General features: G+C 73.6%; 52 protein-coding genes. 24 read left to right on the top strand and 28 right to left on the bottom strand.

What is annotated here, in order from left to right; translation table 11 throughout:
• Positions 1-33: 33 nt before the first annotated feature.
• Positions 34-939, bottom strand: a complete 906-nt coding sequence (locus NUM_RS35055; protein ID WP_207129244.1) for a LysR family transcriptional regulator — start codon at positions 937-939, stop codon at positions 34-36.
• Between the two features lie 75 nt (positions 940-1,014).
• Here NUM_RS35055 and NUM_RS35050 point away from each other — a divergent pair, with 75 nt between their 5' ends.
• Positions 1,015-2,181, top strand: coding sequence for an MFS transporter (locus NUM_RS35050; RefSeq protein WP_207129243.1), 1,167 nt, complete (start codon positions 1,015-1,017; stop codon positions 2,179-2,181).
• Between the two features lie 522 nt (positions 2,182-2,703).
• Here NUM_RS35050 and NUM_RS35045 read toward each other — a convergent pair.
• On the bottom strand, positions 2,704-3,870 hold the full coding sequence (locus NUM_RS35045; RefSeq protein ID WP_207129242.1) for a thiolase family protein: 1,167 nt from the start codon (positions 3,868-3,870) through the stop codon (positions 2,704-2,706).
• A gap of 45 nt (positions 3,871-3,915) precedes the next feature.
• Between NUM_RS35045 and NUM_RS35040 the strand changes: the two genes are divergently transcribed.
• Entirely contained in the window at positions 3,916-4,893 is a 978-nt protein-coding gene (locus NUM_RS35040; protein ID WP_207129241.1) for a Gfo/Idh/MocA family protein, read from the top strand.
• 13 nt (positions 4,894-4,906) lie between these two features.
• On the opposite strand, the gene NUM_RS35035 is transcribed toward NUM_RS35040, so the two are convergent.
• From NUM_RS35035 to NUM_RS35025, 3 genes are all read right to left on the bottom strand, one after another.
• The gene (locus tag NUM_RS35035; protein ID WP_207129240.1) at positions 4,907-5,923 is read right to left on the bottom strand and encodes an inorganic phosphate transporter; all 1,017 of its coding nucleotides are present in this window, start codon (positions 5,921-5,923) and stop codon (positions 4,907-4,909) included.
• 4 nt (positions 5,924-5,927) lie between these two features.
• Positions 5,928-6,560: a DUF47 domain-containing protein gene (locus NUM_RS35030; RefSeq protein ID WP_207129239.1), complete on the bottom strand. Its 633-nt coding sequence runs from the start codon at positions 6,558-6,560 to the stop codon at positions 5,928-5,930.
• 475 nt (positions 6,561-7,035) lie between these two features.
• Positions 7,036-8,763 (bottom strand): MFS transporter, encoded by a 1,728-nt coding sequence (locus tag NUM_RS35025; protein WP_207129238.1) that lies wholly within the window; start codon positions 8,761-8,763, stop codon positions 7,036-7,038.
• Between the two features lie 113 nt (positions 8,764-8,876).
• Between NUM_RS35025 and NUM_RS35020 the strand changes: the two genes are divergently transcribed.
• Positions 8,877-9,839, top strand: a complete 963-nt coding sequence (locus NUM_RS35020) for an Lrp/AsnC family transcriptional regulator (protein WP_207129237.1) — start codon at positions 8,877-8,879, stop codon at positions 9,837-9,839.
• Positions 9,840-9,930: 91 nt separating this feature from the next.
• Here NUM_RS35020 and NUM_RS35015 read toward each other — a convergent pair whose 3' ends face one another.
• Complete coding sequence (locus NUM_RS35015; protein ID WP_207129236.1) at positions 9,931-10,755, bottom strand: PI-PLC domain-containing protein; 825 nt, start codon at positions 10,753-10,755, stop codon at positions 9,931-9,933.
• Positions 10,756-10,832: 77 nt separating this feature from the next.
• Here NUM_RS35015 and sigJ point away from each other — a divergent pair, with 77 nt between their 5' ends.
• A complete protein-coding gene (gene sigJ / locus NUM_RS35010) occupies positions 10,833-11,729 on the top strand; it encodes an RNA polymerase sigma factor SigJ (RefSeq protein WP_207129235.1) in 897 nt (298 codons plus the stop codon).
• Between the two features lie 6 nt (positions 11,730-11,735).
• Here sigJ and NUM_RS35005 read toward each other — a convergent pair whose 3' ends face one another.
• Positions 11,736-12,272, bottom strand: a complete 537-nt coding sequence (locus tag NUM_RS35005) for a DUF402 domain-containing protein (RefSeq protein WP_207129234.1) — start codon at positions 12,270-12,272, stop codon at positions 11,736-11,738.
• A gap of 76 nt (positions 12,273-12,348) precedes the next feature.
• Here NUM_RS35005 and NUM_RS35000 point away from each other — a divergent pair, with 76 nt between their 5' ends.
• A complete protein-coding gene (locus NUM_RS35000; RefSeq protein WP_207129233.1) occupies positions 12,349-14,490 on the top strand; it encodes an ATP-dependent DNA helicase in 2,142 nt (713 codons plus the stop codon).
• 49 nt (positions 14,491-14,539) lie between these two features.
• Here NUM_RS35000 and NUM_RS34995 read toward each other — a convergent pair whose 3' ends face one another.
• Both NUM_RS34995 and NUM_RS34990 read right to left on the bottom strand, forming a co-directional pair.
• Positions 14,540-15,175, bottom strand: coding sequence for an FMN reductase (locus NUM_RS34995; RefSeq protein ID WP_207129232.1), 636 nt, complete (start codon positions 15,173-15,175; stop codon positions 14,540-14,542).
• A 23-nt stretch (positions 15,176-15,198) separates the two neighbouring features.
• Positions 15,199-16,287 (bottom strand): LLM class flavin-dependent oxidoreductase, encoded by a 1,089-nt coding sequence (locus tag NUM_RS34990; RefSeq protein WP_207129231.1) that lies wholly within the window; start codon positions 16,285-16,287, stop codon positions 15,199-15,201.
• 176 nt (positions 16,288-16,463) lie between these two features.
• Here NUM_RS34990 and NUM_RS34985 point away from each other — a divergent pair, with 176 nt between their 5' ends.
• A complete protein-coding gene (locus tag NUM_RS34985; protein ID WP_207129230.1) occupies positions 16,464-17,249 on the top strand; it encodes an SDR family NAD(P)-dependent oxidoreductase in 786 nt (261 codons plus the stop codon).
• A 153-nt stretch (positions 17,250-17,402) separates the two neighbouring features.
• Here NUM_RS34985 and NUM_RS34980 read toward each other — a convergent pair whose 3' ends face one another.
• The 7 genes from NUM_RS34980 to eccCa form a co-directional block, all read right to left on the bottom strand.
• Entirely contained in the window at positions 17,403-18,167 is a 765-nt protein-coding gene (locus tag NUM_RS34980; protein ID WP_207129229.1) for a nucleotidyltransferase domain-containing protein, read from the bottom strand.
• Between the two features lie 119 nt (positions 18,168-18,286).
• The gene (locus NUM_RS34975; RefSeq protein ID WP_207129228.1) at positions 18,287-18,799 is read right to left on the bottom strand and encodes a GNAT family N-acetyltransferase; all 513 of its coding nucleotides are present in this window, start codon (positions 18,797-18,799) and stop codon (positions 18,287-18,289) included.
• A 40-nt stretch (positions 18,800-18,839) separates the two neighbouring features.
• The gene (locus NUM_RS34970; protein ID WP_207129227.1) at positions 18,840-19,235 is read right to left on the bottom strand and encodes a hypothetical protein; all 396 of its coding nucleotides are present in this window, start codon (positions 19,233-19,235) and stop codon (positions 18,840-18,842) included.
• Positions 19,232-19,519 (bottom strand): hypothetical protein, encoded by a 288-nt coding sequence (locus NUM_RS34965; protein WP_207129226.1) that lies wholly within the window; start codon positions 19,517-19,519, stop codon positions 19,232-19,234. Before NUM_RS34965 ends, NUM_RS34970 begins: the two co-directional genes overlap by 4 nt.
• Complete coding sequence (locus tag NUM_RS34960; protein ID WP_207129225.1) at positions 19,516-20,295, bottom strand: hypothetical protein; 780 nt, start codon at positions 20,293-20,295, stop codon at positions 19,516-19,518. Before NUM_RS34960 ends, NUM_RS34965 begins: the two co-directional genes overlap by 4 nt.
• 10 nt (positions 20,296-20,305) lie before the next feature.
• Positions 20,306-20,668, bottom strand: a complete 363-nt coding sequence (locus tag NUM_RS34955) for a type VII secretion target (RefSeq protein ID WP_207129224.1) — start codon at positions 20,666-20,668, stop codon at positions 20,306-20,308.
• Positions 20,669-20,684: 16 nt separating this feature from the next.
• On the bottom strand, positions 20,685-24,674 hold the full coding sequence (gene eccCa, locus NUM_RS34950) for a type VII secretion protein EccCa (protein ID WP_207129223.1): 3,990 nt from the start codon (positions 24,672-24,674) through the stop codon (positions 20,685-20,687).
• Between the two features lie 119 nt (positions 24,675-24,793).
• Here eccCa and eccD point away from each other — a divergent pair, with 119 nt between their 5' ends.
• Positions 24,794-26,200 (top strand): type VII secretion integral membrane protein EccD, encoded by a 1,407-nt coding sequence (gene eccD, locus NUM_RS34945; RefSeq protein WP_207129222.1) that lies wholly within the window; start codon positions 24,794-24,796, stop codon positions 26,198-26,200.
• Positions 26,201-26,284: 84 nt separating this feature from the next.
• Here eccD and NUM_RS34940 read toward each other — a convergent pair whose 3' ends face one another.
• Positions 26,285-28,204 (bottom strand): type VII secretion protein EccE, encoded by a 1,920-nt coding sequence (locus NUM_RS34940; protein ID WP_207129221.1) that lies wholly within the window; start codon positions 28,202-28,204, stop codon positions 26,285-26,287.
• Positions 28,205-28,476: 272 nt separating this feature from the next.
• On the opposite strand from NUM_RS34940, the gene eccB reads away from it, so the two are divergent.
• From eccB to NUM_RS34925, 3 genes are all read left to right on the top strand, one after another.
• A complete protein-coding gene (eccB, locus tag NUM_RS34935) occupies positions 28,477-29,913 on the top strand; it encodes a type VII secretion protein EccB (protein ID WP_207129220.1) in 1,437 nt (478 codons plus the stop codon).
• A 130-nt stretch (positions 29,914-30,043) separates the two neighbouring features.
• Entirely contained in the window at positions 30,044-30,346 is a 303-nt protein-coding gene (locus NUM_RS34930; RefSeq protein ID WP_207129219.1) for a hypothetical protein, read from the top strand.
• Positions 30,347-30,357: 11 nt separating this feature from the next.
• Positions 30,358-31,404 carry a hypothetical protein gene (locus NUM_RS34925; RefSeq protein ID WP_207129218.1) on the top strand — a complete coding sequence of 349 codons (1,047 nt, stop codon included), beginning with the start codon at positions 30,358-30,360 and terminating at the stop codon, positions 31,402-31,404.
• A gap of 91 nt (positions 31,405-31,495) precedes the next feature.
• Here NUM_RS34925 and NUM_RS34920 read toward each other — a convergent pair whose 3' ends face one another.
• Positions 31,496-32,824 carry a GGDEF domain-containing protein gene (locus NUM_RS34920; protein WP_207129217.1) on the bottom strand — a complete coding sequence of 443 codons (1,329 nt, stop codon included), beginning with the start codon at positions 32,822-32,824 and terminating at the stop codon, positions 31,496-31,498.
• Between the two features lie 451 nt (positions 32,825-33,275).
• Here NUM_RS34920 and NUM_RS34915 point away from each other — a divergent pair, with 451 nt between their 5' ends.
• Positions 33,276-33,701: an FHA domain-containing protein gene (locus tag NUM_RS34915; protein ID WP_207129216.1), complete on the top strand. Its 426-nt coding sequence runs from the start codon at positions 33,276-33,278 to the stop codon at positions 33,699-33,701.
• Positions 33,702-33,800: 99 nt separating this feature from the next.
• Here NUM_RS34915 and NUM_RS34910 read toward each other — a convergent pair whose 3' ends face one another.
• Complete coding sequence (locus NUM_RS34910; RefSeq protein ID WP_207129215.1) at positions 33,801-34,328, bottom strand: hypothetical protein; 528 nt, start codon at positions 34,326-34,328, stop codon at positions 33,801-33,803.
• Between the two features lie 240 nt (positions 34,329-34,568).
• Here NUM_RS34910 and NUM_RS34905 point away from each other — a divergent pair, with 240 nt between their 5' ends.
• Together NUM_RS34905 and NUM_RS34900 are read left to right on the top strand one after the other, a co-directional pair.
• On the top strand, positions 34,569-35,273 hold the full coding sequence (locus NUM_RS34905; protein ID WP_225919055.1) for a response regulator transcription factor: 705 nt from the start codon (positions 34,569-34,571) through the stop codon (positions 35,271-35,273).
• Positions 35,274-35,329: 56 nt separating this feature from the next.
• Positions 35,330-36,817 carry a HAMP domain-containing sensor histidine kinase gene (locus NUM_RS34900; protein WP_207129214.1) on the top strand — a complete coding sequence of 496 codons (1,488 nt, stop codon included), beginning with the start codon at positions 35,330-35,332 and terminating at the stop codon, positions 36,815-36,817.
• On the opposite strand, the gene NUM_RS34895 is transcribed toward NUM_RS34900, so the two are convergent.
• Genes NUM_RS34895 through NUM_RS34885 form a run of 3 tightly spaced genes read right to left on the bottom strand, consistent with a single transcriptional unit; the run spans position 36,784 to position 39,698 of the window.
• A complete protein-coding gene (locus NUM_RS34895; RefSeq protein ID WP_207129307.1) occupies positions 36,784-37,440 on the bottom strand; it encodes a response regulator in 657 nt (218 codons plus the stop codon). The genes NUM_RS34900 and NUM_RS34895 overlap by 34 nt on opposite strands.
• 58 nt (positions 37,441-37,498) lie before the next feature.
• A complete protein-coding gene (locus NUM_RS34890) occupies positions 37,499-38,872 on the bottom strand; it encodes a sensor histidine kinase (protein WP_207129213.1) in 1,374 nt (457 codons plus the stop codon).
• On the bottom strand, positions 38,865-39,698 hold the full coding sequence (locus tag NUM_RS34885; RefSeq protein ID WP_207129212.1) for a carbon-nitrogen hydrolase family protein: 834 nt from the start codon (positions 39,696-39,698) through the stop codon (positions 38,865-38,867). Before NUM_RS34885 ends, NUM_RS34890 begins: the two co-directional genes overlap by 8 nt.
• Positions 39,699-39,818: 120 nt before the next feature.
• Between NUM_RS34885 and NUM_RS34880 the strand changes: the two genes are divergently transcribed.
• Positions 39,819-40,781, top strand: a complete 963-nt coding sequence (locus NUM_RS34880; RefSeq protein WP_207129211.1) for an NAD-dependent epimerase/dehydratase family protein — start codon at positions 39,819-39,821, stop codon at positions 40,779-40,781.
• A 27-nt stretch (positions 40,782-40,808) separates the two neighbouring features.
• On the opposite strand, the gene NUM_RS34875 is transcribed toward NUM_RS34880, so the two are convergent.
• The 3 genes from NUM_RS34875 to NUM_RS34865 form a co-directional block, all read right to left on the bottom strand.
• Positions 40,809-41,459, bottom strand: a complete 651-nt coding sequence (locus NUM_RS34875) for an alpha-ketoglutarate-dependent dioxygenase AlkB family protein (protein WP_207129210.1) — start codon at positions 41,457-41,459, stop codon at positions 40,809-40,811.
• Between the two features lie 144 nt (positions 41,460-41,603).
• Complete coding sequence (locus tag NUM_RS34870; RefSeq protein ID WP_207129209.1) at positions 41,604-42,320, bottom strand: 2OG-Fe(II) oxygenase; 717 nt, start codon at positions 42,318-42,320, stop codon at positions 41,604-41,606.
• Positions 42,321-42,587: 267 nt separating this feature from the next.
• Positions 42,588-43,616, bottom strand: coding sequence for a DUF389 domain-containing protein (locus NUM_RS34865; protein ID WP_207129208.1), 1,029 nt, complete (start codon positions 43,614-43,616; stop codon positions 42,588-42,590).
• Between the two features lie 214 nt (positions 43,617-43,830).
• Between NUM_RS34865 and NUM_RS34860 the strand changes: the two genes are divergently transcribed.
• Positions 43,831-44,979 carry an MFS transporter gene (locus tag NUM_RS34860; protein WP_207129306.1) on the top strand — a complete coding sequence of 383 codons (1,149 nt, stop codon included), beginning with the start codon at positions 43,831-43,833 and terminating at the stop codon, positions 44,977-44,979.
• Positions 44,980-45,203: 224 nt separating this feature from the next.
• A complete protein-coding gene (locus tag NUM_RS34855) occupies positions 45,204-46,172 on the top strand; it encodes a nitronate monooxygenase (protein WP_263975161.1) in 969 nt (322 codons plus the stop codon).
• Between the two features lie 117 nt (positions 46,173-46,289).
• Here NUM_RS34855 and NUM_RS34850 read toward each other — a convergent pair whose 3' ends face one another.
• Together NUM_RS34850 and NUM_RS34845 are read right to left on the bottom strand one after the other, a co-directional pair.
• A complete protein-coding gene (locus tag NUM_RS34850) occupies positions 46,290-46,955 on the bottom strand; it encodes an MOSC domain-containing protein (RefSeq protein WP_207129206.1) in 666 nt (221 codons plus the stop codon).
• A 100-nt stretch (positions 46,956-47,055) separates the two neighbouring features.
• Positions 47,056-48,027 carry a helix-turn-helix transcriptional regulator gene (locus NUM_RS34845; protein WP_207129205.1) on the bottom strand — a complete coding sequence of 324 codons (972 nt, stop codon included), beginning with the start codon at positions 48,025-48,027 and terminating at the stop codon, positions 47,056-47,058.
• Between the two features lie 64 nt (positions 48,028-48,091).
• Here NUM_RS34845 and NUM_RS34840 point away from each other — a divergent pair, with 64 nt between their 5' ends.
• The gene (locus NUM_RS34840) at positions 48,092-48,568 is read left to right on the top strand and encodes a hypothetical protein (protein WP_207129204.1); all 477 of its coding nucleotides are present in this window, start codon (positions 48,092-48,094) and stop codon (positions 48,566-48,568) included.
• A 167-nt stretch (positions 48,569-48,735) separates the two neighbouring features.
• On the opposite strand, the gene NUM_RS34835 is transcribed toward NUM_RS34840, so the two are convergent.
• Positions 48,736-49,437: an alpha/beta fold hydrolase gene (locus NUM_RS34835; RefSeq protein ID WP_207129203.1), complete on the bottom strand. Its 702-nt coding sequence runs from the start codon at positions 49,435-49,437 to the stop codon at positions 48,736-48,738.
• Between the two features lie 73 nt (positions 49,438-49,510).
• On the opposite strand from NUM_RS34835, the gene NUM_RS34830 reads away from it, so the two are divergent.
• From NUM_RS34830 to NUM_RS34800, 7 genes are all read left to right on the top strand, one after another.
• The gene (locus NUM_RS34830) at positions 49,511-50,200 is read left to right on the top strand and encodes a helix-turn-helix transcriptional regulator (RefSeq protein WP_207129202.1); all 690 of its coding nucleotides are present in this window, start codon (positions 49,511-49,513) and stop codon (positions 50,198-50,200) included.
• 295 nt (positions 50,201-50,495) lie between these two features.
• Positions 50,496-51,320: an IclR family transcriptional regulator gene (locus NUM_RS34825; RefSeq protein WP_207129201.1), complete on the top strand. Its 825-nt coding sequence runs from the start codon at positions 50,496-50,498 to the stop codon at positions 51,318-51,320.
• Positions 51,317-52,675: an acyclic terpene utilization AtuA family protein gene (locus NUM_RS34820; protein WP_207129200.1), complete on the top strand. Its 1,359-nt coding sequence runs from the start codon at positions 51,317-51,319 to the stop codon at positions 52,673-52,675. Before NUM_RS34825 ends, NUM_RS34820 begins: the two co-directional genes overlap by 4 nt.
• 7 nt (positions 52,676-52,682) lie before the next feature.
• Positions 52,683-52,991 (top strand): DUF4387 domain-containing protein, encoded by a 309-nt coding sequence (locus NUM_RS34815; protein WP_207129199.1) that lies wholly within the window; start codon positions 52,683-52,685, stop codon positions 52,989-52,991.
• A gap of 63 nt (positions 52,992-53,054) precedes the next feature.
• On the top strand, positions 53,055-53,648 hold the full coding sequence (locus tag NUM_RS34810; protein ID WP_207129198.1) for an HD domain-containing protein: 594 nt from the start codon (positions 53,055-53,057) through the stop codon (positions 53,646-53,648).
• Positions 53,645-54,529, top strand: coding sequence for an isocitrate lyase/PEP mutase family protein (locus NUM_RS34805; protein WP_207129197.1), 885 nt, complete (start codon positions 53,645-53,647; stop codon positions 54,527-54,529). Before NUM_RS34810 ends, NUM_RS34805 begins: the two co-directional genes overlap by 4 nt.
• A 114-nt stretch (positions 54,530-54,643) precedes the next feature.
• Positions 54,644-56,029, top strand: coding sequence for an MFS transporter (locus tag NUM_RS34800; protein ID WP_207129196.1), 1,386 nt, complete (start codon positions 54,644-54,646; stop codon positions 56,027-56,029).
• The last annotated feature ends 175 nt before the right edge of the window (positions 56,030-56,204 follow it).

Here is a 56,204-nt window from a genome sequence, read left to right as displayed (position 1 = left end):
GGCGAGGTGCAACGCCGACGTGCCGGCGTTCCGTCATCCGGCCCACTGGGTACGGGCCAGGTCGAGCAGGGCGGTGAGGGCGGAGGTCGGGGAGCGGCGGGCGAGCCGGACCGCCTGGGTGTGCAGCACGGGTGCGCCCGCGCCCGGCTGCCAGGGAAGTACGACGAGATCGCCGCGGCGCAGTTCGCCGGCCACCGCGACGGCGGGCAGCATCGCCACGCCGAGCCCCGCCACCGCGCACTGCTTGACCGCCTCCAGGCTGACGAATTCGGCCAGTACCGGCGGGGCGACACCGCCGGCGCGCAGCTGCCGGTCGAACACCTCCCGGTGCGCGCAGCCCTCCTCGACCTGGATCAGCGGCTGGTCGGCGAGGTCGGCGGGGGCCACCGCCGTCGCCCCGGCCAGCTGGTGGTCCGGCGCGGCGACCAGCAGCAGCGGCTCGACCGCGAGCGACTCGACCGCGAGTCCGGTGCCGGCGATCGGCTCCTCCAGCAGCAGCGCCGCGTCCAACCGGGCCGCGGACAGGTCGGCGAGCAGCTCGGTGCGGGACGCCGGCCGGAACACCACCCGCAGCCGCGGATGCCGGTCGGCGAGGGCCCGCAGCACGTGCGGCAGCCGGTACGCGCAGAGGGTCTCGGCGGCGCCGATCCGCAGGGTGCCGACGAGCTCGCCGTCGCCCGCGGACATCGCGCGCAGTTCGGCGTGCGCGTCGTCGGCGAGCCGGAGGATGCGGTCCGCGTACTCGACGAGGCGTCGGCCGGCGTCGGTGATCACGATGCGCCGGCCGAGCCGCTCGAACAGCGGCGCGCCGACCTCCCGTTCCAGCGCCTTGATCTGCGCGGTGACGTTGGACTGCACGTACCCGAGGTCGGCGGCGGCGCGGGTGAAGCTGCCGGTGGCGGCGACCGCCCGGAAGGTGCGCAGCAGGCGAAGCTCCATGTATCAACAGTAGCGATGGGTCACATCAGCAACATTCGTTTGACGTGATGGGTGGTCCGCCCCTAGACAGGAAGCGTGTCCGTCACCTGCGAGCCCGTCGCCGCCCCGCCCCGGCGCGGCTTCCCGGCCCTGCTCGTCGCCACCGTCGGCGCCTTCGCGAACTACGCGGTACTGCTGCCGGTCGTCACCGCGTGGGCCGCGCACGGCGGCGCCAGCCCGGCCGGCGCCGGCGTCACCACCAGCGTGTTCATGCTCACCACGGTGCTCACCCAGGCACTCGTACCGCTGCTCGGGCGGCGCGTCGGCTTCCACGCCACGTTCGCGCTCGGCGTCGCGATCATGGTGCCGCCCACCATCGGGTACGCGCTGACCGATGCGCTGCCGCCGCTGATCGCGGTGTCCGCGCTGCGCGGCATCGGGTTCGGCCTGCTCAGCGTCTCCGGCAGCGCGCTCGTCGCCGAACTCGCGCCACCGGAGCGGCGCGGCCGGGCCAGCGGCGCGTACGGGCTGGCCGTGGCGCTGCCCAACGTCGCCCTGGTGCCGGTCGCCGTTGCCGGGGTCGACCTGGTCGGCTACCCGTCACTGTTCGTCGCGATCACCGTGGTGCCGCTCGCCGCGGCCGCGGCGATCCTCGCCATCCGCCGCACCCCGGCGACGCACCCGCCGGCCGACACCGGCCGGCCGCCGCTGGCCGCGATCGTCGGGCCGGTCGCGGTGATGCTCCCGATCGCCGTCGCCGCGACCGGCATCATCACCTTCGCGCCGCTGTCGGTACCGGCCGCCTCCGCCGCCGTGCTCGCCGTCTTCGGCGCCGCCGCCCTCGCCGGCCGCTGGGGCGCCGGCCAGCTCGCCGACCGCGCCCCCGGCACCCGCGCGGTCCGGGCGATCCTGCCGGTCGCGGTGCTCGGTGCCGGCGCCGGCCTGGCCCTCGTCGGCCTCGGCGGACACCTCGGTACCGGCCCCGGCGTCGCCGTCGCGCTGCTCGGCGCGCTGCTGCTCGGCGTCGGGTTCGGCGCCGCCCAGAACCAGACCCTGGTGCTGCTCTTCGAACGAGCCGGCGCCGGCCGGCACGGCACCGCCAGCGCCGTCTGGAACATGTCCCTGGACGCGGGTACCGGCGTCGGCGGCATCCTCCTCGGCACCCTCGCCACCCACGCCGGCTTCGCCCTCGCCTTCGCCCTCACCGCCGCCGCCCTCCTCGCCACCTGCCTGCCCCTCGCCCACCACACCTCCCGCCCCTGACCCCCGCCACCCTCCCGAAGCGGCCTGGCCCGTCCCCCCGCCTCCGAAGCGAGCCAGGCGGCGTCGGGCCAGCATCACCAGGCCCCGGAGTTCCGATGCGAGCTAGGCGGCGTCCAAGCCGATCACCGGTCCCCGACCTTCCGAGGCGGCCAGGCGGGGTTAGGATCGCGTCTCCGCGCCCCCGGCTCCCGAAGCGAGCCAGGCGGCGTCGGGCCAGCATCACCGGACCCCGAAGTTCCGATGCGAGCTAGGCGGCGTCCGAGCCGATCACCGGCCCCCGACCTTCCGAGGCGGCCAGGCGGGGTCAGGATCGCGTCTCCGCTTCCCCGGCCGGGGGATGGTCAAGGGGGCGACTGCCCCCTTGACGGGGAGGGGTGTGGGGAGGGGCGAAGCCCCGCCCCACGCTCTCCCCCACGCGGGGTCAAAGCAGCAGACAGAGGTGGCCCTCACCCCACCAGCCCGCGCACCGGAGCTGGCCCCGCACCTGGCACCCCGGCGCACCGAGCCGGACCCGACCCTTATTCACACCTCGAAGACCGCAGCGATGCCCTGCCCGACCCCGATGCAGGCAGCCGCGACGCCGAAGCCCCCGCCCCGCCGCCGAACCTCGCGGCACACGTCGACCATGACCCGGGCCGCCGACGCCCCCAGCGGATGCCCCATCGCGATCGCGCCACCGTTCGGGTTGACCCGGTCGCGCGCAATGCCCGGCAGCTCGTGCAGGCAGCTCAGCACCATCGCGGCGAACGCCTCGTTCAGCTCCCAGGCCACGATGTCCGACGTGGACAGTCCGGTACGGTCCAGCACGCGCTGGATCGCGGCGACCGGCGCGGTGGAGTACCGGTTCGGTTCGACCCCGACGACCGCGGTGGCGACCAGCCGGCCGAGCGGCGTGACGCCGAGCTCCGCGGCCACCTCGGCGGTCCCGACGAACGCGGCGAGCGCGCCGTCGTTGAGCGGCGAGGAGTTGCCGGCGGTGACCGGCCCGTCCGGGGTGAACGCCGGCTTCAGCTTCGCCAGCTTGGCGGCCGAGGTGTCGTCCCGGATCGACTCGTCGCGGCGGACCCGATCGACCGTCAGCACGTAGTCGTCGTGCAGTCCGCGCTGCCAGGCCGCGGCGGCGAGCTGGTGGCTGCGCAGCGCCCACTCGTCCTGCTCGGCCCGGCCGATGCCGAGCTCGACGGCGACCTGCTCGGCGCAGGCGCCGAGCGACGCGGTCCAGGTGTCCGGGAACGCCGGATTGACCATCCGCCAGCCGAGCCGCGTCGGGTACAGCTGCATCGACCGCGGCAGCTCCTCGTCCGGCGGCGGCAGCACGTACGGGGCGCGGCTCATGCTCTCCACCCCGCCGGCCACGACCAGCCGGGCGTCGCCGACCGCGACCGCGCGGCCGGCCTGCACGATCGCCTCGCCGCCGGAGCCGCACAACCGGTTGACGGTACTGCCGGGCACGGTCACCGGCAGCCCGGCGAGCAGCGCCGCCATCCGGGCCACGTTGCGGTTGTCCTCGCCGGCGCCGTTCGCGTCGCCGAGTACCACGTCGTCGATGGTCGCCGGGTCGAGGCCGTGGTGCCGGCGGACCAGCTCGGCGAGGGGCAGGGCGGCGAGATCGTCGGTCCGGATCCCGGACAGGCCGCCACGGTAGCGCCCGAACGGGGTGCGTACCGCGTCGATGAGGTAGGCATCCACGTCCGCGAATCTACCGGCGCGCGCCGGGGCTGGCAGAGTGGGTGGATGCGGAAGATCAGGTGGGGCATCCTCGCCACCGGCGGGATCGCGGCGACGTTCACCGAGGACCTGCTGACGATGCCGGACGCCGAGGTGGTGGCGGTCGGCTCGCGCAGCGTCGAGGCGGCCCGGCTCTTCGCCGACCGGTACGACATCCCCCGCGCGTACGGCAGCTGGGCGGAGCTGGCCGCGGACGGCGACGTGGACGTCGTGTACGTGGCCACCCCGCACAGCGCGCACCACGCCGCGGCGGCGGCCTGTCTGGACGCCGGCAAGGCGGTACTGGTGGAGAAGCCGGCGGCGCTGTCCGCCCCGCAGGCCGAGGACCTGGTGGCGCGGGCCAGGGCGGCGGGCGTGCTGCTCGTCGAGGCGATGTGGACCAGGACGCTGCCGGCGGTACGGGAGCTGACCGCGCGGATCGCCGCCGGCGCCATCGGTACCCCGCGGGTGGTGTCCGCCGACTTCGGGCTGACCGGCGAGTTCGCCCCGACGCACCGGCTGCGGGACCCGGCGCTCGGCGGCGGTGCGCTGCTCGACCTGGGCGTCTACCCGGTGGCGTTCGCGCAGCTGGTGCTCGGCGAGCCGGCGACGGTGACGGCGACCGGCACCCGTACCGCGGAGGGGGTGGACGAGACGGTCGGCCTGCTGCTCGGCCACGACTCCGGCGCCGTCGCCACGCTGACCTGCTCGATCGCGGCGGACACGCCGCGGGTGGCGGCGGTGTCCGGCGACGCGGGCCGGATCGAGCTGGACCGCGGGTTCTTCGCCCCGCACGGCTTCCGGCTGTACCGGGGTACGCACGTCGAGCAGGTCACCGCCGCACCGTCCGGGCGCGGGTACGTGCACGAGGCGGCCGAGGTGATGCGTTGCCTGCGCGCCGGCGAGACGGACAGCCCGCTGCTGCCGCTCGCCGACACCCTCGCCGTACTGCGCACCCTGGACGCCGCCCGCGCCCAGCTCGGCGTCCGCTACCCGGCGGAGTGACCGGGTAGCGGACTCAGCCCAGCAGCAGGTGCGCCAGGTAGTACATGACGAGCGCGAACAGCCCCGCCGCCGGCAGGGTGAGCACCCACGCGATGACGATGTTCCCGGCGACACCCCACCGGACCGCGGACAGCCGTTTCGTCGCACCCACGCCCATGATCGCCGCCGTGATGGTGTGCGTCGTGGAGATCGGGACGCCGAAACCCATCGAGGCGCCGAACAGCACGGCCGCGCCGCTGAGCTCCGCCGCGAAACCCTGCGGCGGGTCGAGGTGGATGATCCGGCGACCGAGGGTGCGGATCACGCGCCAGCCACCCGAGTAGGTGCCCGCGGCCATCACCCCGGCCGTCAGCAGGTAGACCCACCAGGGGATGTGGTGATCGTGCTGCATACCGCTGATGTTGAGGGCGAGGACCACGATGCCCATCGACTTGGCGGCGTCCTGCATGCCGTGCCCGAGCGCCATCAGCGCCGCCGAGCCGGTCTGCGCGTACCGGAAGCCGCGGTTCAGTTTGCCCGGCGCGGAGCGGCGGAACGTCCACATCACCGCGAGCATGACCAGGTAGCCGACCACCAGGCCGATGACCGGCGAGATGATCATCGGAACGATGACCTTGTCCAGGATGCCGGACCAGAGCACCTGGCCGTCCAGGCCGAGGCTGAGCGCGGCCAGGGTGGCGCCGACGAGCCCCCCGATCAGCGAGTGGGACGACGACGCCGGCAGCCCGAAGTACCAGGTGATCAGGTTCCAGGCGACCGCGCCGAACAGGCCGGCGAACACCACCACCAGGCTCTTGGTGCCGGTCGGCAGGGCGACGATGCCCTCGCCCACGGTGCCGGCGACCTTCGCGCCGAAGAACGAGCCGACCAGGTTGCCGAGCGCCGCCATGAGCAGGGCGACCCGGGGTGGAAGCGCGCGAGTCGACACCGAGGTGGCGATCGCGTTGGCGGCGTCGTGGAATCCGTTGGTGAACGCGAACACCATCGTCATCACGATCACCACGATGGCGCCGATCAGCAGAGCGCTCACCGGGTCAGGACTCCTTGGCCGCGATGGTCTCGACCGTGTTGGCGACGTGCTCGAACGCGTCGATCGCCTCTTCCAGGTCGTCCGCGACTTCCTTCATCTTCAGCACGTTGAGCGGCTCGTACTCGCCGGAGAACAGCCGCACGAGCAGCATCCGGTACTGCCGGTCGCCCTCGTTCTCCAGCCGGTTGACCTCGATCCAGTACGGTTCGAGCCCCTTCATGCCCTTGAGCTTCGGCATCGCCTCGGCGGTGAGCCGGGCCAGCTGGTTGAGCGTCTCGATCTGCTCGGACATCTCCCGGGGCAGCGAGGGGATCTCGGACAGCCCGTACAGGTAGACCAGGTTGCCGGCGGACTCCATCGCGTCCATCACGTCGTCCAGGCCGGACCCGAGCCGGTAGATGTCCTCCCGGTCGAACGGGGTGATGAACGTCGAGTTCACCTTGTTGTACAGCGCGTGGGTGACGTCGTCGTTGGCGTGTTCGACGTCCTGCAGACCCTCCGAGATGGACTGGATCTGGTCGGCGCTGGCGCCGACGGTCAAACCGGTCAGCAGCTCGGCGCCCCGGACCAGGTTGTGGGCCGCCTGGTTGAAGAAGTCGTAGAAGGCGTCCTCGGACGGACGGAGCTTGAATCGCACGGCAACCTCGTCGCGATCGCGGATGGTGTCACGGCGGATGCCGCGAGCCGGAGCCCCTGCCACCGTCGTCGCGACGGCGCGCTCCGGCGCCCGGCCGGTCCGATGCTAGGCATGCCCCGAGCTGGCAAAACACCCGACCACCCCTGGTCGAGACCGGTTCAGTCGGCGTTCACCTCCCGTTCATGTACGCCCCGCGTGACCTATACGGTGTGCGCTGCTGACGACACGGAAAGTATTCGCAGCGTCCTCAATCGCATACTGCCGCACGAAACCCGCGCAGTCTCGGCATTCCGCACACCCGAACGGGTGTCGCCGCGTCGGTGCCGGCGGCCCGGAACACGGCGGCGCGGTGCGGGTTGTGCGACCCGCACCGCGCCTGGCAACTCGGTTCCGTGTCCACCGGAGCTGGCCCAGCCCCGGCGGCCGAGAGATCGCCGGAACGAGAGGCTGTACTCGGCCTCGCCCGGTGCGATCTCTAGTCCAGCATGACGTCGGAATCCGTACCCGGCGAACGGTTTTCCGCCCCGCTGGGCGACCCGAACGGGACCCGCTGCGGCCCGGCGGCCGCATCCCTGGCCTCGCCCGGCGCCGCCGCGCCGGCCCGCGCCGCATCAGCGGTCCGCGCCGCTTCGGCGGCCCGCGCCGCTTCGGCGGTCCGCGCCGGGTCGCCGGGCGTAGCCGGGCCGCGGGGCGGTGCCGGGTCGGTGGATCGTGCCGGGTCGGCGGTGGCGGCCGCGGCGCCGCGGCCGGCGACCAACGCCAGTACGAGGACGCCGGCGATCGCGGCGAGCAGGCCGGACACCACCAGGGTGCGGTTGATGCCGACCGCGAACGCGGCCCGGAACGCGTGCGCCACGGTGTCCCTGGTGGCCGCCGGTACGTGCGCCAGCACCGCCTGGCCCTGGCCGGCGGCGAGCGCCGCCGCGGTACCGGCCGGCGCCTCCGCCGGCAGCCCGGCGGACAGCCCGCCGGAGAACACCGCGCCCAGTACCGCGATCCCGAGCGCCTGGCCGAGCTGGCGGAACGTGTTCAGCGCGCCGCCGGCCATGCCGGCCCGGTGCCGGGGCACCGCGGCCATCACCGCGCCGGACAGCGTCGGCAACGCCAGCCCCATCCCGACGCCCGCGACGAGCAGCCCGGGGATCAACCGGGTACCGGCCGCGCCGGCGGTCAGCCGTGCCTCGAGCAGGTCACCGGCCGCGAGTACCAGCAGCCCCAGGCCGACCGGCAGCTTCGGCGAGATGCCGTGCAGCAGCCGGCCGGCCAGCGCGGACACCACGAACCCGGCCGCGGACAGCGCCAGCCCACCGACCAGCCCGGCCCGGACCGGCCCGTCGCCGAGCATCGTCTGCAGCCACAGCGACGTGTACGGCAGGTACCCGAACGCACCGGCCTGCAGCAGCAGCGCCGCGGCGAGCAGCGCGGTGACCGAGCGGTTCCGGAACAGCGACAGGTCCAGCATCGGGTGCCGCCGCCGCGACTCGACCACCAGGAACACCGCCAGCGACACCGCCGCCAGCGCGAACGGGCCGAGCGTGCCGGCCGAGGTCCAGCCGTTGGCGGCGCCGCGGATCAGCGCGAACGTCGCCGCACCGGCCGCGACCGAGAACCCGATCATGCCCGGTACGTCCAGCCGGCCGGCGTGCGGATTGCGCGATTCGGTGAGCATCCGCGCCGACAGCGCCACCGCGACCACGCACACCGGCACGTTGACCAGGAAGATCGACTGCCAGTTCAGGTACTCGGTGAGCAGCCCGCCGGCGATCGGCCCGGCCGCCGCGGACGCGCCGGACACCGCACCCCAGACGCCGAACGCGATCCCGCGGTCCTTGCCGGTGTAGCTGGCGGTCAGCAGCGCCATCGAGGTGGCGAGCATCGCCGCGCCCCCGACGCCCTGCACCGCCCGCGCGGCGATCAGCACCGGCGCGTTCGGGGCGAGCGCGCTGGCCAGCGAGGCGGCCGCGAACACCACCAGCCCGGCCAGGTAGCTGCGCCGCCGCCCGTACCGGTCGGCCAGCGACCCGACCGTCAGCAGCAACGCGGCCAGCACCAGCGCGTACCCGTCGATCACCCACTGCAGCTCGCCGAACGAGGCGTCCAGGTGCTCGCCCATCGTCGGCAGCGCGACGACCACGATCGTCACGTCGATCATGAGCATCAGGTTGCCCAGGCAGACCGCGAGCAACGGCCCCCACTTCCGCATGATCGTTCCTCCCGTTGCGGATTCGTCTCGCCGGTCAGCCTGCGCGGGGGATGGCGGGATTCCCAATCATCCGCGTCCCGGTGGCGGAATCCGACATGAGCTAGGGTCGGGCGATGGAATCCGTTCCGCTGGACCGGCTCGACCGGCGCCTCGTACACGCCCTGAAGGTGGACGGCCGGGCCTCGTTCGCCCGGATGGGCGCGGTGCTCGGGGTCTCCGACCAGACCGTCGCCCGGCGGTACGCGCGGCTGCGGTCGTCCGGCGGGCTGCGCGTGGTCGGCGTCCCGGAGTGGTACGGGATGGAGCAGTGGTTCTTCCGGCTGCGCTCCACTCCGGACGCGGCGGCACCGATCGCCGAGGCGCTCGCCCGCCGCACCGACACGTACTGGGTGCATCTGGTCTCCGGCGGCAGCGAGGTGCTGTGCTCCACCCGGCCGGACACCCGGGCCAGCCGGGACGCGCTGCTGCTCGGCAAGCTGCCGCGCACCCCGCGGATCACCGACTTCACCGCCTACCAGCTGCTGCGCGGCTACGAGCCGGACCCGACGCTGTTCGTGCACCGGCTCGGCGACGGGCTCGAACCGGCCGAGGTGGACGCGCTGCGGCAGCCCGCGCCGACCGGGCTGCCGCCCGTCCCGCCGGACGACGCCGACCGCGCGATCCTCGCCGTACTCGGCCGGGACGGTCGGGCCGGCCACGCCGAGCTGGCCCGCGCCGCCGGCTGCTCGGAGTCGACCGCCCGCCGCCGGCTCGACACGCTGCGCTCGACCGGCCAGGTCCGGTTCGACCTCGACCTGGTCAACGACCTGATCGAGGTCGACACCACCGCGATGATCTTCCTGTCGGTGCTGCCCAGCGAGCTGTTCGCGGCGGCCGATCAGCTGATCCGGCACGCCCCGGTGAACTTCGCCGCCGCGGTCACCGGTCCGATCAACCTGATCGCCAGCGTCAGCTGCCCGGACGCCCGCGGCCTGTTCGAGTACCTCGGCGGGCCGATCGGCCGGCTCCCCGGCGTCACCGGGTACGAGACAGCCCCGTCGGTCCGGGTGCTCAAACGCCACGGGCAGCTCGGCTGACGCCGGAAAACCACGTTGCCGTGCTGTCGCGCGGCGGGATCCGACGTCGTACACCCGCCGCCAGCGACCTGCCCCGGCCGGCCGCGGCGGGTCAGCCGGTCGGATCCGGTGCGCTCGCCGGGGTGCGGAGGTCGGCGGCGAGGTCGGCGAGTTCGCGCAGGTGGTCGCTGCCGAGGTAGTCGACGCCGGCGGTGGCCAGCGCGCGCCAGAAGCGACGGCGCACCCCGGAACGCCAGGACGGGCCGCCCCAGAACCGCAGCGCCCGGCCGTCCGCGTGCACCCGGTCGACCAGCTCGGCCAGCCGGCGCCGCTCCCGGGCCGGGAACGGGCCGTTGCCGCGCCACCGGAACAGATTCGTCCAGCGCTCGCTGACCAGCGGCACCAGCTGCGGTGGCAACCGCTTGCCGGACACCTCGGCCAGCGTGCCGTCGCAGCCCAGCAGCCGTTCCGGCCACTCGGCGACGAACTCGTGCGGCGTACCCGCGCCGGTCACCACCACGCTGACCGGTCCACTGTGGACGGCGTCGCCGGCGTACCGGGTGAACAACCCGGGGTACCGGCCGAGCTGCTCGGCGAGCAGCGTGCAGCACTCCACCGGCTCGTCCTTCGCCTCCACCAGCAGTTGCAGCCCGCGCGGCGCCCCCGGGTACACCGCACCGAGCCGGCGGACCCGTTCCGCGAGCGGCTCCAGGTACAGCCGGGTCAGGGTGCGGTGCGGCGCCAGCTCCCGCCGGCTGTGCCCGACGAGCAGGTCACCGCGCACCGGGAAGACGTCGGCCTCGACGCTCGCGTACCCGAAGTGCAGCGCGGCGAGCAGCGGCCGCCGGTGCCGGTAGTCGTTGTGCGCGTGCCCGAACCGCAGGTACGGGTAGTCCGGCTCGCCGTCCGCGACTCGCCCTGCGGTACCCCGAAACATGGCTCCACGCTGGCACAACGCGCCCGGATCCGGGGCCGGATCGGCGGCCACCCGGCCCCGGGGCGCAGAATCGGGAGATGGCCGACGAGTTCGAGCGGCACCGGGACCACCTCACCGGCGTCGCGTACCGCCTGCTCGGGGGCATCGCCGAGGCCGAGGACGCGGTGCAGGAGGCGTGGCTGCGCTGGCGCGACGTGGACCAGACCGCGATCGACGATCCGCGCGCCTGGCTGACCACCGTCACCGGGCGGATCTGCCTGGACGTGCTGCGCTCGGCGCGGGTGCGCCGGGAGGCGTACGTGGGATCCTGGCTGCCGGAGCCGGTGGTGCGACCGCTCGCCGACGTCGCCACGCTCGACCCGGGCGAGCACGTCGCCCGTACCGACGAGGTGAGCATGGCACTGCTCGCGTTGCTGGAGCGCCTCACCCCGGAGCAGCGGGTCGCGTTCGTCCTGCACGACGTGTTCGACGTGCCGTTCGACCAGATCGCCGACACGCTGGGCATCCGGACCGAGGCGGCGCGGGCGCTCGCCTCCCGCGGCCGGCGCGCGGTGCGCGACTCGGGTGTGCCCCGGCACAACGCGGAGCTGGCCGAGCAGCGCCGGGTCGTCGCCGCGTTCCTGCGCGCCTGCCAACAGGGCGACCTGGCCGGGCTGCTCGCCGTACTGGCACCGGACGTCACCCTGACCGGCGACGGCGGCGGCCTCGCCCCGTCGATCCGGGAACCCGTCAGCGGCGCCGAGCGGGTCGGCCGGTTCCTGTTCAACCTCGGCCGGCGGGCCAGCGACCCGGACGTGGTGCTGCTGCCGGTGCTGGTCAACGGCGACCTCGGCCTGTACGGCGCGGGCGAGCTCGGCGGCAACCACACCGCGGTGGTGATGGCGTTCGGGATCGCCGACGGCCGGATCACCGCGGTCTTCAACCAGCTCAACCCGGAGAAGCTGGGGCACCTCCCACCGCTCGGGTCGACCTGACACCGGTCAGCAGGTCGGTTCTCGCAGGGTGAGCTCGGCGGCCCGGGCCAGCCACGGGCGAAACTCGGTGGCGAACGGCTCGGCGTCGGCGGTGATCGCGTCGAACACCTCGTCGGCCGCCGCCGCGGCCGCGGCGATCACGTCGGCCGGGTAGCCGTAGCGCACCTGATGCTCGGCGAACTCGTCCTCGTCCAGCCGTTCGATCCGGCCGCCCCGCCGGCGCACCACGTCGAGATCCAGGTCGACGGCGTGCAACTCGTCGCCGTGCCAGCTCGGCACGGTGGTCATGTCGGAGTAGATCTCGGTCGGGTGCGGCGCTGCGTTGAAGTTCGCCGTCCACCAGCGCTCGCCGTCGGGGACCAGCAGCACCTGCGCCACCTCCCAGGTCAGCGGCGGCTCGGAGCCGCGCTGCAGCGCGGTGCCGGCCGGTGCGCCCAGCCAGGTGCCGAACCGGTCGACGCCCAGCCGAACCGCATCGAAATGCCAGTGCAACGACCCGTCGTACTTGAAATAGCGCACCTGCACCCAGTCATCCGCAACCATGCCGCGACCGTACCCGCCGGGTCGGACGGCCGGCGTCGGCCTGTGGACAACGCCGGCCCCTGTGGACGACGCGGGGATGGCGCCGCCGGGTCGGGTAGCGTCGGGCGGCGTGACGAGCACCGTGCCGCAGACCCGGAGACCGTCCGCCCTCGACCTGCTGGGCGCGGCGGTCGCCGCGGTGCCCGGTGGCGCGAGCCGGCCGGGTCAGGTGCGCATGGCCGAAGCGGTCGACGAGGCGATCAACACCGGCGAGCACCTGCTCGTCCAGGCCGGCACCGGCACCGGCAAGTCGCTCGCCTACCTGGTCGGCGCGCTGCGTGAGCGGGGGCCGGTGGTGGTCTCCACCGCCACCCTCGCGCTGCAGGCGCAGCTGATCGAGCACGACCTGCCCCGGCTGGCCGAGGCGGTCACCCCGCTGCTCGGCCGGCCGCCGACGTTCGCGGTGCTGAAGGGCAGGCACCACTACGCCTGCCGGGCCCGGCTTGACGCCGGCGCCGAGGAGCCGGAGCCGGACCTGTTCGGCGAGTCCGGCAGCGGGTCGCAGTGGCTCGGCGCCGCCGGCCGGATCGGCAAGCAGGTGGTCCGGCTGCGGGAGTGGGCGGCCGACAGCGAGACCGGTGACCGGGACGAGCTCGATCCCGGTGTGGACGACATGGTCTGGCGCACGGTGTCCATGCCGGCGCGGGAATGCGTTGGCGCGCAACGCTGTCCGTTCGGCGACGAGTGCTTCGCCGAGGCGTCCCGGGTGCGCGCCCGGTCCGCCGACATCGTGGTCACCAACCACAGCCTGCTCGCCGTCGACATGATGTCCGGCCGGCACATCCTGCCGCCGCACGAGGTGCTGATCATCGACGAGGCGCACGAGCTGGCCGACCGGATGACCTCGGCGGCCCGTGCCGAGCTGTCCGCCGAGGCGATCGACCGGGCCACCCGGCGCGCCCGCACCCTGCTCGACGGCGGCGTGCTCGACCGGCTCACCGAGGCGTCCGACGCGCTGGCGCTCGCGCTCGCCGGCGCACCGCAGGGCCGGCTGGTGGAGCTGCCCGCCACGGTGCGCGACGCGGTGAGCCTGGTGCAGGCCGCCGGCCGGGCCGCGGTGAACGCGTTCGGCGACGTGCGCGCCGACGACCCCGACCCGGTGCACAAGCAGCAGGCGAAGTCGTCCGTGCAGACGATCGCCGAGGTGGCCGAGCGGCTGCTCGACTGCTCGCCGCAGGACGTCGTCTGGGTCGAGGGCGTCACCCAGGAGCATCCCGGGCTGCACGTGGCGCCGCTGTCGGTCGCCGGCCTGCTGCGGTCGCTGCTCTACGCCGACCGGACGGTCGTGGCCACCTCGGCCACGCTCGCGCTCGGCGGCCGGTTCGACACCGTCGCCGCCGGCCTGGGGCTGCCCGCCGGCTACGGCCGGACCCCGGAGACCAACGACGTCCGGCCCGACCCGCCGGCCGACGCCGCCGCCACACCGGCGCTGCGACCGACCCGGTCCACCCAGCCGTTCCTGCTGGCCGGCGACGACGACGGCGACGGCGAGCCGCCGGCCTGGCGGGCACTGGACGTCGGTTCCCCGTTCGACTACGCCAAGCAGGGCATCCTCTACGTCGCGGCCCGGCTGCCCCGGCCGACCCAGTCCGGGCTGTCCGATCCGGCCGCGGACGAGCTGGTGCGCCTGGTCGAGGCGCTGGGTGGCCGCACTCTCGGGCTGTTCTCCTCTCGCCGGGCAGCCGACCGGGCCGCCGAGGTGGTGCGCGCCGCCACCGGCGTCGAGGTCTACCTGCAGGGCGACGAGGCGCTGCCGATCCTGGTCCGCAAGTTCCGGCAGGAGCAGTCGAGCTGCCTGTTCGGGGTGATGTCGCTGTGGCAGGGGGTGGACGTGCCGGGTGACTCCTGCCAGCTGGTGGTGATCGACCGACTGCCGTTCCCCCGGCCGGACGAGCCGCTGTCGGCGGCCCGCAGCGCCGCGGTCGATGCGTCCGGCGGGTCCGGGTTCGCGGCGGTCAGCGTGCCGGCCGCGGCGGTCCGGCTGGCGCAGGGGGTGGGCCGGCTGGTCCGGGCCGACACCGACCGGGGCGTGGTCGCGGTGCTCGACTCGCGCCTGCACACCGCCCGGTCCTACGGCACGTTCCTGCGCAACTCGCTGCCGCCGTTCTGGTACACGACGAGTCCCGACGTCGTGCTCGGTGCGCTGCGACGACTCCGCGACACCTCGACCCCGGCCTGAGACACGCCACCGGCCCCGGCGGGGCCGGGGCCGGTGGTCGTCAGGTCGGTCAACTGGTGCCGTTGAGCAGGTCCTCGAAGGCGGTGGCGGTGGCGAACGGGTCCGCCTCGGCGGCCGGTTCACGCGCCGCGACCAGCGCGGCGAGTTCCCGGCCGGCCCGCTCGATCCGCTTCGCCAGGCCGGTCTCCGCGTCGGCGCTGCCCCACTCCTCGTTCGCCGCGTACACGCCGGTCGGCGCCACCACCGCGTGCAGGTAGCTGAACAGCGGCCGCAGCGCGTGGTCGAGCACCAGCGAGTGCCGGGCCGTACCGCCGGTCGCACCGATCAGCACCGGCCGGTCGGTGAGCGTTCCCTCGTCGAGCACGTCGAAGAACGACTTGAACAGCCCGCTGTACGAGGCGTTGAACGTCGGCGTCACCGCGATCACCGCGTCCGCGTTGGCGACCGTGGACAGCAGCGGCCGCAGCTTCGAGTTGGCGAAGCCGGTGACGAAGTTGTCGGCGATGTCGTGCGCGGCCTCGCGCAGCTCGACGGCCTCGACGTCGGTCTCGATGCCCAGCTCGGCGAGCCCGCGCACGGTCGCTTCGGTGAGCCGGTCGGTGAGCAGCCGGGTCGACGACGGCGCGCCGAGCCCGGCGCTGATCGCGACGATGCTGCGCCGCCCGAGCGGCGTGGCCCCGGTCATCGTGTCCTCCTCCCTGTCGCGCGTCACTGGGCGATCGGCTGGCCGTTCGCGGCGAGCAGGCTCGCGTGCGTCGGCGCGTCCGGCACGTGCGCCGGCCGTACCGCGGCGAACTCCTTGCGCAGCACCGGAACCACCTCCTCGCCGAGCAGGTCGAGCTGTTCCAGCACGACCTTCTCCGGCAGTCCGGCGTGGTCCATCAGGAACAGCTGCCGCTGGTAGTCCCCGACGTACTCCCGGAACCCGAGGGTACGGTCGATGACCTGCTGCGGGCTGCCCACCGTCAGCGGCGTCTCGGCGGTGAACTCCTCCAGCGACGGACCGTGCCCGTACACCGGGGCGTTGTCGAAGTACGGCCGGAACTCGCGCACCGCGTCCTGCGAGTTCCGGCGCATGAACACCTGCCCGCCGAGCCCGACGATGGCCTGGTCGGCGGCGCCGTGCCCGTAGTGTTCGAACCGCTTGCGATAGAACTCGACCATCTTCTGCGTGTGCTCGGCCGGCCAGAAGATGTGGTTGGCGAAGAACCCGTCGCCGTAGTAGGCGGCCTGCTCGGCGATCTCCGGGCTGCGGATCGACCCGTGCCAGACGAACGGGGGTACGCCGTCGAGCGGCCGCGGCGTGGCGGTGAAGCCGTGCAGCGGGGTGCGGTGCTTGCCCTCCCAGTCGACGACCTCCTCGGTCCACAGCCGGTGCAGCAGGTGGTAGTTCTCGATGGCGAGGTCGATGCCGTCCCGGATGTCCTTGCCGAACCACGGGTACACCGGGCCGGTGTTGCCGCGGCCCAGCGTCAGGTCGACCCGACCGTCGGCGAGGTGCTGCAGCATCGCGTAGTCCTCGGCGATCTTCACCGGGTCGTTGGTGGTGATCAGCGTGGTCGCCGTGGACAGGATGAGCCGGCTGGTGTTGGCCGCGACGTAGCCGAGCATCGTGGTCGGCGACGACGGTACGAACGGCGGGTTGTGGTGCTCGCCGAACGCGGCGAGGTCCAGCCCGACCTCTTCGGCCTTCTGCGCGATCCGGACCATGCTCTTGATCCGCTCGCCTTCGCTGGGTGTGCGGCCGGTCGTCGGGTCCGGTGTCACGTCCCCCACGGTGAAGATCCCGAACTGCATTGCCCCGCCACTCCCGTCGATAGTTGACTTCGCAAATACATCTGCCACAACGGCTGTCGGGCGCAGGTATTCCCCGGCGCCGTCCGAGCCCGTGCGCTGGATCACCCTGGCGCCCGGAGTAAAACTGTGTCTAAGATAAACAGCATCCAATGGATACAGTTAAGGGAGCAGCAGCCATGACACGACTGGCGAACAAGACGGCACTGGTCACCGGCGCATCGCGCGGGATCGGGCGGGCGATCGCCGAGCGGCTCGCCGCGGACGGCGCGCTGGTGGCCGTGCACTACGGCAGCGACGAGGGCGCGGCGAAGGACACCGTCGCCGCGATCGAGGCGACCGGCGGGCAGGCGTTCGCCGTCCGGGCCGCCTTCGGTACCGACGGCGCGATCGAGCAGCTCGCCGACGCGGTGACGGCCGAACTGCGCCGGCGCACCGGCACCGACCGGCTCGACATCCTGGTCAACAACGCGGCGGTCAGCGACTCGGACGGCGGCATCGACACCGAGACGCCGGCCGCCTTCGACCGGCTCTTCGCCGTCAACGTACGGACGCCGTTCTTCCTGATCCAGCGGCTACTGCCGCTGATGAGCGGCGGCGGCCGGATCGTCAACATCGGCTCCGCCGTCACCCGGATCGCGCTGCCCGGCGAGATCGGGTACGCGATGACCAAGGCGGCGCTCACCACCCTCGGCCGCAACCTGGCCAACGAGGTGGGGCCGCGCGGCATCACCGTGAACACCGTCAACCCGGGACCGACCCGTACCGACCGGACCGCGTTCCTGTTCGACCAGCCGCAGGCGGCCGCGATGGTGTCCGCCGGGCAGGCGATCGAGCGGATCGGGATGCCGACCGACATCGCCGCGGTGGTGGCGTTCCTGGCCACCGACGACGCCGGCTGGATCACCGCGAACACCATCGACGCGACGGGCGGCAGTTACCTCGGGCCGAAGACGCTCGGCTGACGGGCGGCACCGCGGTGCGGGCCGCGTCCGTCCGGGCGGCGCTGTCAGCCGGTGGCTGCGTCGAGCGCGCCCCGCGGCTCGGCCGTGCCGGCGGGGCTGTCAGGGATGCTGCGTCGAGCGCGCCGTGGGGCTCAGCCGTGCCGGGCGGCGCTGTCAGCCGGTGGCCGCGTCGAGCGAGCCGCGGGCGAGAGTACGGGCGTCGTCGACGAGATGCTTCAGCGACGCGGGGGTGGGCCGGGCGACCGCGACGAGCTCGTCGAGCTCGGCCAGCCCGGCGCGGTCGAGCAGGGTCTTCTCGTTGGTGACCCACTCGCCGCGGGCGGCCAGGATCGCGTGCGCCGCCTGGCTCGCGGCCACCGTCACCAGCCCGGTGCAGGCCGCGAGCCGGCCGTGCCGGGCGTGGTTGGCCCGCGCGTACTCGAAGATCCGCTCGGCGTTGCCCCACCAGACCTGCGGCGCCGACCGGCGCAGCGCCTCGGGGTAGTCCGGCCGGGGCAGCTCGCCCCGCAACACCTGCGCGATGGCGAGCTCGCCGACCACCAGGTAGCTGGGGATGCCGGCCAGGTGGAACAGCAACGGCTCGATCCGGAACCGGCCGGCCCGCGCCTCGGACAGCTCGTGCTCCACCACGTTCAGGTCGCGGTAGTGCACGTCGACCGGCCGCCCGTCGATGTGCAGCCAGGCGCCGCCGTTGAACACCCCGCCGCCCCAACCGCCCAGTTCGGACACCTCGCCCGGCCAGCCGATCGCCCGCAGCGTCGCCGGGTCGAACCCGTCCCGGTAGTAGATGGCCAGGTCCCAGTCGCTGTCGTGCCGGCAGGTGCCCTGCGCCCGGGAGCCGCCGAGCGCCACCGCGGCGACGCCGGGCAGCCCGGCCAGCGCGTCGGCCACGTCGTCCAGGAACGTCGCGTCGTCCATCGCCCACCCGCATCCGCATCCGCGCCGACCACTACCGTCCACGGTCTACCAGCGCCGCCCCGGTCGCGGTACCCGTTTCCCCGATCACGACCCGGTGCCCGCCGCCCGCCGTGGCGGAGTCAGGTGACGAGGTCGGTCGCCGGGTCGACGACCCAGTGGTTGGTGCGCATCGTCCGGCCGGCGTACTCGGTGTCGGTCGGGCCGAGCAGCCGGAACCCGACCGACCGGCAGACGCCGTTGGACGCGGCGTTGCCGACACCGGGGAAGGCGTGCACCTCGCCCCACCGCCGCTCGTCGCGGGCCCGGGCCAGCAGCAGCCGCACCGCCCGCTTCGCGTACCCCCGGCCCTGGTACTCGGGGAGCACCATCCAGCCGATCTCGCTGATCGGGGCGCCGGCCAGCTCGTGCGTCCAGATCACCACGTTGCCGGCGACCTCCGCCGGGTCGGCCGGGTCGGGCACGATCATCTGGATCCAGGCCAGGTCGGCCTCCGCCTCGGCGACGTCGCGGCGCACCTTGTCCGGCATCCGGTCGGCCGACTGCGGCCCGCCCAACTCGGTCATCATCGCCGGATCGCACCGCATCCGCACGTAGGCGTCCACGTCGTCCAGCCGCACGTTCCGAAGTTCCACCCCTCCCGTCTACCACCCACCCCCGACAACCGGTCGCCGATCATGCCGCCAGCCGCGATCCGATCAGGTAGAACGCCACCACCAGCAGCGGCCACAGCACCATCGTCGCGATGTTGAGCCACAGCACCGCCCGCGGATGCCGCCGGTGCTCCACGAACAGCAGCACGAACCCCGGCACCGACCCGACCAGCCAGCAGGCCGCGCCGAGTACGACCACCAGCGGGCTGTGCTTCGCGGTACCGCCCACCGCGCCGAGCAGGAAGAAGAACAGCGACGCGACGACGTACTTGATGCCGTAGAGGTACTGGCGTCCGAGCCCCATCGCCCAGAACCCGAAGATCCGGTACGAGTACCCCGGGTTCTGGGCGTAGATCGGGAAGACGTCGCGAACCAGCTCGTCGTGCTCGTGCTCGTCGACCGAGACGTCGTACCTCATTCGGCCTCGTCCAGCGCCTTGCGCCCGATCTCGGCGGCTTCCGCCAGCGCCTCCGGGCTCTGCTGCGAGCGCCATTCGACGAACCGGCGAAAGGAGCCGGCGAAGACGTCGGAGTAGCTGTCCGAAAGCATGGCGTCCCGCAGGCTGATCGCGCCGAAGAGTACGTCGCCGGCCATGTCCCTGGCATCCTCCCCAGCGACGCCGGTCCGCAGCGCTTCCAACAGCCGCCGTTGGATCCGCTGCTCGGCGGGACGGCCGAGCAGCTCGATCTCGTCGTCGCTCACTTGGTCAGCTCTCCCTCGGAGATCGGCCCGGTCACCGTCGCCACCGGGTTCTGGTACGCACCCTGCGAGAACGTGCTGAGCTTGAGCTCGCCGGCGCCCGACGACGCCAGATCCTCCAGCGTGGAGATCGCGTTGTCGACGATCTCGTTGGTCGCGTTGATCGCCTTGGTGATCTCGCCCCAGGTGTGCATGGCCTCGGCCGCCTCGAACACCGCGACTCCTGTCCCGACGATCGCGCCGACGCCGGTTTCCGCCGTGAGCTCGGCCGCGAGCATGGCGGCCGCGACCTCGAGCAACTCGTCGATGAGACCCTCGATCAGGCCACCGATCGCCTGCGTGAATGCCCAGACACCGTGGGCGGCCTTCTCGTACGCGTCCGCGATCTTGTTCAGGACCTTCGGCTGTTCCTGGATCTCCTCGATCAACTTGTCGAAGTAGTGCAGGGCACCGTTGGCGGCGTTGCCCTGCCAGCTCAACGCGAGGGTCGCCTCACCGTGGTCGACGTTCGCGGCCACGTCGCCGACCGCCTTGCCGATGTTTCGCCACATCTCGGCCTGCTTCGCGTAGCTGGCCCAGCTGCCGCCGATGTACTCGGAGACCTGTTCCACCGGGTTGCAGCCGCAGACGAGGTCCATCGCCTCCAGCAGCCAGTGCGACACGCTGAGGCTGCCGGTGAACTTGGTCCAGTCGTCCCACGCGCTGTCGAAGTCCTTGTCACTGGGCTCCTTCGGCGCGACCAGCCGATCGGTCGGATCCTTGACATCGGTGAACGCCATGCTGCCTCTCTCACCGTTGGTAGTGCGGAAGTTCGCGGTCCTCGCTGGCGAGATGCTCCGCCGCGCCGGAATCCGTGCCGTCGTAGTGGTTCGCGGATGCGGTGAGGCTCGCGTCCGCCCACCGGCAGACCTGTCGCAGCCCGTCGAGCATGGCTTCGACGTGCTTGACCACCTTCTCGTGTTCGCTGTCGACGCTGCTCAGCCAGCTGCCGTCCAACCCGGAGTCGAGTTCGCTGTACTTCTTGAGGTAGTCGATGGCCTTCTCGCCGTGCTCGCTGGCGCGGTACAGCTGACCCGCGTAGCCGCGGATGTCGGCCGGCTCGACGTCGAAGCGGTACCGGGCGCCGCCGCCTTCCGGTGCGTCACGCACCATGGGGTCTCCTCAAGGGTCAGTCGGTGGGGGGTTGGTAGGCGAGTTGGACGAGCTGAGCGCCGTCGCGACGGCGGACCAGCCAGCCGCGGCCGGGCGGGAGCGGCTCGGGGCGGCGGTTGCCGTACAGGATGCCTTCGTCGCGCGGGCCGGACAGCATCATCGCGGGCATGTTGAGTTCCCGCAGCGACTGGACGATCGGCTCGTACATGGCGCGGGACATGCCGCCGATGCGCCGGGTCAGGACCAGGTGCAGGCCGATGTCGCGGGCCTGCGGGACGAGGTCGGCGAGCGCGGCGACCGGGTTGCCGCTGCCGGTGACGACCAGGTCGTAGTCGTCGATCAGCAGGTACAGCTCCGGGCCGCGCCACCAGGAGCGGGTGCGCAACTGTTCGGCGGTGACGTCGGGGCCGGGCAGCCGCTTGCGCATCGCGTCGGCGACCGAGGTGAGCGCGCCGCGCAGCGCGTCGGACGACGGCGCGTACTCCAGCAGGTGCGACTCGGGCACCGCGCCGAGCAGGGTGCGGCGGTAGTCGCCGACGATGATCCGGGCCTGCTCCGGCCGGTACCGCCGGACGAGCTGGGTGGCGAGCATCCGCAGGAACGCGGTCTTGCCCGACTCGGTGTCGCCGACCAGCACCATGTGCGGTTCGGTGGCGAAGTCCAGCCGTACCGGGGCGAGGTCGGTCTCGGACAGCCCGATCGGGACGCCGGCCGGGTCGTCCGGGCGCGGCAGGTCGTCCGCCTGGTAGATCCGGGGCAGCAACCGCACCTCCGGCGCCGGCGCGTGCTTCCACGCGGTGGCAACCGCGTCGACCAGCCCGGACACGCCGCTGGCCAGGTCCTCGACGCTGCTGATGCCGTCGATCCGGGGCACCGCGACGAGGAACTGCTTGCCGTCCGCGGCGAGCCCGCGGCCGGGGGAGCGCTCCGGTACCGAGGCGGCCCGCCGGCGGTCCACTTCGGACTCGGCCGGGTCGCCGAGCCGCAGCTCGTACCGGGTGCCGAGCAGGTCGCGCAGGTTGAGCCGCAGCTCCGCCCAGCGGGCCGCGGTGATCACCACGTGGATGCCGTAGCCGAGGCCGCGGGCGGCGAGGTCGGTGATCCGCTCCTCCAGCTCGGTGAACTCGGACCGGATGGTGCCCCAGCCGTCCACGACCAGCAGCACGTCGCCGAACCGTTCCTCCGGCAGCGTGCCGGCGGCGAGCCGGCGGCGGAACGTCGGCATCCCGTCGATGCCGGCCTCGGCGAACCGCGCCTCCCGCTCGGCCAGCAGCCCGGTCAGCTCGGCCACGGTACGGCGGAGCAGCTCCGGGTCGCGCCGGGTGGCGACCGAACCGACGTGCGGCAGCCCGCGCAGTGACGAGAGCGCACCGCCGCCGAGATCCAGGCAGTACACCTGGACCTCGCGCGGCGTGTGGGTCAGCGCGAGGCCGCCGATCAGCGCCCGGGTCAGCGTCGACTTGCCGGACTGCGGGCCGCCGACCACGACGACGTGACCGCCGGCGCCGGCGAGTTCGGCCCACAGCACGTCGCGGCGCTGCTCGTACGGGCGGTCCACGACGCCGAGCGGCACCTGCAGCCGGCCGCGCGGTGCCCAGTCGGTCGGGGTCAGGCCGAGCTGCGGGTCGCTGGACAGCGGCGGCAGCAGCTCGGACAGCGCCGGCGGGTCGCCGAGCGGCGGCAGCCACACCTGGTGTGCCGGCCGGCCGTGCCCGCGCAGCCGGGACACCATCACGTCGAGCACGGTGGACTGGTCCTTGGCGGCCGGCACCGGTGCGGGTTGCTCGGCCGGCGGTGGGGTCGGACCGACCGGCAGCTCGGCGGGTGCGGTCAGGTCGATCCGGAACGCGGCGATGCTGCGCCGGGCCCGGTGCTGGGCCGCCTCGCCGGACCCGACCTGCCGGTACGGCCCGGACACGTACGCGGCGCGGAACCGCAGCATGGTGGACGTGTCGGTCTTCAGGTAACCGTGCCCGGGCGCGTTCGGCAGCTCGTGCGCGGCGGAGTTGCCCAGCACGATCCGGGACTCCATGGCGGAGAACGTGCGCAGCCCGATCCGGTACGACAGGTGGGTGTCCAGGCCGCGCAGCTTGCCCTCCTCCAACCGCTGGGAGGCGAGCAGAAGGTGCACGCCGAGCGATCGGCCGAGCCGGCCGATCATCACGAACAGGTCGATGAAGTCCGGCTTGGCGGACAGCAGCTCGCTGAACTCGTCGCAGATGATCATCAAGGCGGGCAACGGTTCCAGCGGTTCGCCGGCCCGCCGGGCCCGCTCGTAGTCGCGCTGCGAGACGTAGTTGCCGGCCGCCCGCAGCACCTCCTGCCGGCGCACCAGCTCGCCGGACAGCGCGTCCTTCATCCGGTCCACCAGCGGCAGCTCGTCGGACAGGTTGGTGATCACGGCGCTGGTGTGCGGCAACGCATCCAGCTTGGTGAACGTCGCGCCGCCCTTGAAGTCGACCAGGACGAAGTTCAACTCCTCGGACGAGTGGGTCGCCGCCAGCCCGAGTACCAGCGTGCGCAGCAGCTCGGACTTGCCCGAGCCGGTGGCGCCGATGATCAGGCCGTGCGGGCCCATGCCGCCCTGCGCCGCCTCCTTGACGTCCAGCTCGACCGGCGAGCCGTCCGGGCCGACCCCGATCGGGATGCGCAGCCGCTCGCGTTCCGGCCTGGTGCGCCAGCTCAGCGTCGGGTCCAGCGCCGCCGCGTCGCCCAACCCCAGCAGATCGCTGAGCTCGAACGTGGTGGCGAGCGGTTCGTCCGACCCGCCGGACCCGCTCAACCGGTACGGGGCGAGTGCGCGCGCGAACGCCGCCGCCTGCGCGTCGGTGAGCAGGTCCGGGGTACCGAGCGTCTCGTGCTGCAGGCCGGCCAGATCGTCGTCGCTCGCCCGGTACGCGCTCTGCTCGCCCCGGAACAGCGTGACGGCCTGCGCGGACACGTCGAGTACCAGCAGCCAGTTGTCGGCGTCGCGGGGGATCTGGCCGGACAGGTCGAGCAGCGTGGCGCCCTGCACGCCCGCCCCGTACAGCTGGGCGTCGGCGCTGACCTCGCCGCCGTCCAGCACGACGAGCAGGTGCGGGCGTTCGGTGAGCGGTTCGGCGGTCTTCGAGTGCCGGGGCCGGTTGGCGACCTCCTCGCCGAGGAGCTCCTCCAGCTCGCGCAGTGAACCGGCGACGAGCAGCGTGCCGCCGCCCGGCGCCTCGGCGTGCGGCAGCCACTTCACCCAGTCCCACCGGGACCGCCGGTCGGGGCTCGCGACCACGGCGACCCGGGCGTCCTCCGGCGCGTGGAACGCCGCGTACTGGCAGAGCAGCGACCGGACCACCGCGAGCACGGTGGGATCGGCGCCGCGCAGGGTGATCCGGCTGAACGAGCGGATCGCGATCGCGACCGGCACGTTGAGCGAGTTGGTGTGCGCGGTGGTGAAGCGGCGCAGGGCGATCGCGCTGAGCGGCTCCAGATCCTCCACCGGCTTGGTCTCCGGCGTGCTCAGGTGTACCGACATGCGCTGGGTGCCGACCGCGACGCGCAGCGCGCCGAAGTCGGCGTCGGTCTGCCGGCGCTCCCACAGCCGGCCGCCGGCGACGACCGACCAGAGCGCGTCCGGCGCGGGGTGGGTCCAGATCAGCGAGGCGCGCTGCTGGGCGGCGGCCCGTCGGGCGCGGCGCCGCATCTGGGCCAGGTAGCGCAGGTAGTCGCGGCGTTCGGCGTCCAGCTGGGCGGTCTTGTCCTGGCCCAGGCCCGACATCGAGCCGAAGAACATGCCGAGCATCGACACCCCGAACAGGCCACCGGCCACATAGGACAGTGTGCCGCCGCGCCCGGTGTACAGCATGGCCATCGCGCCGGCGCCGGCGAGCATCGGCAGCAGCATCAGCAACTGTCCGATGCCGCGCGGTAACTGCTCGGGTACTTCGGGTGGTGCCTCCAGGGCCAGCTCGCCGGACGGCAGGGTCGGCCCGTGCCGTCGGGCCGGCCGGGACACCACGATCGTGCTCGTCACGCGCGATACCTTCCCACTTCTTCTACCGCCTGGTGTGCACCGGGATACCCAGCGTTGGCCATCGTAGGTACTCTGCACACCGCACGGAATGCCGTGGTGGTACGGGAAGGGACGGAAAGGTGACAGTAGCGACCGGGGCTGGGCTCACCCGCGTCACCGTGGTGGCACCGAAGACGCGCGTCGATCTGTCCATCCCGGACGACCTGCCGCTCGCCGACCTGCTGCCCACCCTGCTGCGCTACGTCGGGGAGGACGTGGCCCGCGCCGGTGTGGTGCACGGCGGCTGGGCGCTCGCCCGGCTCGGCGGCGCACCGTTCGCCACCGACCGCACCCCGGCCCAGCTGGCCATCAAGCACGGTGAGGAGCTCCACTTCACGCCGCGCGAACAGCTCGCACCGGAGGTCGTGTTCGACGACGTGGTGGACGCGATCGCGGCCGGCGTCGACGGGCACAGCCGGCGCTGGTCACCGACCACCACCCGACGCTTCGGCCTCGGCGTGCTCGCCGGTGCCGTGCTGCTCGGTGCCGCCCTGCTCGCGCTCGCCGCGCCGCCGATCCCCGGCGGCGTCGCCGGTCTCGCTGTCGCCGCGCTGCTGCTGGTGACCGCCACCGTGCTGGCGCGCGCCGTCGGCGACGCCCGGGCCGGGCTGCTCGCCGCCGCGCTCGCCGCCGGGTACGGGTTCGCCGGCGGGCTGCTGCTGCTTGCCCCGGCGCCCGGCCGGTACGGTGCGGGTTCGCTGCTGCTCGGGGCGATGGTCACGTTGCTGTGCCTGGTGCTCGGCGCGATCGCGGTCGCGTACCAGGTGCCCGCGTTCGTCGGCGCCGCGCTGGCGGTGTTCGCGCTGTGCCTCGCCGCGTTCCCGGTGCTGGCGTTCGGGGTGCCGGCCACGGCCGCCGCGTCGGTCCTGGCGGCGGTGGCGCTCGGTGCGCTCCCGGTGCTGCCGATGTCGGCGTTCCGGCTGGCCCGGCTGCCGGTGCCGACGATCCCGATGACCGTGGACGAGCTGAAGACCGACGCGGTGGAGGTGGCCGGTGCCGACGTGTTGGCGCGTACCGTCACCGCCGGCCACTACCTGACCGCCCTGCTCGCCGCCGCCGCCGCGGTACTGGTCGGCTGCGTCCCGGTGCTGGTCGCCGGCGGCGGGTGGGCCGGGCCGGTGTTGACGTTCGTGGCGAGCATCGTGCTGCTCTGCCGCTGCCGGGTGTTTCCGGTGCTGGCGCAGCGGTTGCCGCTGCTGCTGGCCGGGCTGCTCGGCCTCGCCGTGCTGCTCGCCGGAGTGGTGCTGGTCGGCTCGTTCGGGCCGGTCGAGCTGTCCGCCGGGCTCCGGGTCACCGTCGCGGTCGCCGCGCTGCTGGTGATCGGCGCGGCCGGCGGCGGATACGGGCTGGCCGCCGCCGGCCGCCGCGCCACCCCGGTGGGCGGCCGGGTGCTCGACATCGTCGAGGTCGTGCTCGGCCTGTCGGTGGTGCCGCTGGTGCTCGCCGTCTGCGGCCTCTACACCATCATCCGCGCCCTCAACGGCTGACCCGTCTCGCCGCGGCCGCGCGTCAGCTGGTCGAGCAGCCGCTCTCCCCGCTCAGGCGACGCCACGACCGGCAGGGTCGGTGGGTCAGCGGGGTGGGGCGCCGAGGGCCGGTTGGTGGCGGCGGGGCGGGGTGAGGATCTCGGTCTCCACCGTGGTCGGAGTGGGCCAGCAGAAGCGGACCGCACCCGGCTCCACGATCGCGACCATGTCGTCGTACATCCGGCTCAGCAGGCCGAGTTGCTCGTCCGGCAGGCCGAACGCGGTACCGATCAGCCGCGCGTCGGCGGGCAGCAGCTTGCCGGTCAGCACCAGGTCCGCGCCGGACAGCAGCGCCGCAGACGGCCGGGTCGCCGTCGCCGCGACGGTCTGCCACGGCATCGGCGGCGGCGCGGCCGGCCCGGTCGGGTCCACCGCGACGAGCACCGGCGCGGCCGGGTGCGCCGCCGGTACCGGTGCCCCGGCGGGGAGCACCCAGTGGTCGGCGCCGGTCGCCCAGCGCCCCAACGACACCCAGTCCGGCGTACCGGCGGAGGCCCGGGCGCGGGCGCCCACGGCGAGGCAGCGCAGCAGCACCAGCCGGGTCGGCCAGATCGAGCCGATCAGCAGGACCCGCCGCGGCCGGTCGCCGAACAGCGGTACCAGCACCGGTTTCCGGTCCGGGTCGCGGCCGAGCAGCAGCCCGCCGGCCGGTACCGCCGGGGCGAGCCGGTCGAGCGTCGCGACCGGCGCGGCGTGCACCGCGGTACCGGGTGGTTCGGCGCCGGTGGGTGCCGTCGCGTACAGCGCGGTGTGCTGCTCGCCGTCCAGCCGGCGCAGCGTGACACCGTGCAGGGCGGCCGCTTTCGCCAGCGACTCGGTCGCCGCGCCGAACGCGTCCGGCGGCGCCGCGACCCGCAGGTACCCGCGCAACGGCAGCTCGGCGTCGTCCGTCGTTCCGGTCCGGGGGCCGAGGACCAGGGTCAGCGTGGTCCACGCGGCGGGGCCGGTGGCGAGCAGCGCGTCGAGCCGGCCGGCCCGCGGCGGCCAGCCGGTGACCTGGTACGACACCTGCCGGTAGCCGTCGACGTCGCAGCGGTCCCAGCCGGGCGCGATCCGCCGGCCCGGCAACGCCACCGGAGCCAGCCCGACCGAGGTGGTCAGCGCGGCGAGCAGCTCGTCCGCGCGCAGCGTGCGGTGCGCGGCGCCGGCCGCGGACAGCACCCGTTCGGCCCGGCGCAGCGCGGCGGCGAGCGCCCGCGACACCCCGGCGGTACCGCCGCCGCGGCTGTCCGCCGCGGTCACCGCGTCCCGGGTGTCCAGCCGCAGGCACAGGTGGGTCGCCGCGTCGCCGGGCGGCACCCGCCCGGCCAGCTTCGCCGAACCGTCCTGATAGGACATTGCCGCCGGCGCCCAGGCGGTCAGCCGCGGCGTCGGCGCGACCCGGTAGCGGTAACTGACGGTGAGCCGGGTCAGCCGATCGTCCAGCAGCTCGGCCAGCGCGGACAGCGGCACCGCGGCATCCCGCACCTCGATCACGGCGAACCAACCGGCCCCGTCGTACCCCAGCCCGTAGGTGGCGTCGCGCTCGGTGACGTCGGCCGCGGACAGCCGCGGCGCCAGCTCCCGCAGCGCGCCCCGGCGCGGGTCGACGCCGCCGCGCGCGCCGCGCCGGGCCCGGCGGTACCGCAGCCGCAGCGGGATCTGCTGGTACCACCAGCGGCCCCGCCACCGGCCCAGCAACAGCAGCGTGACCAGCACCGCGAGCGCGACGACGATCGGCAGCAGCAGCCCGCGGCCGACGACCGCCGCGATCGCGAACGCGGCGACCTCGACCGCGACCAGCTGCCCGACCGCCGGGCCGGGCAGTCGCCGTCGACCGGCGGGCAGCGCCCGCAGTGCCGGCAGTTCGGTACCCGCCGGGCCGCTGCGCCCGGCCAACCTGTCGTCCATGGTGGGGCGGGGCCCGGCGGCGCGCTGGTTCGGGGTGTTGCCGCCCCTGGGCGCTGCCGTCCTGCCGGTGCTCATCGAGCCGTGATCCTCCGCTGTGACCATCCGGGTTGTTGCACGATAGCCGGCCGGGTCGCCGCCGGCCCGATCGTGCACCACCCCGAAAACCCGTGACTCGCCGCTTGCGCCCGGTTGCGGCGGTCCGATACAACGCTCGTCGGTGCCTTTCGGCGTTCGCCGGGAGTGCCACCGCAGACTCCCGCCCGCCGCCGCGGCTCGGGCGGGCCTCATCGTATGTGCCGACGGGTCCGCGCACCGAGCGGGCACGCGGGTCGAGTGGGAGGAGTGCGATGCGGTCGCGTCGCGAGCAGATCCGGGCCTACCGGTTCGTCACCCGGCGGATCGTCTCGGCACTGCTCGGTGGTGACCCGGAGGCCGCCGACCCGCCGCTGCGCCGGGTCGGGCTCACCACGTTCGCCAGCGTCATGGTCGGTGCCCTGGTGCTCGCCGGCTTCGGCGTGTACGGGCTGGTCCGCCCGGGCGGCAACACGTCCTGGCGCAACGGTGACGTGCTGATCGTGGAGAAGGAGACCGGGACCAGGTTCGTCTACCGGTCGGGCCGGCTGCACCCGGTGTTGAACTACGCGTCCGCTCGGCTGGTGCTCGACACCGCGGCACCGACCACGATGACGGTGTCGGCGAGTTCGCTGGCCGGGGTGGCCCGGGGCCGCCCGGTCGGCATCGCCGACGCGCCGGATGCGTTGCCGGCGGCCGGTTCGCTGCACGCGCTGCCCTGGTCGGTCTGCTCGGCGAAGGTGGCCGACGACACCAGCGGCGAGCCGCGGGTGACGGTCGCGGTGCACCGCGACTTCGGCGGTATCGACCTCGGCGAGCTCGGCGTGATCGTGACCGCGACCGGCGAGAAGCCCGCGCTGCTCTGGCACGGCCACCGGCTCCGCATCCCGAACCGCGAATCGCTCGCGTCGTTGGGCTGGACCGGCGAGCAGAAGGTGGCGGTCGCGCCCGCCTTCCTGAACGCGGTTCCGGCCGGGCCGGACTTGGTCGCACCGACGATCGACCACTTCGGCAAGCCGGGGCCGACGGTGGGCGCCGGCTCCGACCCGATCGGCACCGTCTACCGGCTGACCAGCGCCGCGCGGGCCGACCAGTACTTCGTGCTGCTCGACGACGGGCTGGCGCAGGTGTCGCAGCCGATCGAGGAACTGTTGCTGGGCAAGCAGAACCTCACCTCGGCGGAGCAGCTGAGCCCGGCCGACTACAAGAACGCCCCCGTGTCGAAGCAGGACCTGTCGTCGCCCGGACTGCCGGACCACCAACCGGTGCTGGCCACCAAGGACAACCGCCAGGTCGCGGCGCTGTGCGTGTCGCGCGGTGCACACCGCCGCACCGGGATCCAGTCGTACCCGACGGCACCGGACGCGCTGACCCGGACCAGCCAGGAGGCGGCCGGTGGCGTCGACGACCAGGGCGGTCTCACCGCCGACGCGGTACTGGTGCCGGGCGGTGGCGGTGCGCTGGTGGCACCGACCGCGGCGCCGGGGGTGCGGACCGGCACCACCTACGTCGTCACCGACCAGGGCATCCGGTACGCGGTGCCGGACGGCAAGGCGCGCACCGCGCTCGGCTACGGCGACGTGACCCCGGTGCAGTTGCCGGAGAACCTGATCGAACTGGTGCCCGCCGGCCCGGTCCTGGACGAGAAGAAGGCGAACGAGTTCGTGTCGACCCCGAGCGACTCGCCGTCCCCGTCGCCGAGCCGGAAGTAACGGCGGAAGTTCTCGTGACAGTTTGCTTCCTGGGCGCAGCGGAGCGTTGCGTCGACCCGATAACGTATGCACCCGGTCGGGTCGTCACCTGTCGCCCGATTCGCACCGCACCACCATCTCGGAGGGATCGATGAGTCTTCACGTCGACACCACGTCGCTGCGGCAGAGCGTGCGCACGCTCGACGATCGGGTGTCCGATCTGGCCGACGCGATCGGTGGCCTGAGCGACCTCGGTTCCCCGCCACTCGGCACCTTTCCGCACGCGCAGGACGTGATCGCCTGGCACGACCAGGCCAAGCAGCAGGTGCTGGACCGGTTGACCCAGCTGCAGAACGCGCTGGTCGCGTTGCGGGACGGCAACGCGAGCATCGCCGAGGCGTACGAGGCGGTCGAGCGCGGCACGCACCACGACGTCAACCGGCACACGGCCTGAGGGGCACGGCGATGGATCACGTGGGCGACCACAGCTACCAGCAGTACAGCCACGAGCAGCTGCGGGCCATGCTCGACGCGGCGAAGCCGAAGGAGGTCGAGGACACCCACGTGGTGGCCTGGCACCGGGTGTCGCGCGCGCTGGCCGACCTGACCTCGGCGCTGGACGCGACGATCGACGGGGGCGACTGGTCCGGCCCGGCCGCGGACGAGTTCCACCGCCGGCTGTCCGCCACCAAGCGCTGTTCCAGCGACGCCGGCGACACGTCCGGCCGGCTGTCGCTGGGCCTGAACGCGGTCGCGCACCTGGTCGCCGACGCGCAGGCGCAGATGCCCGACGTGCCGACCAAGAACATCCTGAACGCGAACGCGGTCCAGCCGGACGGCACGGTCGGCGCGAGCCAGGGCTACCTGAACCAGGTCCCGGTGCGCAAGCACGCGTCGGACGCCGCGCAGGTGGTGATGGCCTCGCTCGGCAGCCAGATGCAGGTGACCACGGAGTCGACGTTCCCGTCCCAGGTGGCGCCGGCGCCGGCCGATCTGCCCGGCAACCCCTCCACCAGCCAGGTGTCGCTGCGCCACTCCACGGCCGGCGCGGGTCCGTCGCAGGTTCCGCCGACCGGGCACGGCGGTACGGACGGTTCCACCACCACCGGTGGCCCGGTGTCGACCGTGCAGATCACCGCGCCGCACCTGCACGGCACCGAGCTGGCCGGGGCCGGCGTCAGCATGCCTGCCGGTGCCGGCGGCGGCACCGCCCCCGCCGGGTTGGCCCCGGGTGCGGTCGGTGCCGTGCCGGGCGCCGGTGCGGGCGCCCTGCCGCCCACCCCCGGGATCGCCGTGGGTTCGGGCCTCGCCGCCGCCAACGGCGGGCCGGGCAACCCGCGACTCGCCCCCGGAGCCGCCGGCGAGAAACCGTTGGCGGGTCGGGCCGGTAACCCGATGCTCGGGTCGTCCGCCGGCCGCCGGGCCGACGACCCGGACGAGCACACCACCTGGCTGACCGAGGACGACATGGTCTGGCAGGCCCGCCCGGCCACCCCCGGCCTGATCGAGTAACGCGGTCGGAGCCGGCCGGGCGTGCCGGCGTGCTCAGGCCCCGCCAGATCGAGCAGGTGTGGCAGCATCCGCCCGGGTCGAGCCAGGGCGCTCAGCTCGCGTCGCTGTCGACCGGTGTGTCGGCGCCCCGGCTGGTGGGGCCGACCGCCGGGGAACCGGCCACCGAGATCCGGTTGCGCCCCGCCGCCTTCGCCGCGTACAGCGCGGTGTCGGCGACCCGCAGCAGCGAGTCGAGGGTGTCCGCATGGTCCGGATACACGGCGGCACCGATGGAGACGGTCAGCCCGCGCACCGGCTCGGCGTCCGGCACCTCGACCCGGCTCGGCACCTGCAGCGTGGCGATCCGGCCGCGCAGCCGCTCGGCGACCGCGGCGGCCCGGTCCGCGTCGGTGTCCGGCAACGCGAGCACGAACTCCTCGCCGCCGAACCGGCCGGCCAGATCCTTGCCCCGCACCCCGGCGGCGAACGCGTCGCCCACCGCGCGCAACACCTCGTCGCCGACCAGGTGGCCGTACGCGTCGTTGATCCGCTTGAAGTGGTCCAGGTCGGCGACCAGGATCGCCAGGCTGGTACCGCGGGCCTGGGCCACGGCGAGTTCGGCGCTGGCGCGCTCGTGCCACCAGCCGGCGACCGACAGCCCGGTCTTGGTGTCCGTGCGGGCCTCGGCGGCGAGCTGGTCGACCAGCAGCACCCGTTGCAGCAGCACCACCCCGGGCAGCGCGAGCAGCATCGCCCACGGCTCGTACAGCGCGAGGATCGAGACCAGGCCGCCGAACGTGAGGGCGGCCGCGTCGATCGCCGCGGTGGTGCGGTCGCCGAACGCCTCGACCCTGCTGGTACCGGGTGACAGCAGCAGGATCAGCGCGCCGCACAGCGCCACGTCGACGATCTCGTACGCCACCGCCGCGGCGAGCACGCCGAGCGTGCTGGACAGCCCGCCGATCGCCGGCACGTCGTGCAGCCCGGACTCGGTGATCCGGTACACGGTGCCGGCGGCGAGCACCGCGAGCAGCGTCATCGAGCAGCTGAACACCCAGGCGAACGGGCGGCACCGGCCGGCCCGGAACCGCCACCACGCGTACATGGCGACCGCGGCGACGACCGCGACACCGGCGGGCAGCAGCAGCGCGGCCGCGAGCGACCAGGCGCTCTGCAGGTCCTTGTGCAGGGTTCCGGTGGAGTGGCGGGCCCGTTCGACCCGGCGGGCACCCTCGATCGCGACGGCGGCGCAGATCAGCAGCGGCGCCAGCACGATCTGCGGCCGGTCGAGCCGGAACGCGATCGCCGCCACGCCGAGGATCAGGGCGACCGCATCCACGGTGAGTGCCATCGCCCGTGCCGGCCGCGGGGCGGACCAGATCGCCCAGCCGCGGATGCCGCGCTGCCGTACCTGCACCCGATTCGTCGCCGTGGCGAACACACCCCTCCCGCCACGCACCGTGGCGATGCGCGGTTCGATGGTTCCGGGTCCAGATCGTCGCATGCGAACGCCAGCGCGTCATGTCCCTTCCGGCGTGTGGCGCCGGTTCGTTTGGCGTGCTCGTCAGCGGTATCGCCGCACCTCGCATCGTGCAAGCTGTTGTCGGCCGGATGCACGGTTCGCCACACCCGGGCATTGCGCGATCTCCCGGTTGTTTGTCAGGCTTGGCTGGAGAGGCCGACGGGGCCGGGCACGCGGGGGAGCTCGGCGATGCCCGTCAGGCGCGGTCCGGGTCAATGGTGACCCTCGGGACCGGGGCGAACACAGCCGGCGTGCGGGGCCCAAGGGCGGGTCCTAGAGTGGGATCGCGGCGACGGGTTGGGGGGACTCGGCCCCGGCTGACCGTCGCTCCCGACCGGTCGGCCTCCGATGACGGCTCGGGAGGTATGGCATGAGTGAAGGCCTGCAACGGCACCCGGAGCTGGACGACGGGCTACGGCCGCTGGACGCGACGACCCGGCTGGAGCGCACGACGTTGCCGGGCGAGGCCACGGCGCCGGCCGACACCGACCGACCGCCGGCCGGTACCGCGCTGCTGGTCACGGTGCGCGGCCCGGGCCTCGGCACCCGGTACCCGGTGGCCGGGCCGACGGTGACGATCGGCCGGCATCCCGATTCCGACATCCGGCTGGAGGACGTGACGGTGTCGCGCCGACACGCGCAACTGCGCATCGCGGACGGCTCGTACACGGTCGCCGACCTCGGCAGTCTCAACGGGACGTACGTGAACCAGGAGCGGATCGAGTCGGTCGCGCTGGAGGACGGCGACGAGATCCAGATCGGCAAGTTCCGGCTGATGCTGCGCGTCGGCCGCTGACCGGCGAACCCGGCCGGCCACCGGCCACGGTCGGCCGTCGACCGCCGCGCACGAAAGCGCCCCGCTCCTGGTCGGAGCGGGGCGCCGGCGTCGGCACGGTCAGCTGGCGAACGGGTTCGCCTCGTTGCTGGTGTAGTGCACCGTGTCGTAGTTGCCGTTGAAGTCCGAGTCGGTGGTCACCGTGTCCTCGGTGCCGTTGTAGTTGACGTCCTTGGCGTCGTAGTCGTCGCTGCCGTCCAGGTTGCGGTCCAGCACGACCTCGTCGACCTTGCCGTCCTCGTTGTGGTCGTACACCTTCTCGTCGAAGTGGCCGTCCTGGTTGGTGTCCTGGCCCGCCTCGTCGACGGTGCCGTCCTTGTTGTTGTCGGACACCTCGGTGTTCTGCCAGCCGTCGCCGTTGGTGTCGCCGGTGTGCTGCTCGAAGTAGCCGTCGTGGTTGTTGTCGTACTCGGCGGCGTCGATGGTCCCGTTCGAGTCCTCGTCATGGCCGATGAAGTCGGCTTGACCGTCGCCGTTCATGTCGGCGTACACGTAGTGCCCACCGTGGCCGTCGGACTCGGTCCAGTGGTCGTCCCAGGTGCCGTTGCCGTCCACGTCGACCGAGGTGTCGTAGCCGTCGTCGCTCATGATGTCGTTCCCTCCCGGAGCATCCCCTGTGTTGCGCTCAGCTTATGGGCGGGATCCGGGTCGACGTCTCCCCCATCCATGCCACGAAGCCAGGGCCGGTTGGCCACCATCGGGCGGTTCGCGGTGTATCGACCGAATCGACGTTCATAGGAACCGGCCAGGTAGCGCCCATCGAACTGCTAGAACGGGACTCGACCATGTGCGAATGGTGGACGACGTGTGTGCCGGCCCGGTGACGCCGTGAGCGAACCGGAGCGGCTGGCGGCCGAACGGATCCTGGTCGTCGAGGACGAACGCGACATCCGCGAGCTGCTCGCCCGCAGCCTCGGGTTCTCCGGATTCGAGATCGCGACCGCCGACACCGGCGCCGAGGCGGTCCGGGCCGCGGCCCGGTTCCGGCCGAACCTGATCGTGCTCGACGTGATGCTGCCCGACATGGACGGCTTCGATGTGCTCAAGCAACTCGGTACCGCGGGGCAGCGGCCGGCGGTGGTGTTCCTGACCGCGCGCGGCGAGACCGAGGACAAGCTGCGCGGCCTGGCGATGGGCGACGACTACCTGACCAAGCCGTTCAGTCTGGACGAGCTGGTCGCCCGGATCCGGGCGGTGCTGCGCCGCGCGTCGCCGGACGCGCCGGCCACCTCCCGGCTGGTCGTCGCCGACCTGGAACTGGACGAGGACAGCCACGAGGTGTGGCGCGACGGCACCGCGGTGCACCTGTCCGCCACCGAGTTCCGGCTGCTGCACTACCTGATGGTCAACGCCGGCCGGGTCGTCTCCAAGGCGCAGATCCGCAACCACGTCTGGCAGTACGACTACAGCGGCGAGACGAACGTCGTCGAGCTGTACGTGTCGTACGTGCGGCGCAAGGTGGACACCGTGCAGCCGAAGCTGATCCACACCCTGCGCGGCATCGGGTACGTCCTGCGGGCGCCCCGCGGGTGACGAACCCGCCGGTACCCGGGGGGCGGTCGTCGGTGTTCGGCCGGCTGGACCGCCGGGTGCCGTTGTGGTTGCGGCTGGTGTGCGGCGTGCTGGTGCTGGTGGCGATCGCGCTCGGGGTCACCGGGTACGCCGGGACCACGTTGCTGCGCCGGCACCTCGTCGCGAAGACCGGGGACGAGCTGCGGCTCGCCGCGCCGCGGGCGGAGCGCGCGCTGGTCGCGAACGGCCGCGGCGTCCCGCCGTCCGCGCACGGCGTGCCGTCGGCGTTCGGCGCGTACCTGATCGGGCCGGGCGGGCGGGTGCTGGAGCACAGCGACCCGGCGCTGACCGACGAGCGGCCCGAACTGCCGGACCTGACCGGCGCCCGGCCGGTACCGCTGTTGCGGCCGTTCTCGGTGGACGGCACCGGCCGGTCCCGCTGGCTGCTGCTGGTACGCCCGGTGCGGCAGCCGGCGGGCGGGCACGTGGTGGTGGCGGAGAGCCTCGCCGAGGTCGACGCCACGGTTCGGCAGCTCGCGCTGATCAACCTGAGCGCCGGCCTGGCCGTACTGGCGGCGCTCGCGGTGGCCTGCTTCTGGCTGGTGCGGCTCAGCCTGCATCCGGTGCGCAGCATCCAGACCACCGCGCAGCGCATCGCGGCCGGTGAGCTGTCGGTCCGGGTACCCGACCACGGCAACCGGACCGAGGTGGGCCGGCTCGCGACCGCGGTGAACGGGATGCTGGCGCGGATCGCGACCGCGCTCGCCGACCGGGCCGCGTCCGAGGCGGCGGCACGCCGGTCCGAGGCGCAGATGCGCCGGTTCGCCGCGGACGCCTCGCACGAGCTGCGCACGCCGATCACCACGATCCGCGGCTACGCCGAGCTGTACCGGCAGCAGCGCGACCGGATGCCGGCCGAGGAGGCGGACCGGATCGTCGGCCGGATCGAGGACCAGGCCCGCCGGATGGGTGGCCTGGTCGACGACCTGCTGCTGCTCGCGCACCTGGACCAGCGGCGCCCGCTGGCCGCCGACCCGGTCGACCTGACCAGCCTCGCCGCCGACGTCGTGCTGGACACCGACACCCTCAACCCGGACCACCCGGTCGAACTGGTCGCGCTCGGCCCCGGCGGCCGCGCCGGTACGGGGGCCGAGGAGCCCGGGCCGATCGAGGTGATCGGCGACGCGGAACGGCTCCGCCAGGTGGTCGCGAACCTGGTCGGCAACGCGGTCAAGCACACCCCGGCGGGTACCTCGATCCGGGTCGGGGTCGGCCGCGGCAGCGGTGCCGAGGCGGGTACCGCCGTGCTGTCGGTGGCCGACGACGGGCCGGGGATGGCGCCGGAGCTGGCGGACCGCGCGTTCGAACGGTTCTTCCGGGCCGAGCCGGCGCGGGCGGCGTCCGGTGGTGGTGCGGGCCTCGGCCTCGCCATCGTCGGCGCCATCGTCGAGGCGCACCGGGGGACCGTCACCCTCGACACCGCTCCCGGCCGGGGCGTCGAGATCCGCCTGACCCTGCCGATCCGGGGCGTTCAGCCGCCGGGGGAGACCAGGCCGGACTCGTAGGCGAAGACGATGGCCTGGGCGCGGTCGCGCAGGTTGAGCTTGGCGAGGATCCGGCCGACGTGCGTCTTGACCGTCTGCTCGGCGACCACCAGCGACTCGGCGATCTCGGTGTTCGACTGGCCGCGCGCGATCAGCCGCAGCACGTCGGTCTCCCGCGGGGTGAGCGCGTTGAGCGCGGCGGGGGTGGGCCGGTCGCCGCGCGGCCGGGCGGCGAAGTCGGCGATCAGCCGGCGGGTCACGGACGGGGCGAGCAGCGCGTCGCCACCGGCGATCACCCGTACCGCCTGGATCAGGTCGGCGGCGGGCGCGTCCTTGAGCAGGAAGCCGGACGCGCCGGCGCGGAGCGCCTCGTAGACGTAGTCGTCCAGGTCGAACGTGGTGAGCATCAGGATGCGCGGGACGTGCGCGCCCGGTGCGCCGCCGGACAGGATCCGGCGGGTCGCCTCCAGCCCGTCCAGCTCCGGCATCCGGACGTCCATCAGCACCACGTCCGGGTCGAGCTCGCGGACCTTGCGTACCGCCTCGGCGCCGTCCGCGGCGTCGCCGACCACGACCAGGTCCGGCTGCGCGGCGAGCAGGGCGCCGAAACCCTGCCGCACCATCGCCTGGTCGTCGACGATCATCACCTTCGTCGGCTGGTCCACGGATCCTCCATCGCCCTCGTCCGCCCCGGCGGGTCGGTCACGATCCTGCCCTGTCCCGATCGTCCGTCGACGAGGTGCCCGGCTCCCCGCCGGTGTCCGGGTCGCAGGGCAGTACCGCGGCGACCCGGAACCCGCCGTCCGGGGTGGCGCCGGCGGACAGGCTGCCGCCCAGCATGGTGGCGCGTTCCCGCATGCCGAGCAGGCCGTGTCCGGGATCGCCGGCGACCGGTGGGTGCTCCGGCGCGGTGTTGACCACCTCGATCGTCACCGCGTCCAGCCGGTACACCAGCCGTACCGTCACCGGGGCGCCCGGTGCGTGTCGCCGGGCGTTGGACAGCGCCTCCTGCACGATCCGGTACCCGGAGACGTCGACCGCGACCGGCACCGGCCGCGGCGTCCCGTCGGTGCGCAGCTCGACCTCGGCGCCGGCCCGGCGTACCTGGTCGAGCAGGGCGGGCAGCTCGGCCAGGCCCGGCTGCGGGGCGCGTTCGGCGGGCTGCTCGGCGCGCAGCACGCCGAGCATCCGGCGCATCTCCACCAGCGCCTGCCGGGCCGCCGAGCCGAGAGCGGCGAACTCGTCGTCCGCCGTGCTGGGCAGCCCGGTCAGCCGGTACGGGGCGGTCTCGGCCTGCACCGCGATCAGCGACATGTGGTGCGCGACGACGTCGTGCAGCTCGCGGGCGATCCGGGCCCGCTCGGTGAGCACCGCGCTGCGCTGCTGCTCGGCCTCGGTCCGCCGGGTCTCCACGGCCAGCTGCCGGCGCGCCGCGACGAGGCTGCCGATCGCGCCGACCGCGAGTACCAGCAGGGTGGCGATCACGGTGGCGGCGATCGCGTTGTCCGCGTTGACCGGGTAGAGCAGCAGCCAGACCAGCACCATCGTGACCGCCCAGACCCAGGCGAGGACGACCCGGCTGTGCCGCAGGCCCACGGCGACGAGCGTGGCGAGGTACAGGATGATCTGGAACGGCTGCACCGGCCAGTCCCGGCCATGCCAGATCGGCAGCATCGCCAGCATCGTCACGACGGTCAGCCGCCAGGCCAGCAGCGGCCAGCGCACCAGCAGCACGATCGGCAGCGCCAGCAGCAGCCCCACCAGCGGCGCCAGCGGCGAGGCCGCGCCGAACTCCTCCCGTACCTGATTGGTCGTGACCAGCGCGAACAGCACGGTGAGCACGGCGCCGACCAGCAGCGGCCAGGCGCGTGGCCGGCGCTGGCCGGGTACCCGGTCGCTGCCGATCAGCATCGTGACGAGCCCGTTCAGCGGCGTCGCGACCACCACCGGGTACCGCCGGGAGATCCGTGCGGCGAGCCGCGCGCCCGGCCCACCGGGTGCCCGACCGGCGTCCCTACGGCCGCGGGACGTCCGGGAGGCGGGGTCGTCGCGGTCCGGGGGCGGCGGGTCAGGCATCGCCGCCGGCATCGGGGAGCGGTGCCGGATCGCCCGGCTCGACCCGGAACCGGCGGTGCCGCAGCGACGGCAGCCGGCGGCGTACCGCGGCGACCCGCTCGGCGTCGAGGACGGTGACGGCGATGCCGGCGGCCTCGGCGACGCCCGCGACCGGTACGCCCATCGGGTCGACGACGACGCTGTTGCCGGCGCCGGTCGGGGCACACTGGTCGGCGGCGAGCAGGTAGACGGTGTTCTCCACCGCGCGGGCCCGGGCCAGCAGCCGCCAGTGGTCCTCCTTCTGCGGGCCGGGCGCCCACTGCGCCGGCACCAGCAGTGCCTGCGCGCCGGCCTCGGTCAGCCGCCGGGCGAGTTCCGGGAACCGCAGGTCGTAGCAGGTCATCGCGCCGAACCGGAGCCCGTCCAGGTCGAACGTGCACAGCTGGGCCGGGTCACCGGGTGTCACCCAGTCGGACTCGGCGAAGCCGAACGCGTCGAACAGGTGCACCTTCCGGTAGCTGGTGAGCAGCTCACCGTCGGGCCCGAAGGCGAGCAGCGTGTTGGCCACCCGGCGCTCGCCCGGCACCGCCTCGTTCATCCCGTACAGCACCCGGATCCGGTACCGCGCGGCGAGCTCGGCGACCTTCGTCGCGAACGGGCCGTCGATCGGCTCGGCCGAGTCGAGGATGCCGGCGTCGAGCGCCCGCGTCGCGTACATCGAGTACTCCGGGAACGCGACCAGCCGCGCCCCGGCCGCGGCGGCCTGCTCGGTCAGCGCGGCGAGCGCGGTGAGGTTCGCCTCCTTGTCGGTACCGGCGGAGAACTGGCCGACCGCAACGCACACCATGCTCCGAACCCTAGCCGCTCGCCGCCCGCCGGCCGCCCGATCCGCGCCGCGCCCCCGACCGGCCGCCGGCGCCGGTAATCGGTGCGACGGTCGTGTCGCGGGCGGGTAGGTTCTCTCGCCGTGCGCATTCTCGTGTTGGGTGGTACTGCCTTCGTCGGCCGGGCGATCGTGACCGCGGCCCTGGCGGCCGGCCACGACGTGACGATCTTCTCCCGTGGCCGCACCGGTACCGGGCTGTTTCCCGAGGTCAGCCGGCTGGTCGGTGATCGCGATACGGACGACTACGCCGCGCTGGCGGGCGGCAGCTGGGATGCGGTCGTCGACGTGACCGGCTACCTGCCGCGGCACGTGGGCGGGGCGATGGACGTGCTCGGTGACCGGGTCGGCCGGTACCTGTTCGTGTCCAGTCACGCGGTCTACGGCTCCGACGGGGTGCGGCCCGGCAACGACGAGAGCACGCCGCGGCGGCCGGCCGAGCGCAGCGGCACCGAGGAACTGACCAACGACACGTACGGGCCGCTCAAGGTGGCCTGCGAGGACGACGTGGTGGCCCGGTACGGCGAGCGCGCCACGATCGTGCGCCCCGGCAAGGTGGCCGGCCCGTACGACAACCAGGGCACGTTCACCTACTGGGTGCGGCGGGCGGCGCGGGGCGGTCCGGTGGTGTTGCCGGCGGACCCGGACCAGCCGGTGCAGGTGATCGACGTCCGCGACCTGGCCACGCTGGTGGTACGGCTGATCGAGGCGGACCGGCCGGGCGCGTTCAACGCGGTCGGCCCGGACGAGCCGACCACGCTCGGCGGGCTGATCCACACCTGCGCCGCCGCGGCCGGCACCGAGGTGCGGATCGTACGGGTGCCGGACGAGCACGCGACTCGGATGTTTCCGCTGGTCAGGCCGTTCTGGCCGGGGCAGCAGCGCAGCTTCGCGGCGGCCCGCGCGGCCGGCATGCCGGCCACCCCGCTGATCACCACCGCGATCGACACCCGCACCGCCGACCGGGAACTCGGCGAACCGCCGCTGTCCTGGAACGACGGCTTCGACCCGGCCACCGAGGCCGCGCTGATCGAGCGGTACGGCTGAGCCACCCCGAGAGCGCCACCGGCGAGGTCAGGCCAGGCCGGTGGCGCGCAGGGTGAGGTTGATCCGGCCGGCCGGCAGCGCCGGGTCCGGCGAGCTGCCCGGCTCGATCCGCACCACCCCGTGGTACGCGAGCCGGGACTCGCCGCCGAACACGAACGCGTCGCCGGACGCCAGCGTCAGATCCGTGTACGGCCGGGACCGGTTCTCGGTGTTGCCGAACCGGAACAGGCAGCTGTCGCCGAGGCTGAACGACACCACCGGCTCCCGCGCCTTCTCGTCGGAGTCCTGGTGCATGCCCATCCGGGCGTCCGCGTCGTAGAAGTTGACCAGCGCGGTGTCCGGCCGGTAGTCCACGTCCGGCTGCCGGTACGCCTCCGCCAGCGCGGCGCGGCCCCACTCGGCGAGCCACCCCGGCAGCGGCGCCACCGGCTCGCCGTTCACGTCGTCGGCGGTCCGGCTGTACCGGTACGGCTGCCAGTGCCAGCCGAGGCACACGGTGCGGGCCGACATCCGGTGCCCGCCGGGCAGCAGCGTGTGCCGCGCCGGTACGGGTCCGGCGGCCCACCGCAGGCAGGCGGCGGCGAGCCGGCGCTGCCGGTCGGCGTCCAGCCAGCCGGGCAGGTGCACGGCGCCCGGCCCGACCTCGCGCCGACCGATGCCGAACAGTGGCAACGTCACCGGTCCATCCTCCCCCTCGTCGACCTGGCGTACCGGCACGGAGCCCGGCCGCCGCCCCGGCCCGGCCGCGCCCCGGCCCGCTTCGGTCCGGACGCCCTCCGGCTCGGCCGCCGCTTCGGTTCGGCCGCCAGTGGCCGGGTCGGATCAGGCGGCGTCGTGGAACACCAGGCCGAGGGTGTGCCGGCGGCCGGAGCGGACCGCGGACACCCCGTGCCGTACCGGTGCGGCCGACCAGCCGCGGGCCGACGCGACCGGGCGGTCCCGGGTGGTGAACACCAGCCCCTGACCCTGCCCGACCAGCGTGGCGGTACCCCGGGACTGGGCCCGCGGCCGCTGCTCGACCAGCAGGAACTCGCCGCCGGTGTGATCCACCCCGGGATCGTTCAGGTTGACCACCACCTGCAGCGGGAACACCTTGTCCCCGTACAGGTCGCGGTGCAGCGCGTTCCAGTCGCCGGCGTCGTAGCGCAGCAGGATCGGGGTCGGGCGCTGCTGCCCGGCGTCGTGGCAGACCGCGAGCCACTCGTCCAGCGTGTCCGGCCACTCCGCGTCCCGGCCGAGCCGGCCGTACCAGTCCCGCGCGATCGGCAGCAGCCGCTGGTACAGCGCGTGCCGCAGCGCGTCGACCGGCTCCGGGAACGGCGCCGCGAAGTACCGGTAGCGGCCGGAGCCGAACCGGTGCCGGGCCATGTCGATGGTGGCGCGGAAGTGCTCCGGCTGGTCGAACAGCGCGGCGAGCCGGCCGCACTCGGTCGGCGTGAGCAGCCGCGGCAGCGGCGCACACCCGTACTCGTCGAGTTCGCCGGCCACCGCGTCCCAGTCGGCGGCGGCGACGCGCCGGGCGTACCGGTCGGCGGTCATGATCCCTCCCCGGGTAGGCGGTGTTTGCGGGCCGGTGTACCGGCCGCCGCGCCCCACGGTGTCGCGGGGACGCGATGCCTCCACCCTGCCCCGGGCCGCCGGCACCATGCTGGCGAGAAACGGACCTCGCGTCCCGCGCCGCCGGTGGCCGGCCGACCGGTACCGGCGAGGCCCGGTCGCGGGCCCGACCGGCACCGGCGATGTCCGGTCGCCGGGCGGCAGCGGTACCGGAATGTGCCGTCGCCGGTCCCGAGTCGTGGTGCGGGCTCAGCGGCGCTTGCGGCGACGCTTGCGGTTGGCGCAGCCGGCCGGGCGGTCCGGTGCGGCCGACCGGTGCGGGTTGCGCTGCGCCGCGGTGCGGGCCGGCACCGGCAGCTGGATGCCGTACCGCAGGGACAGGAACCGTTGCACGGCAAGCGTTGCGGTACCGGCGACGAGCATGCCGGCGAGGTTGACCCCGAGCTGGACCGCGGACGCCTTCACCTCGCCCCAGTGCGCCAGCGGGATCGCGACCGCGATGTTGCCGGCGGCCGGCACCGTGGTGACCGAGATGAACACGCCGACCAGCGCCGACGACTTCGACGCGGTGATGGACAGGATGCCCGCGATGCCGGCGAGCACCGCGACGATGAACGACCACTTGTCCGGATGCACGATGAAGTCGGTGTTCGGCCGGTGCGACAGGTCGGCCGGGCTGACCCAGCCGAGCCACCGGCTGATCGTCGCGCACGCGGTGGTGATCGCGATCGCGACCAGGAAGCCGATCACCAGTGTGCGCACGGCCAGCGCGATCCGCTGCGTGTCCACCCGGATCAGGCCGAAGCAGATCGCGGCGACCGCGCCGAACTCGGGGCCGAGCACCATCGCGCCGACGATCAGGATCGGCTGGTCGAGCAGTGCGCCGATCGCGGCGATCTGGGTGGCGAGCGCCAGGAACGCGAGGAACGCCCAGCTCAGCCGCGCGTCGGCGGCGGTGCGGGCGTCGAGTTCGTCCCACAGCACCGCGTCGTCGTCGTACCCGGGGGCGGCCTGTTCGGCGACGGTCGCGCCGACCGAGATGGACACGTCGACGGTCTCCACCGCGATCGACCCCGACTCGTCCACGCCGAGCTCGCGCAGCCGCTGCAGCATCGCGTCGGCGGCCTCCCGGGCCATGTCGAACTGGATCAGGTCACCGGCCGGCTCGCGCGCGGCGCCGGGCAGGACGACCAGGTTGGTCACCGCGACGCTGGCCCCGCACAGGTCGCTGATCTGGTCGGTCAGCCGCGGTGGTGCGATCACCCGGATGTGCAACATGCCGAGAATTCTGCCGGTACCCCGCCAGCGCCGCCGGCTCGTGGGGTCACCTCGGCCGTGGCGGCCGACTCCGGTTCGCGGTGCGACGTGACTTCCACCGGTCCGGGTCGGGTGGGAGACTACGCCGGTGGACGCCACCGGCTCCCGCCAGCCACCGTCGGCCCGCCCGGCGCCGGAGCCCGGTCGGGCCAACCGGCTGTCGCCGATGCGGTTCGTGGTCGGGTTCGGCGTCGTCGCCCTGCTCGGCGACTTCGTGTACGAGGGCGCCCGGTCGGTGGTCGGCCCCTACCTCGCGACGCTCGGCGCCTCCGCGGCCGTCGTCGGGGTCGTCACCGGCGCCGGCGAGGCGGTCGCGCTGGTGCTGCGACTGGCGTCGGGTCCGCTGTCGGACCGCACCCGGCGGCCCTGGCCGATCACGATCGCCGGGTACGCGATCACCATGGTCGCGGTGCCCCTGCTCGCCGCGACCCAGCTGCTGTGGCAGGCGGTCCTCGCGGTCGTCGGCGAGCGGTTCGGCAAGGCCGTACGCAGTCCGGCGAAGGCGACGATGCTGGCGGCGGCGAGTGCCGGCATCGGTCGCGGCCGGGCGTTCTCGATCCAGGAGGCGCTGGACCAGATCGGCGCCGTGGCCGGGCCGCTGCTCGTCGCGGGCATGGTGGCGCTGTCCGGGTACCGGCTCGGTTTCGCCGTCCTCGCGGTGCCCGGCGCCGTCGCGCTGGTGGTGCTCGCCCTGCTGCGGCGCGCGGTGCCCCGGCCCGAGGCGTACGAGTCGGGTCCGGCGCGGCCGGCGTCCTCGGCGGGCGGGGCGGCGTCGCGGTGGCGGTTCTCCCGGCGGTTCTGGGGGTACGGCGCCTTCACCGCGCTGACCATGCTCGGCTACGCCACCTTCGCCGTACTGGCGTTCCACCTGCAGGTCCGGCACGTGCTGCCGAGCTACCAGATCCCGATCGTGTACGCGGTGGCGATGGGCGTGGACGCGCTCGCCGCGCTCGGCTCCGGCTGGGTGTACGACCGGATCGGGCTGCGTGGCCTGATCGTGCTGCCGGTGCTCGCGGCGGTCGTGCCGGTGCTGTCGTTCTCGACCAGCGCCGGCCTGGTCTGGCTGGGCGCGGTCGTGTGGGGCGCCGCGATGGGCATCCACGAGTCGACGATGAAGGCGGCGGTCGCCGACCTGGTGCCGGCCGACCGGCGCGGGACCGGGTACGGGCTGTTCACTACCGTCTACGGGCTCGCCTGGCTGGCCGGCTCCGCGGTGATCGGCGTGCTGTACGGCGTGTCGGTCGGCGCGGTGATCGTGTTCGTCGTCGTCGTGCAGGCGGTCGCGCTGGCCGCCTTCCTGCCCCTGGTGCTGCGCCAGCGGTGACCCGCGATCCGCGGTCCGTCGCCGGTGGCGCGTCGCTGGCCGCGGCCGGTGACGCCGGCCGAGCCGTACGTGGCGGGACGGGCGAAACGTCGGGTGCCGCACCCGGTGGGGCCGACGCGCCCCGACGACCGTACGTGTCCCAGGTCACGCCCGCGGTATGCATGACCTGGCCGCCCGGCTGGTATTGAAAGGGAATGGGGCTGAGGCAACTGCCGGGACCTGTCGTGCAGGCACCGATGGCCGGCGGGGCGACCACACCGGAGCTGGTCACCGCGGTGGGCAAGGCAGGTGGCCTGGGCATGCTCGCGGCCGGCTACCTGCCGACGGCCACCCTGGCCGAGCAGATCGCCGCGGTGCGCGACGTCGGCGTTCCGTTCGGGGTGAACCTGTTCGTCCCGGCGCCCGACACGGCCGACCCGGACGCCGTCGAGAGCTACCGGCAGCGGCTCGAACCCACCGCGGCCCGGCTCGGCACCGAGCTGGGCGAGCCGACCTGGACCGACGACGAGTACGAGGCGAAGCTCGACCTGCTCGCCGCGGTCGGCGTGCCGATGGTGACGTTCACCTTTGGGCTGCCGACCGAGCAGGACGTGATCGCGTTGCGCCGGGCCGGTACCGAGGTCGGAGTCACCGTGACGACCCCCGCGGAGGCCGTCGCCGCCGACCGCGCCGGTGCTGATTTCGTCGTCGCGCAAGGCATCGAGGCCGGCGGGCATCGCGGCGGCTGGCTCGGTGGGGAGCAGTTCGGGCTGCTCGCGCTGGTCCGGCTGATTCGCTCCACTGTAGACATCAAGGTGATGGCGGCGGGCGGGATCGCCGACGCCGCAGGGGTTCGCGCCGTGCTGGCGGCCGGTGCGCTCGCCGCCTGCGCCGGTACCGCGTTCCTGCGCTGCCCGGAGGCCGGCACCCCGGAGCCGTACCGGGATGCGTTGGTGGCGCCGGAGTTCGCCGAGACGCGGCTGACCCGGGCCTACACCGGCCGGTGGGCGCGCGGCCTGGTGAACCGCTTCATCGCCGACCAGGAGCCGTACGCGCCGGACGGATACCCGCAGCTGCACCGGTTGACCCGCCCGCTGCGCGCGGCCGCGACGGCTGCCGGCGACACCGACGTGATGGCGATGTGGGCCGGCCAGTCCCATGCGCTGGCCACCGACGAACCCGCCGCCAAGGTGCTGCACGCCCTCACCCCCTGACCGTCCACACCGGACCGTCCACACTGGACCGTCAGCGCCGGACCGTCCGGGTCGGTCGCCGCGCCGGGCCGTCCGCGCCGAGGACGATGGCGGGTGTTCGGGGTGGCCGCCGGCGGGTCAGGACGAGGCGACGCGGGCGAGCCGGTTGCATGCGATGTCGCGCTCCTGCTCGGCAAGGTCGCCGGCGCGCAGCAACTCGGGCAGCAGCGCCGGTTCCCGGGTCAGCGCCCGGAACACCACTCCCGCCGTCACCCCGTGCGCCGGCCGGTCGACCACCGCGACCTCGTCCCCGACCCGGATCTCGCCCGGCACCAGCACCCGCAGGTACGCCCCGGGTCGGGCCTGCTCGGTGAACGTCCGGATCCAGCCGTGCTCGTCCAGCCAGCCGGCGAAGGTACGGCACGGGATGCGCATCGAGCACACCTGCAGCACCGCGGTACCGATCCGCCACCGCTCGCCGATCACCGCGTCGGTCACCGCCACCCCGCTGGTGGTCAGGTTCTCGCCGAACGAACCGTTGCTCAGCGGCCGGTCGAGCCGGTCGGACCACCACTCCAGGTCCTCCCGCGCGTACGCGTACACCGCCTGGTCGTCGCCGCCGTGGAAGCGCAGGTCGCACACCGTGTCGCCGACCAGGCCGCTGCCGCCGCCCTCGCTGCGCGGCCCGGGCGCCCGTACCGACACCGGCCCGGTCACCGGCCGCTTGTCGATGCCGGTCACGCCGACCTCCGAGTGCGCCGTCTCCCGCGCCCGCCCCACGTTCACCGACACCAAGACACCCATGCCGGCCACCCTACGGTGCCCGCCACCGACGCCCGCGCCGTGATCGCGGCGTCCGGTGGCGGTGTCGTGCGGCGGGCGCCGGATCGTGCCGGCGCCGTGATCAGGCGTAGACGGCGGCCAGGTCGCGCGCGGTGGCGGCGATCCGGTCCCGCAGCTCGACCGGGGCGAGCACCTCGACCTGCGCGCCGAGTCGCAGCAGCTCGCCCTCGGCGTGGGTGAGGCTCTCGATCGGGATGACCGCGCGGCGCCAGCCGGCCGGGCCGTCCACCGTCGCGGCGGCCACGGCGTCGAGCACCGCCGGTACGGCGATCTCCCGGAGCCGTTCGACGCCGGCCGGCGAGATGCGGATCTCCGCGCGGTCCCGCCACAGCCGTTCCTGCAGCTGGTGGGTGTGCTGCCGCCAGTACCCGGCGAGGTCGAAGTCGTCCGGCGGCGTGAAGTGCTCGTCGAGCGGCCGCAGGTCGAGGATCTGACCGATCCGGTACGTGCGGGGCCCGGCGCCGTCCGCGGCGGCCACCGCATACCAGCGCCCTGCCTTGAGCACGATCCCGTACGGTTCGAGCCGCCGCTCGACCTGCGTCGGTGCCTGCCAGCGCCGGTACCGGACCTGGATCGCCTGGCGCTGCCACACCGCCGCGGCCACCGCGGGCAGGTGCGGCGCGTCCTCGGCGCGCTGGTACCAGCCGGGTGCGTCGAGGTGGAACCGGTCGCGCAGCCGCCGGGCCTGCCGGCGCAGGTCGGCCGGCAGCGCGGCCTCCAGCTTGAGTTCCGCCGCGGTCAGCAGCGAGCCGAGGCCCAGCTCGGCGGCCGGCCCGGGCAGGCCGGCCAGGAACAGCGCCTCCGCCTCGCCGGCGGTCAACCCGGTCAGCCGGGTCCGGTAGCCGTCGACCAGCGCGTAGCCGCCGTCGTGGCCGGCCTCGCCGTAGATCGGGATGCCCGCCGCGAGCAGCGACTCGACGTCCCGGTAGACGGTGCGGGTGGACACCTCCAGCTCGGTGGCGAGCTCGGCGGCGGTCAGCCGGCCGCGGTTCTGCAGCAGGAGCAGGAGGGAGACGAGACGGCTGGCACGCACGCCGGAAAATGTACCCAGGTCCACTGACGGTCCTTGTCAATGAACCGGCCCTAGCCTGCGCGGCATGGACAACGACAACGGCTTCGGCTTCCTGACCGGCACCTTCGACGTGGTCAACCGGTGGCGCAGGGACTTCCTCGACCCGGGCGACGGCGACGACCGTTGGGAGGAGTTTCCCGGGGTCAGCCGGGCCAGCGTGCACTTCGACGGTGCGGCCAGCTTCGACGAGATCGAGTTCCCGACGAAGGGCTTCGCCGGTCTGACCCTCCGGCTGTACGACCCGGCCGCCGACGCCTGGTCGCTGTTCTGGTCGAGCAAGCGCACGGGCACCCTGTTCCCGCCGGTGGTCGGCCGGTTCGGCCCGGACGGTACCGGCGTGTTCCACGGCGACGACACGCACGACGGGCGGCCGGTCCGGGTCCGGTTCGTCTGGTCGGAGATCACCGCGACCGGGGCGCACTGGGCGCAGTCGTTCTCCGTCGACGACGGCCGGACCTGGCTGGAGAACTGGCACATGTACCTCACCCGCCGCCCCGCCTGATGCCCGCCGCCCCGCCTGATACCCGCCGTCCTGCCTGATGCCCGCCGTCCGGCCTGACGTCGGGCTCCCTTCTGACGTCTGGAGCCCTGCCTGACGGCCCGGCGCGACGCCCGCCGCGCCGGGCTGCGGTCGACCGGCCGGGAGACACCCGGCGAACCGCGGGCTGGTCAGGCGACCGCCGCGACGAGGGCGGCGGCGAGGTCGGCGGGACGGCTCCACATCGGCCAGTGCCCGGTCGGCAGGTCGACCACCTCCAGGTCGCGCAGCGTGGCGGTCTCGGCCATCATCGGGTTCCCCTCCCGGGCCAGCTTCAGCATCACCTCGGACGGGTACGAGCAGGCCACGATCGTGGTGGGCACGTCGCGCCGCGCGTCGTTGGTCAGCCGCACCGGTTCGCGCACGACCGCGCCGGGCGCCGGCACCGACCGCTCCCGGAAGGTGCGCAGGGTGTCGTCGTCGAGCCCGTCCAGGCTGGCTCGCAGCTGGTCGAACGGTGGCAGCGGCAGCTCGGCCAGCTCCGCCGGTGCGGACGGGTCGAAGCGGCCGCCGTCCGCGACCGGCCCGCTGTCGACGTAGATCACCCGGGCCACCGCGGTCGGCTCCCGGTCCAGCAGTACCGAGGTGGGCAGGTTGGCGCCGCTGTGCGCGACGAGTGCGACCGGGCCGGGCTGCTCGGCGACGATGGCCCGCAGGTGGTCGGCCTGGTCGGCGATGGTCGCCGCGGCGCGCTGCGGGTCGTCGGGGTCGAGGCCGGGCAGCGTCACCGGTACGGCTCGGTGGCCGGCGGCGCGCAGCCGGTCGGCAACCCCGTCCCAGGCCCAACCGCCCAGCCAGAACCCCGGTACGAGAACGAACGTGGAAGTCTCCATGCGTTCAGGTTCGCGCGCCGGGTGGACCACGGCATGTCACTGTTTCCGTCACCATTTCTGCGACACTGGGGTGGTGAACCGGGTCGAGCGACTGCACGCCCTCACCGAGTCGCTGCGCCGGGCCGGCCCGCGGGGCCGGACCGCGGCGCAGCTCGCCGACGAGTTCGAGGTGACCACCCGGACGATCAAGCGTGACCTCGCCGCGCTGTCCGCGGCCGGCGTACCGGTGTGGGGTCGCACCGGCCCCGGCGGTGGGTACGGGCTGGCCGAGCGGGCGTCGCTGCCGCCGGTGAACTTCACCGCCGGGCAGGCGCTCGCGCTGACCGCGGCGGTGGCCGCGTCCGCGCAGGCGCCGTTCGCCGACTCGGCGCGGGCGGCGACCCGCAAGGTGCTCGACGTGCTCGACCCGGCCGATCGGGGGCGTGCTTCCGCGCTGTCCCAACGGATCTGGGTCGACGTGGGGCCGAGCGCGCCGCGCCGAGTGCTGTCCGTACTCGAGCAGGCGCTGCTGGACCAGGTCACCGTCAACATCGGGTACACCGACGCCGGCGGGCGGCGCACCCGGCGCGAGGTGGAGCCGATGATCTTCGCGTTCACCCGCGGGCGCTGGTTGCTGGTCGCCTGGTGCCGGTTGCGCGACGGCGTCCGCTGGTTCGACCTGTCCCGGATCGGCCGCGCCACCGCGACCCGCCGCCGCTGCGCCGGGCATCCGGTGAGTGCGATCGGTACCCCGCCGGAGCAGGCGCACCCGGTCGGCGTCTGACCGCCGGTCGCGGGGCAGGTGGCCGCTCGGACCGCGGCCTGCCGGCCGCGGGAGTACGTCGCCAGCGGAGCGCGCTGCCGTCGGGCGGTGTCGCGGGGCGGTGCTGCCCGGCGGTGTCGCGGGACGGTGCTGCCCGGCGGTGTCGCGGGGCGGTGCCGTCGGGCGGTGTCGCGGGACGGTGCTGCCCGGCGGTGTCGCGGGGCGGGTCACCCGGGGGGTGAATCCCGGTCACGGCGCCGACTTCTGTTCGTCGATGCGTTGACACCTGCCCGAGGCCGGGGTTAGTTTCCGGCACATGGCTCGTACCTTGAAAACGGAGTTTCATCAGGCGAAACAGCCCGATGAGCGGGACGGCGGGGTCACCCGCACGCTGTCCCGCGGACTCGCCCTGCTGTCCGAGATCCTCGACGCCGACACCCCGCCGACGCTGACCGAACTGGCGTTGCAGACCGGGCTGTCCAAGGCCACCGTGTCCCGGCTGCTCGCGACGCTGGTCGAGGCCGGGTTCGCGGCCCAGACGCCGGGCGGCCAGACCTACTCCGCCGGGCCGTCCATCGCCCGCTGGCTGCGGACCAGCCCGCTGGAGGCGTTGCTGACCCAGCAGGCGACCCCGGTACTGAGCCAGCTGCGCGACCTGTCCGGCGAGACCTCGGTGCTGTGCGTACCGGTCTGGCCGGACCGGGTGTGCATCGCGCGCAGCCTCTCCGAGTCCCCGATCCGGGCGCAGAAGACGATCGGCGAGAACGGCCCGCTCACCCGCGGCTGCAGCGGCCGGGCGTTCCTGGCCTTCGCCACCGAGCGGTACGTGGACGCCGCGCTGCAGGCCCGCCCGCTGGTACGGATGACCGACACGTCCATCGTGGACGTCGACCGGTTCCTGGCCCGGCTGCGGACCGAGCGCGAGCTCGGCTACACGATGTCGACAGGCGGCACCTACCCGGACATGAACGGCATCGCGGTACCGATCTTCGCGGCCAGCTCGACGCTGCCGATCGCGGTGATCAACGTGAGCGGCCCGTCCGCGCGCTGGACGAAGCCGGCGATGGAGCGGTTCGCGCCGACGCTCAAGGAGCACGCCGCGCAGCTGACCGCGTACTTCACCTCGGAGCGGCTGTCGTGATCAAGGCCGTTGCCGCGACCGGACAGCTCGGTACCGGGTTCAAGGCGGAGACGCTCGCGCACGCCGCCGAGGGCGCCGACTTCATCGGCTGTGACGCGGGATCGTCCGATCCGGGCCCGTACTACCTGGGGTCCGGCGAGACCCAGTCGTCCGACGCCGCGGTACGCCGCGACCTGGAGCTGATGATCGCCGCCGGGCTGCGGCACGACATCCCGGTGCTGATCGGCTCGGCCGGGACCGCCGGGGCCGGCCCGCACCTGGCCCGGACGGTACGGATCGTGCGGGAGCTCGCCGCCGAGCACGGCTGGCACTTCCCGCTGGCCACCGTCGACAGCGAGGTGTCCGCCGAGCGGGTCGTCCGGGCGTACCGGGAGGGCCGGCTGAGCCCGCTCGCCGGGGCGCCGGACCTCGACGAGGAGTCGATCCGCGCCGCCGGGCACATCGTCGCGATGCAGGGCCCGGAGTGCTTCGCCGACGCGCTGGGCCGCGGCGCGCAGGTGGTCGTCGCCGGGCGTACCAGCGACACGGCGATCTTCGCGGCGTTGCCGATGTTGCGCGACATCCCGCCGGGGGTGGCGTTCCACGCGGCGAAGATCCTGGAGTGCGGTGCCGCCTCGGTGGTGGAGCGCAAGTATCCGGACTCGATGGTGGCGTTCCTGGACCCGGACGGGTTCACCGTCGAGCCGCCGAACCCGGACATGGTGTGCACCCCGCAGAGCGTCGCGTCGCACACGTTCTACGAGACCGCCGACCCGTTCCGGCTGGTGGAGCCGGGCGGCACGCTGGTCACCACCGACGCGGCGTACGCGGCGGTGTCGGACCGGGCCGTGCGGGTCACCGGCAGTACGTTCGAGCCGACCGGCGACTACACCGTCAAGCTGGAGGCGGCGAGCCTGCTCGGGTACCGCACGGTGGTGTTCGCCGGCGTGCGGGATCCGTTGGTGGTACGCCAGATCGACCGGTTCGTGGCGACCACGAACGCGGTGATCACCGGCAAGGTCGCCGACAGCCTGGGCATCTCCGCGGCCGACTACCGGATCCGCTGGAACGTGTACGGCCGGAACGGCACGCTCGGCCCGCTGGAGCCGGCGACCGAGGTGTCCGGGCACGAGGTGGCGCTGCTGATCGACATCGTCGCCGCCGACCAGCAGACCGCGCAGGCGATCGGGTCGGTCGCCTGGCACACCGCGCTGCACCAACCGATCCCCGAGTACAGCGGGTTGGTCAGCCACCTGGCGTTCCCGGTGTCCCCGCCGGCGATCAGCGCCGGGCCGGTCTACGGCTTCTCCCTCAATCACGTGCTGCATCTCGACGACCCGGCCGAGACGTACACCCTGACCGTCGAGAGCGTCTGAGGCGACCATGACCCAGCTGCACCAGCTCGCCAGGCTGATCCGGAGCAAGAACGCCGGCCCGTTCGAACTGACCATCGACGTGATGTTCGCCGACGAGGCGTCGTACCGGCGGGTCGTCGACGCGGGCGTGCTCGACGCCGAGCGGATCGCCGCGCTCTACCGGGTCGATCCGGCCGACGTACGGCTGTTCCGGGCCGACGTCGCCCTGGCCGTCAAGGTCTCGCTGCCCCGGCCCACCCCGTCCGGCAGCCCGACCGACACCGACATCTTCGGCGGCCAGTTCCACAGCCCGATCGTCTGCCTGGAAGTCCCCTGACGATCGTCGTTTCCCTTGCCTGCCAACGGTTTCCTGTTCCGCGGTCGACAGAAGGACATCACCATGGACGACACACCCACCGAGGCGCGCCGGATCGACCGGGTCCGCGAGCTGCTCCCGGAGATCGCGCAGATCGGTGACGACACCCTGCGTACCGCGGTCGAGCGGATCTGGGCGCAGGTGTGGGGCGAGAGCGACTGGGCCGATCTCGCCGAGATCCCGAAGAACCCGTCCGCGCCGGCGGCGCCGCAGCGGGTACCGGACGCGTGGACGCTGATCACGCACAGCCGGGCCGTCGCGCAGCTCGCCGACAGCAGCGCCGAGACGATCCGTGCCCTGCACGGCATCCCGTACGACCGGGACGTGTTGCTGACGATCGCGCTGCTGCACGACGTGAGCAAGGTGGTCGAGTACGAGGGCAGTCGGGACGCGATCGCGAAGAGCCGCACCGGCCGGCTGATCCAGCACGGCGTGTACGGCGCTTTCCTGATGTGGCAACACCAGTTGCCGGTCGAGCTGGTACACGGGGTGATCGCGCACACGCCGTCGTCGCGCGGCGTGCCGCAGACGCACGAGGCGCTGATCGTGCGCTACACCGACTTCCTGGACACCGACTCGATGCTGCTCGACGCCGGAGAGGAGCTGTACCTGTCATGACCCCGCTGCCGTCGCCCGGTGCCCGGTACCGGAAACTGTTGCAGGACAACGACATCCTGGTACAACCGTCGCTGGCCGATCCGCTGTCCGCGCGGATCGCGGCGGATCTCGGCTTCCGCGCGCTGAGCCTCGGCGGGTACGCGATGGGCGCGCACCGCGCGGTCACCGAACCGCTGCTGTCGCTGACCGACGTCGCGGACATGGTGCGCAATGTACGGGCCGTCACCGACCTGCCGCTGCTCGTCGATGCCGGGGCCGGCTGGGGCGAGCCGATGCACGTGCTGCACACGGTGCGCACGCTGGAGGCGGCCGGCGCGGCGGCGGTCCACATCGAGGACCAGATCTTCCCCAAGCGGGCGCACTACCACAAGGGCGTCGAGCACGTCGTCGGACTCGACGAGCTGGTGCAGAAGATCCGCGCCGCGCTCGCCGCCCGCACCGACCCGGACTTCGTGATCTGCGCCCGCACCGACGCGATGCGCACCCACGGGTACGACGAGGGCATCCGCCGGGCCCGCGCCTGCGTGGACGCCGGCGCCGACCTGGTCATGCTGTTCCCCAACAACGACGAGGAGGCGCAGGCGGCGCCGCGCGACCTGCCCGGCGTCCGGCTGGTCTACGTCAACAGCACCGGCAACGACCAGGGCCGCGGCGTGTACCCGGCGGCGCTGCTCCAGCGGTGGGGCTGGTCGGTCGCGTACGACTCGATCAGCGTCACGAACGCCGTCTACGCCGCGGTGCGGCAGTTGCTCGGCACGCTCGCCGACACCGGCGAGGCCGGCTTCGACCGCGACACCGTCATCGGCATCCGGAAGAACGTGGAACGCACCATCGGTCTCGACGAGCTGTACGCCGTCGAGGCGAACACCGTCGAACACTAGGCGATCGGCCGCCCGCCGGCCCGCCCCGCGCAGTACTCGACGGATCCCCTCCTGCGCACTGGACTCCACCAGAAGGCGATCACGGCCATGTCAGAAGCGAACCCAGCAGTACCCGTGGCATCCCCGCTGTCCCGGCAGGACCGGCGCCGGACCATCATCGCCGCGTCCGCCGGCAACTTCGTCGAGTGGTACGACGCCGGCATCTACGGCATCGTCGCCGTCGTCCTGGCGAAGCAGCTGTTCCCGTCCGACGTCGACCCGACCATCGCGTTGCTCAACACCTACGCGGTGTTCGCCATCTCGTTCCTGCTCCGGCCGCTCGGCGGCATCGTGTTCGGGCACATCGCCGACAAGCTCAGCCGCCGCCGCGCGCTGTCGGTCACCATCATCATGACCTCGGTGGCGACCGGCCTGATCGGCCTGATCCCGACGTACGGGGCGATCGGCTGGTTCGCGCCCGCGCTGCTGTTGCTGCTGCGCCTGCTGCAGTCGATGGGTACCGGCGGCGAGTACTCCACCGCCATCAGCTTCGTCTACGAGCACGGCGAGCGCGGCCGCAAGGCGGTCGCGGTGGGCCGGCTCACCTCCCTGACCTTCGGCGGGTTCCTGATCGGCGCGCTGTTCTCGACGATCGTGTCGGCGGCGGTGCCGGGCCACGCGTACGAGACGTTCGGCTGGCGGATCCTGTTCCTGATCGCGATCCCGATGGGGCTGGTCGGCTGGTACCTGCGCCGGCGTACCGAGGAGGGCCCGGAGTTCCAGGCGCTGCAACAGGTGCGGCGGGCGACGAAGGCCCGGGTGATGCCGCTGTTCGAGGCGATCCGGCGGTACTGGCGGCGGATCATCGTGTTCACCTTCTTCATGGGCAGCTGGTCGGTGTTCGCCACCCTGCTGACCAACTACCTGCCGACCTTCCTGCACGCGAACCCGGCGCTGTCGACCACCGAGGCCAACGCCGCCAACCTGCTCGCCAGCGTCATGGTCGTGGTGTTCGTGCTGCTGTTCAGTCCGGTCGCGGACCGGATCGGGCTGCGCCGGGCGATGATCGTCGCCTCGATCGTCCTGATCATCGGGATCGTGCCCGGCTACGCGGTCGCCGGCAGCGGCCTGGTCGGCGGGTTTCTCGGCGCCGCGATCCTCGGTACCTGCAAGGGTGTGCTCGCGGTGCCGGCGCTGCTCGCGATCAGCCAGATCTTCCCGGCCGGCATCCGGGTCACCGCGGGCGGCCTGTCCTACAACATCTCCGCCTCGGTACTGGGCGGCACCGCACCGGTGATCGCGGTGTGGCTGAACGGCGTCTCGCACAACTCGCTGCTGTTCTCCGCGTACCTGGTCTTCTACGGCATCCTGACGCTCGTCATCACGCTGGTCTGTGCGAAGCGCTGGATCGCCGAGTCGGCGGACCACTCCGGTGACGCGGCCACGAACCCGAGTGCGGTGCTGCCGGTGTCCCGGATCGACCCGGCCACCGGGGAACTGGGTACCACCGACCCGGCGTGACCTCGGCGGGCGGCGGCTCGGCCACGCCCTTTCCCGCGGATCAGTGCCGGCTCCGGTCGGGCCGGTTCGGGTTCGCGCCGGTTCCGGTGGGGGCCGGTTCCGGGTTCGGGCCGGCTCGGGGTCGGCCTGGCTCTTGGTCAGGCCGGTTCCGGGTTCGGGCCGGCTCGGGGTCGGC

It is taken from the genome of Actinocatenispora comari, from assembly GCF_017312725.1.
Taxonomy (GTDB): domain Bacteria; phylum Actinomycetota; class Actinomycetes; order Mycobacteriales; family Micromonosporaceae; genus Actinocatenispora; species Actinocatenispora comari.
This window is presented reverse-complemented; position numbering and strand designations above follow the sequence as displayed.

What these genes read in the sequence shown, in the direction of transcription:
- NUM_RS34910 (WP_207129215.1), bottom strand. Translation starts at nt 34,328, where the DNA reads ATGAGCGACGACGGCTACGACACCTCGGTCGACGTGGACGGCAACGGC.
- NUM_RS34940 (WP_207129221.1), bottom strand. Translation starts at nt 28,204, where the DNA reads ATGAGCACCGGCAGGACGGCAGCGCCCAGGGGCGGCAACACCCCGAAC.
- NUM_RS34985 (WP_207129230.1), top strand. Translation starts at nt 16,464, where the DNA reads ATGACACGACTGGCGAACAAGACGGCACTGGTCACCGGCGCATCGCGC.
- NUM_RS34810 (WP_207129198.1), top strand. Translation starts at nt 53,055, where the DNA reads ATGGACGACACACCCACCGAGGCGCGCCGGATCGACCGGGTCCGCGAG.
- NUM_RS34960 (WP_207129225.1), bottom strand. Translation starts at nt 20,295, where the DNA reads ATGGCGTTCACCGATGTCAAGGATCCGACCGATCGGCTGGTCGCGCCG.
- NUM_RS34990 (WP_207129231.1), bottom strand. Translation starts at nt 16,287, where the DNA reads ATGCAGTTCGGGATCTTCACCGTGGGGGACGTGACACCGGACCCGACG.
- NUM_RS34890 (WP_207129213.1), bottom strand. Translation starts at nt 38,872, where the DNA reads ATGCCTGACCCGCCGCCCCCGGACCGCGACGACCCCGCCTCCCGGACG.
- NUM_RS35015 (WP_207129236.1), bottom strand. Translation starts at nt 10,755, where the DNA reads ATGTTTCGGGGTACCGCAGGGCGAGTCGCGGACGGCGAGCCGGACTAC.
- eccB (WP_207129220.1), top strand. Translation starts at nt 28,477, where the DNA reads ATGCGGTCGCGTCGCGAGCAGATCCGGGCCTACCGGTTCGTCACCCGG.
- NUM_RS34835 (WP_207129203.1), bottom strand. Translation starts at nt 49,437, where the DNA reads ATGGAGACTTCCACGTTCGTTCTCGTACCGGGGTTCTGGCTGGGCGGT.
- NUM_RS34980 (WP_207129229.1), bottom strand. Translation starts at nt 18,167, where the DNA reads ATGGACGACGCGACGTTCCTGGACGACGTGGCCGACGCGCTGGCCGGG.
- NUM_RS34865 (WP_207129208.1), bottom strand. Translation starts at nt 43,616, where the DNA reads ATGTTGCACATCCGGGTGATCGCACCACCGCGGCTGACCGACCAGATC.
- NUM_RS35055 (WP_207129244.1), bottom strand. Translation starts at nt 939, where the DNA reads ATGGAGCTTCGCCTGCTGCGCACCTTCCGGGCGGTCGCCGCCACCGGC.
- NUM_RS34895 (WP_207129307.1), bottom strand. Translation starts at nt 37,440, where the DNA reads ATGATCGTCGACGACCAGGCGATGGTGCGGCAGGGTTTCGGCGCCCTG.
- NUM_RS34970 (WP_207129227.1), bottom strand. Translation starts at nt 19,235, where the DNA reads ATGAGGTACGACGTCTCGGTCGACGAGCACGAGCACGACGAGCTGGTT.
- NUM_RS34805 (WP_207129197.1), top strand. Translation starts at nt 53,645, where the DNA reads ATGACCCCGCTGCCGTCGCCCGGTGCCCGGTACCGGAAACTGTTGCAG.
- NUM_RS35020 (WP_207129237.1), top strand. Translation starts at nt 8,877, where the DNA reads ATGGAATCCGTTCCGCTGGACCGGCTCGACCGGCGCCTCGTACACGCC.
- NUM_RS34815 (WP_207129199.1), top strand. Translation starts at nt 52,683, where the DNA reads ATGACCCAGCTGCACCAGCTCGCCAGGCTGATCCGGAGCAAGAACGCC.
- NUM_RS34885 (WP_207129212.1), bottom strand. Translation starts at nt 39,698, where the DNA reads ATGGTGTGCGTTGCGGTCGGCCAGTTCTCCGCCGGTACCGACAAGGAG.
- NUM_RS34825 (WP_207129201.1), top strand. Translation starts at nt 50,496, where the DNA reads ATGGCTCGTACCTTGAAAACGGAGTTTCATCAGGCGAAACAGCCCGAT.
- sigJ (WP_207129235.1), top strand. Translation starts at nt 10,833, where the DNA reads ATGGCCGACGAGTTCGAGCGGCACCGGGACCACCTCACCGGCGTCGCG.
- NUM_RS34930 (WP_207129219.1), top strand. Translation starts at nt 30,044, where the DNA reads ATGAGTCTTCACGTCGACACCACGTCGCTGCGGCAGAGCGTGCGCACG.
- NUM_RS35040 (WP_207129241.1), top strand. Translation starts at nt 3,916, where the DNA reads ATGCGGAAGATCAGGTGGGGCATCCTCGCCACCGGCGGGATCGCGGCG.
- NUM_RS34925 (WP_207129218.1), top strand. Translation starts at nt 30,358, where the DNA reads ATGGATCACGTGGGCGACCACAGCTACCAGCAGTACAGCCACGAGCAG.
- NUM_RS35005 (WP_207129234.1), bottom strand. Translation starts at nt 12,272, where the DNA reads ATGGTTGCGGATGACTGGGTGCAGGTGCGCTATTTCAAGTACGACGGG.
- NUM_RS34915 (WP_207129216.1), top strand. Translation starts at nt 33,276, where the DNA reads ATGAGTGAAGGCCTGCAACGGCACCCGGAGCTGGACGACGGGCTACGG.
- NUM_RS35025 (WP_207129238.1), bottom strand. Translation starts at nt 8,763, where the DNA reads ATGCGGAAGTGGGGGCCGTTGCTCGCGGTCTGCCTGGGCAACCTGATG.
- NUM_RS35000 (WP_207129233.1), top strand. Translation starts at nt 12,349, where the DNA reads ATGGCGCCGCCGGGTCGGGTAGCGTCGGGCGGCGTGACGAGCACCGTG.
- NUM_RS34955 (WP_207129224.1), bottom strand. Translation starts at nt 20,668, where the DNA reads ATGGTGCGTGACGCACCGGAAGGCGGCGGCGCCCGGTACCGCTTCGAC.
- NUM_RS34850 (WP_207129206.1), bottom strand. Translation starts at nt 46,955, where the DNA reads ATGGGTGTCTTGGTGTCGGTGAACGTGGGGCGGGCGCGGGAGACGGCG.
- NUM_RS34870 (WP_207129209.1), bottom strand. Translation starts at nt 42,320, where the DNA reads ATGACCGCCGACCGGTACGCCCGGCGCGTCGCCGCCGCCGACTGGGAC.
- NUM_RS34840 (WP_207129204.1), top strand. Translation starts at nt 48,092, where the DNA reads ATGGACAACGACAACGGCTTCGGCTTCCTGACCGGCACCTTCGACGTG.
- NUM_RS34995 (WP_207129232.1), bottom strand. Translation starts at nt 15,175, where the DNA reads ATGACCGGGGCCACGCCGCTCGGGCGGCGCAGCATCGTCGCGATCAGC.